Here is a 54401-nt window from a genome sequence, read left to right on the forward strand (position 1 = left end):
GCTTTCGCAGGCTCGTCAAAGATTACGAGCGCTATGCAAGCACCCTGGCAGACCTGCACCTCGTCGCTTTCGTCTGCCTCATGCTCAAAAAGGCCGCTCAACTCGCCACAGGTTCATAACAGCCTCTAGGGGTCCGGTGCCTCTCATGTCCTTGCCGTGACACATGGCGCAGCGATTCAAGAAAATGCGCTCACCGTTGTGAGGATCGGCAAAAGACGGCGACGACGTAGAAAGCAGTACGGCTAAAGAAATCGCGAAGGTGTTCTTATTTTTCATAAAGATATTTCCTAAATGCTATAAATAACCATCCAAAAATTTATGTTCATTAATCTTATAGCATTCTATCAAGAATTAAAGGCAGATGCCGGTAATTTTCATGATCTCAACTCGGACTCTGCTCGTCAATTTTGCCGAATCTATGATCGCTGAACGTGGCTGACTCGCACAGCTGCTTCCACGTCGTTTATTGAGTGCCATCCATGATGGTTTCCGGTCCTTGGCGGGCCCGGTCGTCTTGGACTATGCTGACTGGTTGATGGAAGACACAGCGCCAATGCAAAAGCGCTTGAGCTGGGTCAGAGCAGGAACAATCTTTCTGCGCCTCGGCTCGTGGCTCATCGTGCGGGCCTTTTTGGCATTGGGCCTGTGGACGATCGTTTGACTGACATCGTCTGAACGACACCACGACGGTCCAAGACGCATGCGTTGACTGTGCTTCCGATCATGAGTGCCGTCGTTGGGGGCATCACGATCCTTGCACATCATTCAGGCGCACGTCTATCGTAAAGTTTTGCCGCTGCGTTATCGGCCGAAGTCTTTGATATAATATAGTTACGAGCGCTGATCCTGGCACTCTTGTCATGCGTTCCGGCGATTTTTGCGCACGACTCCGTTCAACTCGATTTCGATCGATGAAGTGATGATCCGGGCAAAGCTGACGCTTGCGCACAGATGTTGCGCAGGCCGGTGAGTTTGAATCCTTATCCACTGTCGGGTCTGTTTGGCAGCTGGCCGATGCTGCTCCGACGGAGTTTTGACGAGGCCGAAATTTCACCCCACCAGGCGCCCTACGCCACAGCCGGCGGCGTCCGGTTCGGATGTGGAAGAACTTTTCCGGGATTCATCCGGTCCGCCGGGTCGAGGGCCGCCTTCACCCGGCGCATCAGGTCGAGCCCGACCGGGTCGCCGTAATGCGCGAGCTCGTCGCGCTTGATCAGCCCGACGCCGTGCTCGGCCGCGATCGAGCCGCCGAGCGCGTGCACGATGTCGTGGACGATCCGGTTGAACCGGCCCCATTCCGCCAGGAACGCTGCGCGGTCCATGGCGGCCGGCTGGGTCAGGTTGAAGTGGATGTTGCCGTCACCGAAATGCCCGAAGCCGCAGGGGCGCAGGCCGGGCATCGCCGCGATGCAGGCCGCGCTGGCCCGCTCCAGGAAATCGGGCAGCTTGGAGAGCGGCACCGACACGTCATGCTTGATCGAGGCACCCTCCCGGGTCTGAGCCTCGGGCACGCCCTCCCGCAGGCTCCAGAGCGCCGTGTTCTGGGCGCCGCTCGCCGCGATGGCCGCGTCCGCGATCACCCCGGATTCCAGCGCATCGCCGAGGGCGGCTTCCAGCTCGGCCCGCGTGTCGGCGTCGGGCCGCGCGGAGGAGACCTCGATCAGCGCGTAGGCTCCATGGTCCCCGGAGAGCGGCCGGACCGTGCCGGGGACGTGGCGCAGCACAATCTCCAGGGCGAAGGGCGGCAGGTATTCGAAGGCCGTGAGGTCGCGGTCCATCCGGGTCCGCAGGGCCACGAAGAGGTCGAGGGCGGCGCGCGCCGAATCCAGGCCCACGAAGGCGACGCTGGTGGAGCGGGGCCGCGGAAACAGCTTCAGCACCGCCGCGGTGACGATGCCCAGCGTCCCCTCCGAGCCGATGAACAGCTGCTTGAGGTCGTAGCCGGCATTGTCCTTCCGGAGCGCCTTCAGCCCGTTCCACACCCGCCCGTCGGCCAGCACCACCTCCAGCCCGAGGACGAGATCCCGCGCGTTGCCGTAGGCCAGCACCGCGATGCCGCCGGCATTGGTGGCGATGCCGCCGCCGATCCGGGCGGAGCCCCGCGACGCGTAGGAAAGCGGGAACAGCAGGCCGGCCCGCTCAGCCGCATCCTGCACCTCCGAGAGGATCATCCCGGCCTCGACCGTGATCGTCGAATCCACCGGATCGAGCGCGCGCAGGCGGTTCATCCGCTCCAGCGACAGGACCACGCCGCCCTGCGGGATCCCGGCCCCGGTGAGCCCGGTATTGCCGCCCAGCGGCACCACCGCGATGCCGGCCTGGGTGCAGGCGCGGACCGCGAACGCGACCTCCTCGGTGCTGCCCGGGCGCAAAACCGCGAGCGCCGAGCCGGTGAACAGCTTGCGGCTCTCGGACAGGTAGGGGGCGAGATCGGCCGGCTCGGTCAGCACGTGCCGCGCGCCGAGCCCGTCGCGCAGGGCGCTCAGCAGCGTATCGTGGGTGAGGGCTGGCGGCATCATCGGCGAAATTTTGTAGACCAGGGCGCGGGCCGTGCAAGCGCCGGGATGGCGCAGGCCCCCGCACGCCTTACAACCCTACCCCACGCCCGGGACGGCCAAGCGCCCGGATCAGGGCGCCCCACCGCAGAGGTTGCGATGCTCTCCGTCATCCAGAACCCGCCCCGCATCGCCCTGCCGATCGCCGGCAGCAGCGATCTGTTCCCCGTCCGCCGGGTCTACTGCGTCGGGCGCAACTACGCCGCCCATGCCCGGGAAATGGGGGCCGATCCCGACCGTGAGCCGCCGTTCTTTTTCATGAAGCCCGCCGACGCCCTGCAGATCGTCGGGCCGGCGCCGGCGCCGCACGTCTATCCGCCCCAGACGCAGAACTACCATTTCGAGGTCGAGCTGGTGGCCGCTCTCGCCGGCGGCGGCAGCGACCTCCCGGTGGAGAGTGCCCTCGACCACGTCTACGGCTACGCGATCGGTCTCGACATGACCCGGCGCGACCTCCAGGACGACGCCAAGAAACTCTCGCGGCCGTGGGATCTCGGCAAGGCGGCCGACGGCTCCGGCCCGATCGGCGCCCTGTTTCCGGCCTCGGCCATCGGCCATCCGGCGCGAGGGTCGATCACCCTCGCGGTGAACGGCGCGATCCGTCAGCAAGGCGACCTCGCCGACATGATCTGGTCGGTGGCCGAGCAGGTCGCCTACCTGTCGCGGTACTTCATCCTGCAGCCCGGCGATCTGATCTTCACCGGGACGCCCTCGGGCGTCGGCCCTGTCCAGCGCGGCGAGCGCATGGTCGCGGCGATTGCCGGCCTGGGCGAGATGACCCTCGACGTCGTCTGACGGCGCCAACCATGCTCCTCGACCGACCGTTCCTGCGGCGCCTGTTCCACTTCGGGGCGCTCGCGTCCCGGGGCATGACCCTCGGCGTGCGCGGCGTGGCTCTCGACGCCGAAGGCCGCGTCGCCCTGGTCCGCCACACCTACGTCGGCGGCTGGCACCTGCCCTGCGGCGGCGTCGAGCGCGGCGAGACCGCCAGCGCCGCCATGGAGCGCGAGTTCCGCGAGGAGGCGGAGATCGTCGCCGAAGCACCCCTGCGCCTCCACGGGCTCTACCGAAACGCCGCCGCCGCACCCCGGGACCACGTCGCGGTGTTCGTGCTGCCGGCCTTCGCGGTCCTCGGGCCCAAGATCCCGGATCGCGAGATCGCAGCCTGCGGCTTCTTCCCCGTCGATGCGCTCCCCGAGGGCACCACCCGGGCGACACGCGCCCGCCTGCGCGAGATCCGCCAGGGCCTCCCGCCGGACCCGAATTGGTGAATCGTCACTAACCGCAAAAAGGACGCTTGCGTCGCCCGGCGGAATGGTGTTTAGAGAGCGCCGCCGGGGGCCGCCGGCACGGAAGTTCAGGCGGCCAGGCACTAGTGAGCGGGTGTAGCTCAGGGGTAGAGCACAACCTTGCCAAGGTTGGGGTCGAGGGTTCGAATCCCTTCGCCCGCTCCAATTTGTCCCAACCACTACCAGCACTTAGCAAGGCCGCCTCCGGGCGGCTTTTGCTGTTGGTCCGGGAACTGGTCCGGAAACGTGCGAAAACCCCACTCGGGACAGGCCCGGCGGGGTGGTCGGCGACGCAAGGGTCCGGGTTCAGTCCGGACCGGGGAGGGCGGTCACGATCCGACGCTCTCACCCGCCGTTGGCAGTGCCAAGCCCAGGCCGGATCCACAGCCACATGGGCGGTGCGCAACCAATAGCTTTTCGGGCTGTCGGCATTCCGTCGAGCGTATGGTAACGTCGCAGCCTCAGATAGGGGTGTAGGCGCGTTGCCTTAGTGCGTGAGGTATGTGTGGCTGATTTGGAAAACATTCGTCGGGAAATCGCCGATGAATATGCGGCACCTCACAATCACCCCTGGGTCATCGGTTTCTCCGGCGGAAAAGACAGCACGCTCGTAGCGCATCTCGTCTTCGAGTTCCTGTTGAGCATCCCTCGGAGCAAGCGGACGCGCCACGTTCACATCGTATCGAACGATACGCTCGTTGAAAGCCCACTTGTAGTTCACCACCTGCGACAGGTCACAACAGATATTCGCGAAGCTGCGGAGGTTTTTGGCCTGCCGATGAGCGTGGCTATTACCTCGCCTGAACCGGACAAATCTTTCTGGGTGAACCTGATCGGCCGGGGTTATCCACCGCCGAACAGGACCTTTCGCTGGTGCACGGACAGGATGAAGATCCAGCCGACCAGCAAGTACATAAAGAGCCAGGCCAGCGCGACGGGGCAGGTCATCCTGCTGCTGGGCGTACGGCGCAACGAGAGTGCGACCCGTGCCTCCACCGTTGCCCGCTACGATAACGGGGAGAGGCTGAACCGGCACAACGACCTCGTGGAGTGCATGGTCTTCCGACCGATCGTTGAAATGTCGACGAAGGAGGTCTGGGAGGTCCTGGCGATGAACGATCCGCCGTGGGGCGGCAGCCACGGACACCTGATTAAGCTGTACAGCGACGCGACCGGTGGCGAGTGCCCCGTCATGACGCAGAAGAACGAGGTCGCCGCCTGCGGTACGTCCTCGTCCCGCTTCGGCTGTTGGACTTGCACCGTGGTGGAAAAGGACCGCAGCCTGGAAGGCTTCGTCGAGTCCGGGTTCGCCGAGTTCGGCCCCCTCCTCGATTTCCGCGACTGGATTGCTTCCATCCGCAATGACACATCACGGCGGATGGCCCGAAGGCGCACCGGCCAAGTCACCATTACAAACGAAGGCGTCTTCGTTCCTGGGCCCTTCACGCCTGCGGCTAGGCGCGAGATCCTCGATCGCCTGCTGAAAACACAGCTTGAGGTTGGATACCCCTTGATTACGGACGAAGAGCTCGACTTGATACGGACCATATGGGCCGAAGATGCCATCGTCATATCGACCGCTGCGGCGCGCGAGTTGGTTCCGCACCGCTTCTAAGGGGGAAGCATGTCACGGAACGTGGTCGTAATTCTCGACCAGAAGGAAGGCCGCAACCTCGTAAAGCGGTTATGTCGTAAGTATTCCGTTCGTATCGCCGAGTTCGAGGAGCTTGTCCACGCACAGGTGAACCAAGTCGGAAAGCAACGCCGCCGAGGACTTTGGGCGGAGTTCGACGACATCCTGGATCGCATGGACGAGGATACCGACAGTGTATCTTAAATCAATTCAACTCCGCGAGTGGAAGGCGTATGCCCTCGCCCGTTTCGATTTCCCTTCTCCACGTCCAGGCAAGAACGTCGTCCTGATCGGCGCTGAGAACGGCTTCGGAAAGACCAGCCTGTTCGAGGCGGTCGTCCTTGGTCTTTTCGGCAAGGACGGCATGCCCCTGATCGCCCGCGCCGGCTTCAAGGACATCGGCGAGGAGAGGCAGAACACCACCTACAAGGCGTTCCTTGAGAAGGCGATCAACCGGGTCGCCATCCGCAACGGGCGCACGACATCCTGTTCCGTCACGCTCTCCTTCGGAACCGGCGACGAGGACGAGGAGATCGAGATCAAGCGGATCTGGTCGTTCAACGACCAGGGGCATTTCAAGCCGTCCGATGAGGAGATCCAGATCTTCGAGGGCAGCAAGCGCAAGCCTGTGGGCCCGAGCATCCACTACGGCGACGACCGCGGCGACTGGTTCCGCGATTACATCGCCAAGACCTTCCTGCCCTACTACCTCGCTGCGTTCTTCATGTTCGATGGCGAACAGGTCTCGACGTTCGCCGAGCGTGAGATGGGCGCACAGGTTCGCAGCGGGATCCAGGGGCTCCTTGGCATCCCGGTCTTACGCGAGCTTGCCATTGGCCTACGAGACTACGCCAAGAACCGACGCCAGGACTCCCCGGCGGCATCGAATACGACGCTCGCCAAGCTGGAGACGGAACGTGAGGAGCTCAACGAGAAGCTGGCGACCGCTCAGACGCGCCTCGATGAGGTGACGCCCAATCTTCTCAGCATGTCTCAGGAGCGGGAGCGCATCACCCGCGAACTCGACAGCTACGGGACCGGGTCCCAGGCGCAGTATCAGGAGCAACTCACCAGCCTAGCCCGGTACAACGCCGAGGCGGAACGGGCGCAGGAGACCCTTCACGGTCTTCTCGGATCCGATATCGCCCTTGGGCTGGCAGGCCGGCCGCTGCGGGACGACGTGAAGGAACAGCTGCGCCGCGAGCAGGTCCGCGAGGACTGGGAAGCCGGCAAGGCGCAGGGTGACAAGAACCTCCAGCGGTTCGTTTCTCTGTTCGGCACCGCCGTCGAGAAGGTCGATCCAGTCCTGGCGCCGGATCAGGTCGACGGCGTGAAGGAGGTCATCGGCGGCTGCTGGGAGGCTCTTTGGCACCCGCCGCCCTCCGACGCGGCGGAACGCGTCATGCACGTCCATCTGACTTCGTCGGACCGCCGACGCACGACGCAGAAGCTGGACGAGATCGACGACTTTGGCGCGAGCCAGGTGCTGTCGCTGCTCGATACGATCGCCGATAACGAGGGTGAGGCCTCCAGGATTAAGGAGTCCATCTCGCGCTTGGAAGGCATCGCCCCGCAGCTGGACGAGAAGCGCGCGCGCCTTCGTGACCTCAACGCCGAGATCGACACAGCCAACCGCGATATCGGCTCCCTGAAGAACGAGGTCACCGGTCTGACGGCGCAGGTCGAAAGCCGGAACAAGAGCATCGCCAACATCGGGGCTCAGATGGACCAGGCGCAGCCGTCTTTGCGACGGGCGACGCGGGCCGACCGCATGGCGGAACTCATCGATGAGATCGTGAAGGAAGCGGTGCCGAGCCAGATCGAGGAAATCGCTAATGCGATGACCGAGGCGCATCGCATGATGGCCCACAAGAAGGATCTGGTGGAACGCGTCAGCATCGACGAGGACTGCAACGTCAAGCTGCTAAACAAGAACGGCGACGACATCCGTGACATGGATCTGTCGGCCGGCGAGAAGCAGATCTTCACGCAGGCCCTCATCTCGGCCGTCGCTGAGGTCTCGGGTCGCACATTCCCGATGCTGATCGACACCCCCCTTGGCCGCCTCGATGTCGATCACCGCCGTGGCGTCCTCAAGCACCTCACGCAACGCGAGGGCCAGGTCATTCTTCTGTCCACGAACACCGAAGTCGTGGGAGAGTATTTCGACCTCATCCAGCCCCACCTGCTGAAGAGCATGATCATCCACCATGACCACTCGGAAGGCGTGGGCAATTCCACTCCCAAGGATGGCTACTTCGAGCTGGGTACCCGCTGATGGCCATGACGCTGGTCGATGTCGCAGGCGGAAATTTTCGTACCGACGAGGATTCTGAAAAGCTGAACGCCGCCTTCATGTCGCATCTGGGTGTGAAGCAGCGCTTCATCCCCGCCCGGCTTGCGATCGCGCGGTCCCTCGCCGCGCAGGGCACACCGCCGGCGATCCCGGTCTACGCAGAGCTTGGCAAGGCGGTGAAGGGCGATACCCTGTTCGGGACCGGGGCCTCCCTTTCGACCTGGGTGGCGCTAATCACCCAGAAGAACGACGGCAACATCAACAATCTGAAGGACCTACTCGGCGCGGTCGCGGCCCATTGGGCACGGGGCCTAGCCCTTCTCGACGACGAGTGGCGCCTTTCCGAGGGCCAACTCCCGGCGTTCATCCGCCGACTGGTGGAGGTCGCGGGGCTTCCGCTTAACGGCGGCACGCGCATCGGCGGGGCGCTCGGTCGGGTCGACCTCATGATGTCGTCGGGACCCATCCCGGTTCCGATCGGCGAGATCTCGACCGACGTCATGTCGAAGGCCGCCGTCGAATGGGTCATCAACGGATCGGGCGGTAGCCCGCACTCAGCGATCATGGGAGGCGTCGGATCCGGGAAGACGCGCACCGCGGTTGCGATGCTGAGGAAGATCCGCGAGCGGGCCGCGGTCCCCTTCCTCGCCTTCGACTTCAAGGGTGACCTTGGCACTGACAGCGAGGGCAAGGGATACGGTCTGGATAAGGTGTTCGGGGCGACCATCATCCAGCCGCCCCGCGTGGCCATCCCGCTGAACGTATTGGCCCTCAAATCCAACGACGACATCACCATCACCGAGAGCGCGGTTCGCTTCCGTGAGTCGTTCGCCCGGCTCAAGGGGTCAGCCCTAGGGGCGAAGCAAAAGTCTGCGCTCACCGATGCGGTCGAGACGGCGCTCCGGGCCAACGACTCATGCGAGCTTTACCACGTGCGTGACATGCTCCGGCAGGTCTACGCGCAGCGGAACATGACCGAGGACGGCGCTTCCGCGGCCCTGGAGGATATCTGCCGGTTCCCGCTGTTCACCCCGACGTTGTCACCCGCAGAGTTCTTCTCGCAGAGCTGGATCATCCGGTTGCCGCAGGAAGTGCCAGAAGTCAGCCGGGGCATCATCGTCAACCTGATGCTCGATGCCCTCGACAACTACCTCAACAGTCTCCCTGACGCTCCGATGGAGGATGGCCAGCATCGCTCGCTGCGGTCCCTGTGTGTGATCGATGAGGCGCACCGGATCCTTGGCAGCAAGCTGCCATCACTCTCCAGCCTGATACGGATGAGCCGCTCGAAGGGCGGTGCGGTGATGCTGATCTCGCAGTCCCCGGACGACTTTTCCGGCGAGGAAGACGAGTTCCTCAGCGAGATGGGCTTCGTCGGTGCGTTCGGCTCGAACGCGAAGCCGAACGCCGTCAACCGGATCTTCGGCAAGGGCGTCAGCCTGTCGAAGCTCGCAACGGGTCAGTGCGTGATCAAGCTGCGGGGCGAGGAAGGTTCCCGCAAGGTCGTGAGCTGGCAGAAGGGATGAGCCCTCTCATCAGCATCACCCGAAGCTGCACACCGCCGGCAGGCTCGCCGACGGCTTGACCATCTTCGCCGCGCGGGCGGCCTCGCAATCGCGGATCGCCCGCTCCAGGCCGACCCGGTACTCGGCGAGCACGGCATCGGATCCCCGCCCTCGGTTGCGATCTCGGGTGGCCTGGCGACCTCCGATTTGGGTGGGCGCCTGACCAATACGATGGTCGGCCGGCTCCGGTTTGCCGATCTGACCAATATGACAGCTATCGTGTGTTCTTCTCGGCCAGGGATAACTTAATCATGCCGGCGATCGCCTGTTGCTGGGCTGTGCTTGCCCTGGCAGGTTGAGCCTCGGACTAGAGGACTGCTCCCGTGAACGCTCGCTTCTTGAAACGGAACGCCGCCACCGCCGCCTGAGCCATCCGCTCGGCGCGCCCCTGCGTGCACCGTTTCCAGCGAGTTCCCCCGATGTCCGACGATACCCTTGGCCTCGACGCCTCGATCCTGCGCGCGCTGATCTACGATCCCAGCTCGCTCTCCGGCCCCGCCGTCCCGACGTCTCCGCTCTCCCGCGGCGAGCGCCTGCGCGGTGGCGAATTCGTCGGCTGCGATGCTCGGCGCGAGCTGCCCTATCTCCTGACACCCCTCCTGGATCTCGTCCTGCCCGATCCAGTTTTCCGGGCCCTCCGGCGCGCGATCGACGACCCGACCCTGCGCCGGGTCCGCCGGCTTGAGGCAGCCCTCCGGAGCGAGCTCCCCCGCGAGAGCGAGGCGGCCGCGAGGGAGGTGGCCGAGCTACTGCCGTTCCATCAAGCGGCGCTCGGTTGTCCGATCGCCTCGGCGCGGTGCGAGGCCGGCGCGCTCGACGCGGCGACGCTGCGCATCAGCGCCGGCAATCACGGCCACGCCTTCCTCAGCTTCAGGGCTGCCTGCCTGTTCGCGAGCGACGCACAGTCCGACGCCACGGACATCCCGTACGTCGGGGGGCCGCTACGGGCGCGACTGCACGAATTCGATCAGAAGGCGTGGGCGTGGCTGGAGAGCTTCCGCGTGTTCGCGGCTGCCGAACGCATGATCGCGGATGAGGATGCGATCATGCTCGGGGGCGTCGGCGTGCCCGCGACAGAGCCCCCCATGCCGCTCGAAGACGTCATGGCGCAAGTCAAGGCGGTGGAGATCCTGCGTCGAGGCGACGACAAGCGCGCGGCCGCGGGACCCCGGACGCTGGTCGTGTTCCCGCGCCTGGATCACCTGCCTGCCCCGTCGCAGTCGACACGGGACCGGGGGGATAGCCCGCGCGCGCTCGCGGAGCCGTGGGCCGAGAAGGGGATGCCGCTGACGCCGGCGCCAGATCCGGCCGCCTTCGCCGAGGGGCTCCGCGCTCGCTTCCCGTGGGCTGAGGAGGCGATCGATGCCTACGCGGAGGACCTCGTGGGCGCGCCCTATGCAGCGTTCCGCCCCCGGATCCTCGTCGGGCCCCCGGGCTGCGGGAAGACGGCGTTCGCCAGGGCCGTGCTGGAGGCGGCTGGCCTTGAAGTCACACTCTATAGCTGTGCCGGCCAGATGGATGGGGGCAGCTGGGCCGGTACATCGCGTCAGTGGGGATCCTGGCGTCCATCTGTGCCGGCGCAGGCGTGCCTAAGGTTCGGGAAGGCAAGCCACGGGATCGTCGTCGATGAGTTCGAAAAGGCCGGCTCATCCAGGCGGTGGGGACGCCTCGACGAGACGATCCTGCCGTTCCTTGAGAGGGGGTCTACGGCGCGGACGATCCACGACCCGGCGCTCGAATGTGCGCTGGATCTGAGCGCGGTCAGCTACATCATCACCGTCAATTCGCTCGACGGGATCGTGGCGCCCATGCTCGACCGTGCGCCGGCGCTGCATTGGCCGGCACCGCGTGCGCAGGACATGCCTATCGTCGCGGCGGCGATCCTGGCGGAGATCCGCCGGGATCGGGGGCTCGACGAGGTGTGGTGCCCAAACCTGGAGCCGGATGAAATCGACGCGCTGACGGCGTGGCGGGGCGGGTCCCTGCGTCCGCTGCGTCGCATGGTGGAGGCCGTCGTCGCGAGCCGTGACGTCTTCGCCCGCCGCATGCCGAACTGAGGGGAGGCTACCGTGGAAAACACCTATACTCTTCCCCTCATCGCTGCCCGGATCCTCGCAGCATGCGACGCACGCCGGGTCTGCGGCCTGATAGGCCGAGGCTGCCACGAGCGCGTGCGTCGCCTAGATCTGCTGGTGGAGGCCGGCCGGATCGACGCCGCCACCGGCCTGCGGATCGCCCGCGAGACCGCGGTCGTCGCGTTCCTGCTGGCGCCCCTGCCGGGAGGCCGCTCGTGATCTACGACGAGTTCTACGCCGTCGCCCGGCACGCCCTCAAGAACCACGCCGGCGCCGACGGCTTGCAGATCACCGCGATCACCCCGTCCGCCGTCGGCCCCGTCGTGCATTGGACCGCCCCGCTGCTGGCTCGCGAGCGTCAGAGGAAGGCGATGGGCGTCGTGGGCGTGGTCGCCGGCCCGGTGATCCTCGACCTTCTCGTCCGGACACTTGCCGCCCGGTGGCGGCGGGGCGCGCCCTACTGCCCACAGGACTGGGACCAGCAGCTCAGCGTGCGGTACCGGCGTGTGTTCGGGAGGCAGACGCCTGCGACCGGGCCGGGCTGGAGCTGGCTATGGGAAGGCGGCGCCCAGGCTATCGTCGCCTCAGGCGTGCCTAGAAATTTCAAGACCACGGACATGAAGGAGAAGTACGGCGCGGCTAGGTGGTATCATCAGGCAGAAGAAGACTGTGAATACGTGGACGATATTATAGATGCCGTTGAGCACCTGTCAGGATTTATATGCGAGGATTGCGGCAAGCCTGGAAAGATACGGCGCGGTAGCTGGATCAGGTGCCTGTGTGAACTTCATGCGAAGGGGAGGCCTGGATCATGACGAGCGTGTGGCTCCTCTCCGATCTCCACGTGGATGCCTGCCCGTGGACGCCTGCGCCCGGGCCACGGGTCGACCTGGCTATCGTCGCCGGGGACGTCGCCGATGGCCTGACGCGCAGGTCGATCCCCTGGCTCGCGGAGCATGTCGTCCCGCGGGCGCGCGAGGTCGTCTATGTCCCGGGCAATCACGACCTGTGGCGGTGCCGATATCCGGACGAGATCCGGCAGGCGCATGACGACGCGGCCGCGGCGGGGATCCACCTGCTGGATTGCGGCCAGCGCGTCGAAGTCGACGGCATGGAGATCATCGGGGCCACGCTCTGGACGGACTACGGCATCGGCGGTCCGGATCACCGGGCGCACGCCATGCGGGTCGCCGGGGACCGCCAGGTGGGCATGAGAGATCACCGGCTGATCCAGACGCGTGACCGGCTCGGGACCCCCGCGCCGTTCCGGCCCCCGGCCGCGGCCGCGCTCCACGCCGAGCACCGCGGGCGGATCGAGCGCGCTCTGGAGCAGCCGTGGGATGGGCCGCGTGTGGTGGTCACGCATCATGCGCCTAGCCCGAGGTCGCTCCTGCATGGCGAGGTCCGCGAGATGATCGATGCCGCCTACGCGTCGGACCTGAGCGAACTGATGGAGGGGCAGGGCGCCCCAGACCTATGGGTCCACGGGCACATCCACCGGTCCGTCGACTACCGGGTGGGCCGGACGAGAGTGATCGCCAACCCACGCGGGCACGACACAAGCCACAGGCGCCGGTCAGGCGAATGGGTCGTCGAGCTCGAAAACCAGTCTTTCAACCCTGCCTACGTGCTGGAGATCTGAAATGCGCGCCCTTGCCCTCATCGCCGCCGCGGCCGCCGCGGGAACGCCCGCCCCTGCGCCCGGCCTCTACTGTTCGATCAGCGGCGAGCGCATGCCGATCTCGATCGGCGCCGATGGCGGGATCGGCATCGACGGCCTCGACTGCGCGCGAGCGGTCTACTCGCCGGGGCGCGTCCGGTCCGATGCCTGCTACGCAAACGGGGGGGCGGTCGTGACGCTGGATGTCGCGCTCGGGCAGACCGCCGCCGGCGAGCTGGTTTTCGACATGGAGATCTACCGGCTCCGCGGGGCCGGGCCCCCGTGCCCCTAAGCCTCCCCGACCAAGCGCAGGATCTCCCTCGCGCGTTTGCGGGCTTCGTCCCGCGCCCACGCCACAACGCGGGGCGGGACCCTCGCCTCGCCGGACAGCCAGCGTCTGATCTGGCGCGGGTCCTCGCCCAGATCCTCAGCCAGCTCGGTCGTCCAGCGCCGGCCGTACAGCATCTGTCCGATCGCGCGCAGCTCGGCAGCGGCATCCACGTCGGGTGGAGCGCCATTGACGCGGCGGCCGGCCTCGGCGACGAGCGTCTGCCCGCTCGGGGCGGCCTCAGCCAGGGCGGCTCGCCCGATTGCGATCCGGCGGTCGCGCTCGGCGGCGCGGCGCTCGGCGACCGAGGGTTCGGAAATGGAAGTGAACGGCATTTCGGTGCCTATTGGTCAGCTAACCCCTTGAAGAACGGGGGTGCGGATTTGCACCGGCACCCCCGCGGCGGCTGAATTCTCAGCCCTCGTCGTCGTCGTCGTCGTCGAACAGGTCCGGCTCGATGACGGGAGCCTGCGCGGCCGCCTCGATGGCGAGGATCCGCTGACGGGCGCGCCACCGGTCATGCAGCCAGAACTGGCCGGTGGGAGTGACCAGCGTCTGCCACCGATCCTCCTTGTCGATGCAGCGCACGAGCTTCTGGACGAACTTGCGGTTCTTGCCCTTCAGCAAGTGCGACTTGGCCTGGAGCCACCCGCCCTCCTTGAAGATCCAGCCACGCTCCTGGATCCAGTTGAAGAAGTCGCGATGGTTGGCGTCGAGGAGCCGCGCCATCGTTCGCAGGTTCTCGGCCTTGCCGGTGTTCCGGAAGTGCTGGAACGCGGCCACGACCGGCGCCTGCTCGGCGATGACCTCGCGAGCCACGACCAGCTCACGGCCGGTGTTCTCGGCCCGGCGGTGCTCGATCTGCGTCAGCCGGACCTGGTCTTCGAGATACGCATGCGTCTCGCTGTGGGCGATGCGCTCGGCCTCGACCGGCGCCGGGGCGGCGATCGTCGCCTGCGCGTGATGCGCGATCAGGGCGAGGACCTGCTCCGGATCCCTGAGCGCTTCCAGCAGGGAGACGGCCTGGGGCTGCGCCGCGGCGGGGACGTAAGCCCCCTTCTTGCGGATCGCCGGCAGGACCTCGCCGGTCACGTACTTCCGGAACCGGTGCGGCGCGGTGCCGGAGGTCATCGCACCGCGGCACCGAAGGATCAGCGTAAAGAGGCCGGGCTCGGTCACCACGAGGAGGTCCTGCACGCCGCCTCGGGTCGGGATTGAAGCCCGACCCTTCTCGTCGTCATCGAGCTTGGCGACCGCGTCTGAAACGTCCTTGAGTTTGATTGCGGCGCAGGCGTCGACGGCGACGAAGCGCGCATCGCCATCCTGATCGATGACCCGGATCGGATGACCGTCGAACATGAAGGTCGTGATCGACTCGGCCTGGACGACGGGAACGGGGGTGATCGCGTTCATCAGGCAGCCCCCCCGACAGTAGCCAGCTCCACGACGACGAACCTATAAGCGTCTGGCAGGGCGAGCTCGTTCGCGGCGGCCGCCGGCCCGACGAGGATGCCTCCCGCGAACCGGCCGTCCTCCACGAGGGCGTAGAGTTCGGCGAAATCGGAGCGGACTTTCCCGACGGCAGCGTACGTCCACGGGAAGTCCACGCCGTCGAGCCGGACCATCCCGAACCCGGGGGCCCGGAGCAGCGTGATGGCCGATCGCCCGGCGCCGGGCAGGTAGCGGGCCGGGTCCGCGCGGAAGGCGGCCTCCCGGGCGCGGTCGGCGGGACCGCCGGCGGCCGTCTCGGCCCTGACCTCCGCGGCGAGGTCCCGGCCGTCGGGGACGGCCTCGATGACGTCCATCCGTGCGGAGAACGACACCAGAAGCGCGAGCCTCACCGCAGGGAAGGCCGGCTCGAAATCCGGGTCGGCAGACTGCTCCATCAGGAGCGCGTGCCCAGCCTTGGGATCGCGCTTCCCGAGCGCGGCGGCCTCGTCGTAGAGCTGGGCCTCGCTGAGCAGGCTGCACGCGTTGAGGAGGTGGTGCTTCACCTGGGCGACCTCTCCACCGTTCATAAGCTCGGAGGGGCGCGCGAGCAGCGCAGAGATGGTAGGGTTCAAGTCCGGATTGGTCATGGGGTTCGCTCCCGTGGCTGACCGTTGCCGCAGGGAGGTGATGTGCCGTCACCTTCCTGCGGCCCCAAGTGGGGGGGCTCGTTAATTAAACGCGCGTCTCCGAAATTTTGCAATAGGTATCGGAAAATTGCACCTGACGTCTTCCGCCGCGGCGGCCTCCGTGGCATCTTGACAGCATGTACCCGAGCCCAGCCATGCTGCGCGCCGCGCGCGCGCTCCTCGACCTGACGCAGCCCGACGCGTCAAAGATGTGCCGCGTGGCCGTGCGAACGCTCGTCGCCGCCGAGCGCGGTGAGGGCAGCCTCGGAACGCTCCATAAGCTGATGGGCGGCTACATGGGCGCGGGTATCATTTTTGGTGGTACTGGCGACTACAAGGAGCAGTCGGTGACGCTGGTGCTACGCGAGGCGCCGGAGGTCCCGCCGATCCCTACGGCCTAGGCCTCGACCGGGCGCGACCGCTTTCGACCCTTCGGCCTCCGCAGTTCCGGGGCCCGCCGCATCAGGTCGGCCGGCCCCGATCCCCAGCGATCCTCACACGAAGAAGCCGGATCCTCACCGGACAGCCGGCACCAGGCTAGGTGGGCCTTCAGCTGCGCCAGTGACGGCCTCGCGCGGAGCCACGCCTCCCAGTCCTCCTGCCGGGCCGCCCGGGTGCTCCCGCCGGCCTCATGGGCAGGGTGATGCCGTAGGCGACGCGGGTGACTGCGCGGATCAGTGAGTCGCGCGAATAATCGGGGATGACCTCGGCGTTGAGGCCAGCCCGCAGGAGGATCGCGGTGACCAGCAGGTCGACCTCGGCGGGCTGGATATCCGCCGGGACGGGAGGCAAGACGGCGATCGTCATCGCTCACCGCCCGGCGGATCGGTCATGGGGGCGGCGGGGATCGTCCTCATCGACGCCCCCCACCGCCGGGCGGACGCCTGTTCAGCGCCTCGGTGTTGTCCTCGGTCGCGCCCGTTAGGTGACGGATTGCCCGGGTGAGCTCGACGACGGCCTCCCGCGCATCGCCGATCAGGTCACGATCGTCCGGGTGCAGCCGGAACTTCGCGGCGCGGGGTGCCGTGACCTAGTCCGGTGCAGTGGTGTCCGGAACGGCGCGTTGCTTGATGATGCCACCGAGCAAGCCCAGCCCAGCGCCGATAAGCGCGGGCCCCGAGGCCAGCACTGCCTTCCATGGTTCCAGCGTCGTGAGGATCGCGGAGATGGTCACGGTGCAAATTCCTCCGGCAGCGGGGCCGGGGGCGCTGCTCTCATCATGTCCCAGACCGGACCGGCGACGACGATGTCCCGGCCGGCGCGGTAGGCAGAGCGGATGTCATCTCGGGGGCTGTCCTGCGGCTCACCAGAGGCGCTCCCCACGGCGCGAAACGACCGTGACGACGCGTCCGGCTTTCAGGACGAAGCCGACCCCGTCCCGACCGACCCCCACGGCCCCGTGCCGGCCCCCCACCCCGCCGTAGAAGGCCAGCCACCGGCGGACCGCGCCGATCGGCGCTCTCGCGGCCTGCATGGCATCGATCGCATCGACGTCGTCCAAGCCTTCGAGGACTTCCTCCATGCCGAGGACGCGATCCCCGTAGCGGCGGATCGCGTGGACGGTGACGCGGGCCCGCACGCCCCCGGAGCGGTCATGCTCGCAGCAGGGCGGCGGCGCGGACGGGTTGCCCGACTGGGCGACGGCGACGGCTCGGAGCGCTGGGCTCTCCGGGGTGTCGGGAGAGCCTCACGCCACGCGGTCGCTTTGGGGAGAGGGGCGGGCCGATGTCGTTCCCATTGCCGTCGGGAACGGGTGACCGATTCGGTCCGGACCGGCTCAAAACCACGGCCAGACCGCTCCGGAGAGGTCCAGAGAGTCCATCCGTCCGGCACCCTCTCGCGTTTCGTCACGGGCTATAGAAAGCTTGGCGAAGCCGGAGATTTGAACCTCGCCTGAGAACCCGTATCCTTGCCTCTGTCCTTCGGTCCCCTGCGGTCGTGATGCCCCGCGGTTGGCCCCCTCAGAGGCAAGCGCGAACGTGTCCTCCAAACACCTCCACGGTGCCCGTACGCTGGGCGTCGATGCCGGCATACCGGCTGCCCTCAACGACCGTCCCACGCGGTTCCTGACGCCCTCCCAGCACGCGAGTCTTATCCTCCCCCCGGGTGGCAAGGGGATGCTTGTGGCGGGTCGCCGGGACCGTCAGCCCGTCCTCTCCCGGACCGGTGAGCGCGAGTACCGCATCGCCTATGTGCAGGTCGGTGCCATGGCCGGGGACGTGGCTCAGGCGATCACCGGCTTCGACGTCGGGGGCGAGATCCTCGTCTCCATGAACACGTTCCGCCCGGCCGGAGTGTTCGGCGGGCACTACAGCGATCAGCCCAACAAGCGGCTCTCGAACCTCCTCCAGTTCCGCGCCAACTTCGCCGAGCTCGACTTCTACAAGCGGGGCGACTGGCGCCGACGAACCGCGCAGGAGATGATCTGGATCGTCCTCGACCGGTGCAATGCAGAGGGCATCCCGTCGCCGTCCTACATCGTGTCGTCGGGGCGTGGGCTTCACGTAGTCTGGCTGACCGAGGGCGTTCCCAGCGTCGCCCTGAGGGCGTGGAAGGCGGTGCAGAAGCGGCTCGCCGAGGTGTTCCATGACATGGGTCCGGACAAGGTCGGATCGGCCCCGACCTCGAACTTGCGCCTTGCCGGGACATCGAACCGCGGCGTCCCGGTCACCATGATCTGGCCGTCGACGGTGGGCCAGATCCAGAGGTTCTCGTTCCGCGGCCTGTGCGACGAGACCCTGCCGTACAGCCCCGAGCAGTGCCGGGAGTACCGGGAGGCCGCCGCGGCCAAGAAGGCAGCCAGGAAGGCGTCTGCGGCCAAGCGCGTGGCCAACGGTGGGTCGCCCGCCTTGGGCGTCGAGACCTACCGCGCCGCCATGGAGGCGGATCTCTGGAAGCTCCTCGACCACCGGTACCCGGCCGGCGTCCGGATCCGCACCGACGCGGACGACGACGGCACCCACGACAGGTTCCTGTTCGCGTTCGCCCGCCTCTGGGCATGCCGCATGGACGCCGACGAGATCGCTGCCGAGGTCGAGCGCCACGCCCGGCGGCTCGGCTACCGCACGCCCCGGCAGGCGGTGGGCGACGCCGGGGCCGTGATCCGGCGCCGCAGGATGGCCGACAACGGCAAGTCCCACCGCGCCCGTCCCGAGACATGTGGCTACACCTTCGGGCCGCAGCGCTTCGTGAAGGACTTCGACATCAGCTCCGAGGACGCCAGGGCGCTCGACCTTCGGATCCTCGTGCCCCTCGCCATGAAGGCGGAACGGGTCGCCGAGCGTCAGGCCAAAGTGCGGGCCTCCAAGGGTGCCAAGCCCCGTGCCGATGCCGCAGCGGAGCGCCTAAGCCTAGGCCGGCAGGCGTTGGCCTTCAGGGACGCGGAAGGGCTCAGCAGGCCCCAGCTGTGCCTCAGGATGGGCGTGAAGCCGACGCTCCTCGACAAGGCCATCCGCGAGGCCAAGGCACTGTCCGCAATTCCGGACGCGAAGCCCGTTAAGGCCGAGCCCAAGCGCAAGATCGCACACTCTCGCGTTCCGTCACGGTATATTGCAATCGCCGTCTCCGATGGCGATGCGCTTGAAGGTGTCCAGGAGCCCGCCTACACTCCCTTCGTTCGCGCAAAGGCATCACCTTCCGAGGACAGGCGGCCCGTCGCATCCGAGAGGATCGGCGGGCCGTCCCTTGTCGAGGACCTTGACCTCACGGCGTGACCTCGATCGCGTGACGCCAGCGGGGCTACGGTCCCGCCCATGGCTGGCCTACCCATCGATGTGATGACAGATGTCTGCGACCAAGTCGCAGCATGGCAGGCGGCGTTCCTGTCGGAGAGCACGCTCGACCGGTACCGGCGGGCGTGCGCGTGGACGATGTCGGGGGTCGCCAAGGGGGCCTGCCAGAACGTCACCGCCGCCGTCGACGTGGCCTTCCAGGATCTCATGCCCTGGATGCGCCGTGCATTCGGCTACACCTGGGCCCTCGGCAAGAACCGGGATGAGGTCGAGGCCGACGTCTACACACTGCCCTCGCAGTCGATCGTCATGAAGTACGGCATGGGGGACGGCCCCCAGATCCGCCGCCCCGGCGACGTCGGCCTAGCCAAGGACGTCATCTACGTTCCCAACTGGAAGAACCTCTCCCTCACCCAGGGGATCAACAGGAACAGCTTCGGCGACCTGCCCGGCGGGGTGGCCGCGCGCTTGGCACGCGAGGCGCTGGGGGAGCGTTCCAAGCGGCAGAGGCCGGGCAGGTGGGGCGTCTACAAGGGGGAGGTCGATGTCGGCGGGTCGCGCGTCATGGGGTACATCGCGCGTCCCCCGCGAGGGACCGCGCCCATAGGCAAGAACGGTCGATCCATAGTTATGATCCTGGCGCGCTTGCGCGCGCTCGCCGTCGCGCTCGAACAGGCCACTTACGAGCCCATCATGCTTCCCCCATACGGCGCCGCCATGCGCAGGGGCCGATGAACGGATCTCCGCGCTGATGAAGGCCGAACTCAAAGACGCCATCAAGTATCAGGCCTCGCGCGGGGGCCCGCTCTAGCTCGGCGGCTTGACCTAACCTTAACCCCCCTTCGGCTCGAAAGGCATGACGGCCGCGGCAGCCCCCTACCCGGGCTGATGGTGGTGGTCCCCCGGCTGCAGCGGGCGTTGCCCGCGCGGGGGATTACGGCCTCGAACCGGAGCGATCTTCATTCAATGCGGCACGTGTACCGGTGGAGCACGTCCCACCCCGACCTATGGGCGTCCGCAATTCCGGACGCGGCCCTCCCAAGATAGAGGGGCGTCGAAAAAGCGGACGGCCTCCTATCGACCCAACCCAGCCGCTGGAAGCACCGTCGGCGTTCCCCCGAAGCGGACGTTCGTCAACCGTCCGGCAACTTCAGCTCAGGGTGGGAAGGGGACCTCAGGTGCGCCGTCACCAGCAGACCTCCACAGGTGACGGAGGTTCATTCTCTACGAAGTTGAGCCTCGCCAGCTGATTGCTAATGCGACGGTAGTGACCGCCGAACTCATTCAGCTCGCGTCGAAGCGGCATACGGAGGTTGTCAACCTTTGACAGATCCCAATGGCCTGTTACCTACACGCCCATGTCAACCACACCGACCCGCAACTTTTCCCTGACGCCAGAACTCGATGGCTTCATCCGCGACTTGGTGGCGTCAGGTCGTTACAGCAACGCCAGCGAAGCCGTCCGCGCTGGTCTGCGTTTGCTGATTGAGCACGAGCAAATGATGAAGCGTGGGCGCAGCAGACCGGTGTCTGCTCACACCCAGCCTCGCCCCTGAGGCATCAGTGACCGCTTCTCCGCATCCGCTCACACCAAGTGCACCGCCTCCATTCCCTGCCACCAATGGGGATGTCGCCGCAGCGATCCGGGCACATGACTGGTCGGCTTTTTCGCTTGGATTGCCGCAGGCTTGGCCCACCGCCCTGCGCCTCGCCATCGAGCTGATCCTCGCTTCGCCCGAAAGCATGTTCCTGGCCTGGGGGCCGGAGCTGCGGTTCTTCCATAACGACACATACAGCCCGATCCTCGGCCCACGTCGCGCTAACGCCCTCGGCGTACCGATCGCCGACCTCTGGCCCGACGTCTGGGACCAAGTCCGACCCATCGCCGAGAGCGCGCTGGCGGGGAAAGCCAGTCGGTTCGACGACCTGCCCCTGACCATGGCGCGCTATGGCCATACGGAGCAGACGTGGTGGTCGTTCTCCTACTCGCCGTTGCGGGACGAGAGCGGGTCCGTCGTCGGGTTGTTCTGCGTGACCAACGAGACCACGCGGCAGGTGATGGCGAGCCGACGGCAGGCGTTCAACGCGGCGCTCGACGATGCCCTGCGCGGGCTGAGCGATCCCGTGGAGATCCAGGCTGCGGCATGCGCGACGCTCGGCGCACATCTCGACGTTGGCTGCGTCGGCTATGCCGAAGCGATCGACGAGACCGGTGAGCGCACGTTCATTGAACGGGACTGGACCGCACCTGGCTTCGCGAGTGCTGCAGGGCATCATGTGCTCGACGAGTACGGGCCGGTCATGAGCGCTCAGCTGCGGGCCGGCCGCACGGTCCGCATCGACGATACCGCCACCGATCCGACCACCGGGCCGGATACAGAACCTGCTTATGCCGCCATCGGAACGCGGTCGTTTCTAAACACGCCCCTCGTCAAGGGAAGTCGGCTCGTCGCGCTGCTCTATGCGCTGAACGGTACCCCGCGCCGCTGGGTCGACGATGAGGTCCGGCTCATCGAGGAGGTAGCCGAACGGACCTGGGCAGCGGTCGAGCGGGCGCGCTCCGAGGTGGCGTTGCGCGAGGAGCGGCGGACGCTGGAGACCCTCAACCGGGTCGGGACGGCTTTAGCCGCCGAACTCAACCTCGAACGTGTGGTTCAGATGGTCACCGACGCAGGGGTCGAGCTGACGGGGGCACAGTTCGGAGCGTTTTTCTACAACGTGCTCGACCCTAAGGGGGAGAGCTACATGCTCTACACCCTCTCAGGCGTCGACCGCTCCGAGTTCGACAAGTTCCCGATGCCGCGCAACACCTCCGTCTTCGCCCCGACCTTCGGCGGGGAAGGTGTGCTGCGTTCGGACGACATCCTGACCGATCATCGCTACGGCAAGAACACGCCGCATCGTGGCATGCCCAAAGGGCATCTACCCGTGCGCAGCTACCTCGCGGTGCCAGTCATCTCGCGTTCCGGCGAGGTGCTGGGCGGCCTGTTCTTCGGGCACCCTGAGACAGCGCGGTTCCAGCTCCGGCACGAGCACCTTATGACGGCGGTCGCGGCACAGGCAGCCATCGCGATCGACAACGCGCAGCTGTTCAAGGCCGCTCAGCGCGATCTCGAAGAGCGCCGCGTAGCCGAGGCGCGCTTGCGCGACCTCAACGAAACCCTCGAACAGCGCATAGCGAAGGCTATGGTCGAGCGAGCGGCCGTCGAGGAGGCCCTGCGCCAGTCGCAGAAGCTGGAGGCGATCGGCCAGCTCACCGGAGGCGTCGCGCACGACTTCAACAATCTGCTCACCGTCATCAAGTCGTCGACCGACCTGCTCAAGCGACCCGACTTGCCCGAGGCACGCCGCCTCCGCTACGTGGCCGCGATCTCGGACACCACTGACCGCGCCGCCAAGCTCACGGGCCAGCTGCTCGCCTTCGCCCGGCGCCAGGCCCTAAAGCCGGAGGTGTTCGATCTCGGCAAAAGCGTCGCGGCCATCGGCGACATGCTCGGCACCCTCACCGGTTCTCGCATCCGGGTGGCGACCCAATTACCGGGGGAGGCCGTCTTCGTCGACGCCGACCCAAGCCAGTTCGATACCGCCATCGTCAACATGGCGATCAACGCCCGTGACGCGATGGAAGGCGAGGGCGTGCTAGCCATCGTAGTCGAAGCAGTGTCGGGCATCCCAGCGCTTCGGGCCCACGCCCCCATGCAGGGGGACTTCGTGTCTGTATCAATCACGGACACGGGTTCGGGGATCGCCGCCAGCGACATCGAGCGGATCTTCGAGCCGTTCTTCACGACAAAGGCCGTCGGACACGGGACGGGCCTGGGCCTCAGCCAGGTATTCGGCTTCGCCAAGCAGTCGGGGGGCGAGGTCTCGGTGACGAGCGTGGTTGGGCAAGGCACAACCTTCACGCTGTACCTGCCTGGCGCCGGACAGGACCAGCGACCAGTGACGTCCGAGCCTGAGCCAGCGGCGCTCGTCGCGGGCCACGGCACGCGCGTGCTGGTCGTCGAGGACAACGTAGAGGTTGGGAGCTTTGCGACCCAGTCGTTAGCCGAACTAGGCTACCGGACGGTCTGGGCGGCCAACGCCCAGGAGGCGCTGGCCGAGTTGGCCAAGGAGGCGGCCCGGTTCGATGTGGTGTTCTCGGACGTGATGATGCCCGGCATGAGTGGGATCGAACTAGGGCAGGAGATCCGGAAGTTGTATCACGACCTGCCGGTAGTCCTGACCTCGGGGTACAGCCACGTCCTCGCGCAGAACGGAACCTACGGGTTCGAGTTGCTGCACAAGCCGTACTCGGTCGAGCAACTCTCGCGTGTCCTGCGCAAGGTGTCGACCTGGCAGAGGCGCAAGCGCATTCTCGCTGGCTGATCGCTTTCCATTAGCCTAACGTTGACTAGATACGCACGCGCACCTTGGCCATACATGCAATCCTTGATGCCGGCGAAGACAAACGACCCGTTCATGGGGCGGGTCGCACGCAAACCAGGTGACCCACGCGGCGCTGCCACGAAGTGGACGTTCCGAATAGTTTCAGGAGTGTCGTGAATGGGCGCGGCGGCAACGTCTGCTCACGTACGTTACCGTCTGAAAGCGGACAAGCGGAAATCCACCCAACCTAGCCCCCTGCTTCGCCACGAGATCCTGCCATAATCAGCCGTCCGGCAATTCCGGCTAGAGAAAAGCGAACGTTCGCCCTGGCGAAACCCTCAATCGTTGCAAGCACAGTGCGCAACGATCCGCTCAGCCAAGCGGTCGGCGGTGAGGGATGTCTCCGGGTGATCCAGCCTCAGTGCGGCCTGAGGCATCTCTGGATATTCGGCCTCGGCCAAATCTTGCACGAGGCCAAGGCCGCCACGTGCCGTGATCGCACACATGCCCTTAGCTCCGTCGCTATTGCCGCCGCTGAGTACGATCCCGACGACGCGCTTGCCGTAACTCTCGGCTGCTGACACGAACAACGGATCGGCGGCTGGGCGGGTGAAGTTCACCTTGGGTTTCTGATCAAGAAGAATTGCACTCAAGCCCAATCGCATGTGGTAGTCGGATGGTGCGACGTAGATGTGGCCGCGCTCAATGACCTCCCCGTGCCGCCCGAAAGTGACCGGAAGTCTGCCGCGCCGACTAAGGATGTCGGGTAGGACGCTTGGGTTTGCCCCGATGTGCTGCACGACGAACACGGAGGCGCGGAAGTTGGGCGGCAAAGCCTCGACGATCCGCACGAGCGGTTTGAGGCCGCCAGCGGAGAGGGCGATGACAATGATGGCACTCATTTCCCCGCTACAATCACCGTAGCAAGCGCGGGTTCGGTTGCGTCTGGCCGAATATCCGAAAAGGATCGTAAGCGGGCACGGAGGCGATGTCCGCTTCTATCGATTGCCGCCCAAAAGCAGAATATCGGAAAACCACCCATGTTGGTCGTAGAGCGAACTGGCGGGTCCCGTCCTGCGTCGGACGCTGGTTTAATGGGCCACAACATGCTAATGTTGTGACACATAAATCGTCGTCGGAACCCCATGGCTGAGCCGCTGTCGGACGCGGCGTTCATACGTCTTTGCTGACCAAGCTTCCGATGCCCGCGGTAACGGCAACACCAGCCCGTTCACCGACCGCTGCCCCGGCAGCCCCCCCGAGGTCGCAAAAGTCTGCTTATCGGCAACGTTCGAGGAAGGGCCTCGCTATGTCCCGATGGCCCATTTCATCGCAATCCGAGGTCCTTAAGCGGAGCGGAGTCCTTGTCGCAAAGTGGCGATATGGCGGGACGAAACGCACACGCTATATTAGGGTAAGCTAATTAAGGTGGAATCAGAAATCAGGGCCGGGGCCGATGGACGCCGTCACGCCGAACGAACTGATGCGGCTTCAGGTTAAGGCCGGCGACGCGGCGCGCCTGCTCCGGCTGATGGCCAACGAGAAGCGCCTGATGATCCTGTGCCTGCTCATGGCCCGTGGCGAGATGGACGTCACGCGCCTCGCCGAGGCGGTCGAGCTCAGCCAGTCGGCCCTGTCGCAGCACCTTGCCAAACTTCGGGAAGACAGGCTCGTCGCCTATCGCCGCGAGAGCCAGACGCTCCACTACCGGCTTGAGGACCCCCGCGCCGCCCGGGTGTTGGCGACGCTCAAAGATATTTTTTGCCCGGAACTCGCCTGACTGCTTCAGGCGCGGACGATCTCCGCCTCAAGCCCCGGGCGATCCGGCCGGTTGCGCAGTCGCAGGCTCAGGCCGCTCCGGCGGGACGCCAACTCGGCGATGGCGAGGCCAAGCCCGCTCCCGGTCGCGCTCTTGTGGCGCCCGCGGAAGAAGCGCGTCGTCACGTGCGGCAGTTCCTCGGCGGGTATCCCGGGACCCTCATCGCGCACGAGGACGCCCTCCCCACCGGGACGGGCCAGCCATTCCACTGTACCGGCCACCATATGCTGCACGGCGTTCTCGTGCAGGTTGCGGACCGCCAGCCGCAGGCTTTCCGGGTCGGCCCGCAGGGTGTAGCCGCGCAGCCCCGGGTCGATCAGGGTCCGCACCCCTGGCGGAACCCGCATCCCGTCGACGGTCTCGGCCACCAGCGCACCCACGTCGACCTCCGCCAGGGTCGGCGTCTCCCCGGCGGCGTCGAGCCTGGCGGCGTCGAGCAGTTGCCGGACGAGGCGGGTGGTGCGGTCAACGGCCGCCAGGATCTGGCGCAGCGCCGCCTTCGCCACGTCCGGGTCGGTGGTGGCCATGGCGACCTGGGCCTGGGTCTTCAGCCCAGCCAGCGGCGTGCGCAACTCGTGCGCGGCGAAGGCCGTCACCTCCCGCTCGTGCCGGCGCGCCGCCTCGACCTTGAGGAACAGGCCGTTCAGGGCGTCGGCCAGCGGCCGGACCTCGGCGGGGGCCCGGCCGGCATCGATGGCGCTCATGTCGTCGGCGTCGCGGCCGGCGAGGTCGCGGGCCATCCGGTGCAAGGGGCGAAGGCCCCGCCCGAGGCTCGCCCAGATCAGCATCCCGAGGAACGGTACGACCAGAAGCGCGGGTGTGACGAGGCCCATGATGAGATCGGTGACGAGGCGCTCGCGCAGGTCGAGGCGGTCGCCGACCATGACACGCACGCCCTTCGCCGCGTCCTCGACGGTGAACACCCGCCACGTCTCGCCGTCGACCTCGCGTTCGGAGAAGCCGGCCGGCGCATCGGTCAGACGGCGCTCCGGAGCACCGCTCGACCGCGCGACCATGCGTCCGTCCAGGGACCAGATCTGGCAGGAGAGCTGCCGCTCGTAGGCCGTCGGCGCCGGGATGGTGGACGGCGTCCCGTCGGGAGCCGTGCCGCCGACCGCGCCCACCAGGGAGCCGACCATGCGCGCGGCCTCCTGCAGGCGGTTGTCGAGAACCTGTTCCACCTCGCGCTTCGAGCCGAGGTAGATCCAGGCGACCGCGCTGAGCCAGATCAGGCCGGTCGCGAGGAGCAGGATGGCGAAGAGCCTGACGCGCAGGGATGTCATGCCGGCGCCCTCATCCGATAGCCGAGGCCGCGCACCGTCTCGATGGCGTGCTTGCCGATCTTGGCGCGAAGGTTGTGCACGTGGACCTCGACGGCGTTGCTCTCGACCTCCTCCTGCCAGCCGTAGAGGCGCTCCTCCAACTCGACCTTGGAGCGGAGGACGTCAGGGCGTTCCATGAGGGCCGCCAGCACCATGACCTCGCGCCGGGACAGGCCGACCGGCACGCCGTCGACCGTGACGGCGAGGCTCCCCGGATCGAGCCGGATACCGCCGTGCTCCAGGAGGGCGGCGGCCCTGCGCGAGGCCCGCCGGACGACGGCACGGATGCGGGCGGAGAGTTCATCGAGGTCGAATGGCTTTCCAAGGTAGTCGTCGGCGCCGCCGTCGAGCCCGGCGATCCGGTCGGCCACCGCGTCGCGCGCCGTGAGGAGGACGACAGGCGTGCGGTCCTTCCGGCGGCGCAGGCCGTGCAGCACGTCGAGGCCGGAGCCGTCGGGGAGCATGAGGTCGAGCACGATGGCCGAGAACGCGCTCGTGGCGAGCGCCGCCTCGGCGTCGGCGCAGGTCGCGACGCAATCGACCGTCGCCCCGCCGAGGCCGAGCCCCGACCTGAGCCCGTCCGAGAGGATGGGATCGTCCTCGACGACGAGGATGCGCATGCGTGTCTCCCTTCGTGGCCTCCATCCTCCGGGCCTGGCTTAAGCCTGGCTTAAGCTGCGTTTCGGACCCGCGGCGGGCCGATCCGAGCCCAGACCCCGCCCATGCCGAACGTGTTCGCCCACCTCGTCCTCGCCGCCCTGCTCTGGGCCGGCTCCTCGCTATGGTCGCCGGGGCAGTGCCGCGAGCCCGGCGCGCGGCCGTCGCCCTTCACCGTCGATGCGGCCCGCGACCCCGACCTGTCTCTTCACCTGCGCTGGACCATCGCCGACGGCACCTACCTCTACCGTGACAAGATCGCCGCCACGGACGGGCGCGGCAGGGAGCTTCCCGTCAGCACCCGACCCGGGGACACCAAGGACGACCCGAACTTCGGGCCGACGGAAGTCTACCACGGCGCGACGGAGGCCATCGTGCCGGGTGCGGCCCTGGCGGGGGTGCGTGAGGTACGCGTCACCTATCAGGGCTGCGCTGAGAGGGGCATCTGCTACCCGCCGGTCACGAAGCGGCTGGACCTCGCCTCCCTGGCGAGCGCCGGCGCGTCCCCAGCCGACGAAGCCACCCCCGCCGCAGAGCCCGCAGGCGGGACGGTCGCCGCGCCCACCCGCCAGAATGTCTTCCCCGCCGGACCGGCCCCCCCCCTCGTCGGCGACCTCGCCGGTGTCCTGGCAGGCATGTTCGGGCTCGGCCTCCTGCTGGCGTTCACCCCCTGCGTGCTGCCGATGGTGCCGATCCTGTCGGGCATGATCGTCCGCTCGGGCCAGGGCCTCACGCCGGGGCGGGGCCTGGCGCTGTCCGGAAGCTACGTCCTCGCCATGGCGGCGGCCTATGCCAGCCTCGGCGTCGTGGCGGCCTGGCTCGGTCGAAACCTGCAGGTTGCGCTCCAGACCCCGCTCGCCCTCGGCCTGATGACCACCGCGTTCGTCGTGCTCGCCCTGTCGATGTTCGGCCTGTTCGACCTGCAGGCGCCCCGCTGGTGGCGGGCCCGCTTCGGCCCCCCGGCGGCGCAGGGGGGATCGGTCGCCGGCGCCGCGTTCCTCGGCTTCAGCTCGGCCCTCGTCGTCGGGCCCTGCGTGACTCCGCCGCTCGCCGCCGCCCTGCTCTACGTCGCCCAGACGGGGGATGTCCTGCGCGGGGCGCTGGCCCTCTTCGCCCTTGGCCTCGGGATGGGCGCGCCGCTGGTGCTGGTCGGCGCGTTCGGAGCCGGCATCCTGCCTCGGTCCGGCCCCTGGCTGGTACGGGCGAAACAGGCTTTCGGCTTCATCTTCCTGGCTCTCGCGGCCTCGCTCGTGACCCGCCTGCTGCCGGACGGGCTGTCGCTTCTTCTCTGGGCGGTATTGGCCATCGGCCTCGGGCTGGCGCTCGCGGCGATCTCCGCGAACGGCCGCCCGTCACGCGCCGGTCGCGCGGCGGGCTTGGTAGCCGTCACCTATGGCGGCCTCCTTCTCCTCGGGGCCGCCACGGGCGCCGACGATCCACTGCGGCCTCTCGCCGGCCTCAGCCCGTCCCACCCGGACCGCATCGCCGAGGCCCGGACGGTCTCTACGCTCCCCGCATTCGAGGCGGCCCTCCTGGCGGCCCGAGCCGAGGGCAAGCCGGTGCTCGTCGAGTTCGCCGCCGACTGGTGCACCGTCTGCCGGACGAACGAGCGGACCGTCCTGGCGGATGACGGCATCCGGGAGCGGCTCAAGGCCGTCTCGGTCATCCGGGCCGACGTCACCCGCGACGACGACGCCACCCGCGCCCTGATGCGACGCTTCGATGTGGTCGGACCGCCGACCCTCATCCTGATGCATCCCGATGGCGGCGAGGTCCGGGACGCACGCACCGAGGGCGAGCTCACGGTCGAGGACCTGAAGCGCCGTCTCGCCCTCGTCGGAGCCTGAGCCCCCCTTTCGACGCACCCATACCCACGGAGACAGCCATGAACCGCAGGACCTTGCTCGCCCTTCTGTCCGCCGCAACGCTCGCGCCGACCCTGCTGTCGCTGGCGCCCCACACCGAGGAGGCCTTCGCCCAGGGCATCGACCCGAACGCCATCCTCAACGACCCCGAGGCGCCGATCTCGGGTAACCCGAAGGGCGACCTGACGATCGTCGCCTTCCTCGATTACAACTGCCCCTTCTGCAAGAAGGCCGAGCCCGACCTGCTCCGGCTGGTCAAGTCGGACGGTCGCATCCGCCTCGTCCACAAGGACTGGCCGATCCTCGGCGAGGCTTCCGTCTACGGCGCACAGCTTGCCCTCGCGGCGAAGTACCAGGGGCGCTACGACGACGTGCATCGCGCGCTGATGGGCATCCCCGGCCGCAAGATCCCGAAGGAGCGGATGCTGGAGGCGGTCTCCGCCTCGGGCGTCGACATGGCCCGGCTGGAGGCGGACCGCACGGCCCACCAGAGCGAGATCGCCGCCCTGCTCCAGCGTAACCTCGACCAGGCGGACGCCCTCGGCCTGCAGGGCACGCCGGTCTTCCTAATCGGCCCGCTGAAGGTGGCGGCCGCCCTCGATTACGACGGCTTCAAGCAGGCGGTGGCACAGGCGCGCGCCAAGGGCCGCTCGTGATGCGGCCGGTCTTGCGCCTCCCGGCGCTCCTCGCGCTCGCCGTGGCGCTCGGAGCCTGCACGGCATCGATGGGCGCCCCCGGTCCGGTCGCGGAGGCGGGGCCGCGCCTCCCGGCGGATGCCGTTCGTCGCTACGCCGCCATCACCGACGAGCCGTTCCCGGTCGATGCGGTCGAGCCGCGCGACCTCAAGGCCCGCAACGTCCGCCAGGTCGTGGACTATCCGACCAGGCAGCCGCCCGGCACCCTCGTGGTCGATCCCTACCGGCGCTTCCTCTACCTCGTCATGGAGGGCGGCAAGGCGATGCGCTACGGGGTCGGGGTGGGCAAGGCCGGCTTCGAGTTCACCGGGGAGGCGACGGTCGCGCGCAAGGCGTCCTGGCCGCGCTGGACGCCGACCCCAGACATGCTCCGGCGTGACCCGGAGCGGAACGGGCGCTGGGCCGGCGGGATGCCCGGGGGCGCACGCAATCCCCTCGGGGCCCGGGCGCTCTACCTGTTCAAGGACGGCAAGGACACGCTCTACCGCATCCACGGCACCACCGAGCCCTGGAGCATCGGCGAGGCGGTTTCCTCAGGGTGCATCCGCATGCTGAACCAGGACGTCATCGACCTGCACCGCCGCGTGCCCACCGGCACGATGGTGGTCGTGCTCGGGTCGCAGGGCACCGCACATGCCGCGCGGCCGGCGGCGCCGGAGACGACCGGTAGCCTCCGCGGCGACGCCGGGCCGGTCCGGAGAGACGGTTTGGACCATGCCCGCCTCGACGGCCTCTCCCGCGGCGCCTCGGAAGCGCCCGAACCCCTGACGGACGAAGGAGTGGCGGATGAAGACGGTCTTTAGGAGCCTGATGCTGGCCGTCGCCATCGCGACCGTGGGCATCGGGGCGGTCCGTGCCGGCTCGGAGGCGCCGGCCGGCTACTATGCCGACCAGAAGGTGGTCTACCACAACGGCGGAGGCGGCCCTGACGGAGGGGCCTACTTCAAGCGCCTGCTCGGCAACCTGCGCAACCACGTCCAGGCCGTGGGCAAGGCGCATGTCGAGATCCGCGTGGTGAGCCTGGGCGACGGGGTCGGGCTCTTCCAGTCGGCCGCAACCGACAAGGAACTCGCCGCCCGCATCGACGCCCTCAAGGGGATGGGCGTCCGGTTCCTGGTCTGCGCCAACACCCTGCGCGAACGGAAGATCGACCGCGGTACCCTGTACGGCGTCGAGGAGGACGACCTCGTGCCGAGCGGCGTCGCCGAACTGGCGCGCCTGCAGGGCATGGGGTTCGCCTACGTCCATCCCTGATCCCGTGAAACGGTAGACGACGAGCCCCCCGCCGGCACCCGTCTGCGGGGGCCACCCCGCCGGCCACCGCACCCGCCCGGCGCGCCCCAAGCCGAGGCACGAGTTTCCCACTTGCCATTCCATTAGATATTGCTAATTGAGCGTTAGCTAATGTTCTATTCGGCAGGGGACGGCGTGCCCCGCGGCCAGCCGGGCCTCGTCCGGACCAACGCCTGGGAGCGACCACCATGGACGGCATCACGCCCGTCAGCGCCCTCGCCGGCGGTGCCATGATCGGCACCTCCGCGGCCATGTTCCTGCTCCTCAACGGACGGATCGCCGGCATCAGCGGCATCCTCGGCGGCCTCCTGGCCCCGCCGTCTCGCGAGACCGGCTGGCGCGCCGCCTTCGTGGCAGGTCTCGTCCTGGCGCCGTTCGCCTACGCCGGCCTGGGTGGCAGCCTGCCGCCGGTGACGGTCGAGGCATCGTTCCCCCTTCTGATCCTCGCGGGCCTGCTGGTCGGGTTCGGATCGCGTCTCGGGGCCGGCTGCACCAGCGGCCACGGCGTCTGCGGCATCGGCCGCGGCTCGCGCCGTTCGCTGGCCGCGACCGGCACCTTCATGGCCATCGCCATGCTGACCGTCCTCGTCGCCCGCCATCTCGTCGGAGCCTGAGCCATGGCCAAGACCGCCTCCGCCTTCGCCGTCGGCCTCCTGTTCGGCCTCGGCCTCCTCGTCTCGGGCATGGCCGATCCGGCCAAGGTCCTTGCCTTCCTCGACGTCACGGGACGCTGGGACCCCAGCTTGGCCCTCGTGATGGTCGGCGCCGTCGCAGTCTCGGCGACCGGCTATCTCGTGGCGCGGCGCCGCGGACGTCCGGTGCTCGCCTCCCGGCTTGAGATCCCGACCCGGCGCGACCTCGATCCGCGGCTGATCGCCGGCGCCGCGGTGTTCGGCCTCGGCTGGGGCCTCGCCGGCCTCTGCCCGGGGCCGGCGCTCACCCTAATGACGGTCGCACCGACGCAAGCGGTGACCTTCGTCGCCGCCATGGTCGTCGGGATGCTGATGTTTCGCCTCCTGCCCTCGGCAGCCCCAAAGGCGGCGGTTCAAGGAGCCGACGCATGATGCCCGGTCCCCTCACATCCGGTCTCGCCGCCGGCTCGGGCGGGATCGTGGGCGTGATCCTCGGCCTCGTCGGCGGGGGTGGCTCGATCCTCGCGGTCCCGCTCCTGACCTACGTCGTCGGCGTGTCCTCCCCCCATGTCGCCATCGGGACGAGCGCCCTGGCGGTCTCGGTCAGCGCGGCGGGCAACCTCGTCCCGCAATGGCGGGCTGGGAACGTGAAGTGGCGCTGCGCGGCGGCGTTCTCGCTCGCCGGGGTCCTCGGCGCACTCGCCGGCTCGGCGGCCGCCAAGGCGGTCGACGGGAAGAGCCTGCTCGCCCTGTTCGGGGTCGTCATGCTCGTGGTCGGCGGCCTGATGCTGCGCAGGCGGCGCGGCGAGGGCGACCCGGACGTGCGCCTGACCAAGGCCAGCGCCCCGGTGCTCCTGCCCTGGCTCCTCGGCATCGGCCTCGCGGTCGGCCTGTTCTCCGGCTTCTTCGGCATCGGCGGGGGATTCCTGATCGTGCCGGGCCTGATGCTGGCGACGTCGATGCCGCTGCCCATGGCCATCGGCACCTCGCTGGTCGCGGTCAGCGCCTTCGGGGCGGCGACCGCGGCGAGCTACGCCGCCTCCGGCCTGATCGACTGGCCGCTCGCCGGCCTGTTCATCCTGGGAGGGGTGCTCGGCGGCCTCGTCGGCACACGCCTCGGCCAACGCCTCGCCGGGCGCAAGCGCGCCCTGACCGTCACCTTCGCCGGCCTCGTCATCCTGGTCGGCCTCTACGTCGTCGCCCGCGGGGCCCTGTCGCTCCTTGGCGCGGGCAACTGAACCTCGGAAGGAGGAGATCCATGTCGAACCAGACCGTCGGCCCCTTGCGCGGGCATCCCATCGTGACCGGCTTCCACGACGAGCCGACCGGCAGCATCCAGTACGTCGTAGCGGACCCCGGGACGAAGCGCTGCGCCATCGTCGATCCGGTGCTCGACTTCGATCCGAAGTCCGGCGCGACCGCGACCCGGTCCGCCGACGCCCTACTCGCCCACATCGAGCGTGAGGGCTACACGCTGGAGTGGATCCTCGACACGCACCCGCACGCCGACCACTTCTCTGCGGCCGGCACCCTGCACGACAAGACCGGTGTCCCGACCGCCATCGGCGAGAAGGTCGTCGACGTGCAGCGGCTCTGGAAGGGGCTGTACAACCTGCCGGACACGTTCCGGACGGACGGTTCGCAGTGGTCCCGGCTCTTCGCCGACGGCGAGCGCTTCCGGATCGGCGACCTCGACGTCGAGGTGATGTTCACGCCGGGCCACACCATGGCCTCCATCGCCTACCGGATCGGCGACGCCGCCTTCATCCACGACACCCTGTTCATGCCCGACAGCGGCACGGCGCGGGCGGACTTCCCGGGCGGCAACGCGCACGCCTTGTGGCGCAGCATCCAGCGCATCCTGGCCCTGCCGGACGACACGCGGCTGTTCACCGGGCACGACTACCGCCCGGGCGGACGCGCGGCGGCCTGGGAGAGCACGGTCGCCCGGCAACGGGCGGAGAACCCGCACCTCGTCGAGACCCCGACCGAGGAGGCGTTCGTGGCGATGCGCGAGGCGCGCGACCGCGCGCTGCCGATGCCCAAGCTCATCCTGCACTCCCTGCAGGTGAACGTCCGCGGCGGGCGCCTGCCCGAGCCCGAGGCGAACGGCCGCCGCTACCTGAAGATCCCGCTCGGCGCCGGGGCCGGCGCGGCGTGGGGCGAATGACGGAGTTCACCATGGCAAAGATCAGCGCGAAGGACCTTGTGGCGCAGGCCAACCGGGAGGTGGAGACCCTGTCGGCCGAGGAGGCGCTGGCGCGTCTCGGCCAGCCGGACACGGTGCTCGTCGACGTGCGCGAGGGGGAGGAGTTGGCCAAGACCGGCAGGATCGCCGGCGCCGTTCACGTCCCCCGCGGCTTCCTTGAGTTCCAGGCCGATCCCGCAAGCCCGACCCATCGGGCCGAGCTCGGCGGGGGCAAGCGCCTGATGCTCTACTGCGGTTCCGGCAACCGCTCGGCCCTGGCCGCCAAGTCGCTCGACGACATGGGCCTCGGCCCGGTCGCGCACGTCGCCGGCGGCTTCCCAGCGCTGGCGAAGGCCGGAGCGACCGTCGAGCCCGCCTGAATGCGTCAGGCTGCGCCCGTCGCCGGGCGTGGCGCGGCGTCCATTGGAGACCACGATCCGTGACCGAGACATCGCCCGTCGCCGAGCCGAAGGCCGCGCCGGTTGACGGCGGCTGCCGCAAGGCGGCCATCGCTTCCCACCTCACCGGGCCGCTGCGGGACTATTTCGCCCTCGCGGAGCAGGCCCCGATGCCGCCGAGGCTGTCGGCCCTCGTCGGGCGTGTCGAGGCCGCCCTGGCGGAATCGGGCCAGAGGCTCGCCGACAGCTTCCGCGCCGACCTCATCCGCGGCCTGCCGATGCTGCGGACCTTCGCCGTGTCGCTGTGCGGAAACGAGGCGCGGGCGGACGACCTCGTCCAGGAGACGCTGGTCCGCGCCTGGGCGAACCGGACGCGGTTCACGCCCGGCAGCAACTTCACCGCCTGGACCTTCACCATCCTGCGCAACCAGTTCTACAGCGAGATCCGCAAGTCCAAGCGGGAGGTCGAGGACGGCGACGGGGCGCACGCGGCCACGCTGCAGGCACTCCCGGACCAGGAGCATGCGGTCACCCTCGGCTCGGTGATGAACCTGATCGGGACCCTGCCGCCGGCCCAGCGCCAGTCCCTCCTCCTCGTCGGGGCGGAGGACTTCACATACGAGGAGGCCGCGGCCCGCCTCGGCTGCCAGGTCGGCACCGTCAAGAGCCGGGTGAGCCGGGCGCGGAGCTTCCTCGTCGAGGCCCTGGCGCGCGATGCGAGGTCGCTCGGCTTCGTGGAGGCTTAGGCCGAAACCACGCCGATCCGGCCACACGGTCGAGAAGTCAGATCCGCCTGGGCTTCGTTCGGAGGCCGGCTTACCGTGATCACTTACGGCCGGCGGCATCAAGGCTGGCGCGGTCGAAATCCCGACCGCGCCGCGCCGGATTACATGCGATGGTGGCGGTGCATGTGCCGCATCACGTGCCCACGGTGATGATGGTGCCGCATCATGTGGCCGTGACGGTGATGGCGCATCATCCGGTGGTGATGGTGGCCGTGCATCCGGTCCATGCGGACGGAGACCACTTCCGACGGTGCGCTCACCGCGCCAGGCAGGCCGGGCGCGGCCGAGGCGGAGGGCCCGGCGCCGGCCGCGCCGAAGGCAGCAAGGACGGCGGCGACGAGCAGGGTCTTCCTCATGGGCGTTCCTCTCCAGGTTTTGGCGTGCCGGTCAACGCCGGCGGCTCGCTGCACCCCAATGGGTGGGCGGCAACCGTGGAACGGCCAAGCTGAAGGAGCCGTTCCCCACGGAGATTGCGTGTCACGGGGCATGCTTAAGCGCGCGAATGACGGACGGATAACGGGCCGGCGCGACCAGCAGGCCGAAAACGGCGCGACCAACGCCATCGATGCGGTTCGATCGGGTATGAGACCTGCGCCTGGCATGTGGACCACGGCCTCCGGGTAAGGTCGGCAGGTCCTGCTCACCTTTGATAGGTGCAGGACCCGCCAAGTGCAGGGACAGGTCCTTACGGCTTGTTGGCCGGCGCGGGGTTGGTCGTGGCCGGAGGAGGCGCGGGGTTTGCCGGTGCCGTGGTAGCAGGCGGCGGCGGAGGCGCTGTGTTCTCGGCCTTCTTCTCGTCCTTGCAGGCCGCGAGCGCGAGCATGCCGGCGAGCGGCAGCAGGTAGCGAATTCGCATGGGCGTTCCTCCAGTTTGGCCGTTGTCGGCGGCGAGGAACGTCATCCAAGCGCTTTTCGATCCGGCGCGCTGCCGTCCCCGCCACGAGCCGGGTGCTGGTCAATGATCGGTAAGGTCGTGGTAGGCAACGAGCATCGCCTTCGACTTGAATGGCCAAGCCGACGACGCAAGACGGGCTTTACCGACGGCGCCGATTGCATCGTTCCTACAAGTCGATCGCATCTGGAGCTTCGCCGGAACACTGCCCTGCGAGACGCAACGGAGCGATCACATGCTGGTGCTTCGCGCCGAACTGTCCCTCCGGTCCCCTATCTTCCGGAACGACATCGAAGGGATGGTCGAGAATGCGACAGGTGAAGGTCAGGCTGATGGAGCCGGGTCTGCGCCCCCGGCGGACACGCTTGGAAATCCCCGGCTGGGCAGGCGATCCCGAGCCCCGCACGGACGGCTCGCAGGAATATGCCTGGCACTGCATCCCGTTCTCGGAGGCTGCCAAGGGCGGCATCGAGCTGTTTTACCCCTACGACGCCGAGTTGCGCGTGAGCACCCGGGACGGAAAGCTGCTCTTCGAGGGCGACTACGCCGAGCCCGGCGGCCCAGGGCCGCAAAGGCCGCCGTTCCGGAGCTTCGGTGAAGCCTACTACACCTACCAGATCCTCATCGACCTGAAGGTGGAGGAAGGTTGGGCGATCAAGACCGAGACCCACCCGCGGTTCTACACCGACCGGACCGGGACCGTGCCGGTGGCGGTGCCGGCACTCATCCGGCACTGGTGGCCGATGATGTACTTCATGGTTTTCAAGGCCCCGGACGAGGGTCGCACCCACGTGTTCCGGAAGGACGAGCCCTTCATGCAGGTGTCGGTCGTCCCGGCCGAGACCGATTTCGAGCTCGTGCCCATGTCGGAGGAAGAGGCCGCCGAGCGCGAATTGCAGTCGCGGCGCATCTACGCCAGCCGCGAGACGCTGGCGGTAGATTCGCAATGGACCTCGGCCACCCACACGGTCTTCGACGGCACCTACCGGCGCATCTTGGGCGCCACCAAGGGCCCGCGCTAGGGACGGGCGGGGTGGACACCATCCACCCCGCCGCAGCGGGCTCAGTACCCGTAGGGCACGAAGTAGCCGTGATGGTGATGGTGGTGATGGTGGTGGTACCGCCGGTAGTACCGGTGGTGGTGATGGTGGTGGCGGTGGCGGTAGAACGGCGGATAGAAGCCGGGGTGATGGTGATGGTGGTGGTGATAATAGTATTGCGCCTGCTGGACCGTGGCCTCGCCCTCGGAGGCGGGCGCTAGCAGTTCGGCCTTGGCTCCGGCCTCGTCGGACTGCTTGAGGAGCGCCACCGCGTCCGGGATGGGCTTGAGCAGGTCGGCGTAGCTCTCGACACGCATCGCCGCATCGAGGTTGGCCGGGGCCGGCATCGCCGCCTGTGCCGGATCGGCGGCCGCGAGCAGGGTGACGGCCCCGATCAGGCCAGCGACTGTCTTATCCATCGACGGGTTCCTTCCTTGGACGGCGCGACCCGCTAGCGGAGCACCGCGGACGGAAGCGCCGCCTGAAACATCACCCACCTCAAAGCCGTTCCGGTTTGCCTTCCTCCAGGCAATCACTTCTCCGGCATGGGCATCGAAGTGCTTGCCAGCACTCGCCATTGCCAAGGCTGATATTGGGTGAAATGAATTTTAGTCGATTGCCTGAGTTGCTCAGTTGCTGCATCCTGCGCAACTACGGCATTGCATCCTCGGTGCAACGTGCGGCGAATCCCTGCCGCGTTTCGAGGAGACGACGATGTCGGGACGTTGGCGGTGGGCGTTGCTGATCCATTTCGCGGTCGCACCCGCAGCCTTGGTCCAGCAACCCGCGGTGTCACCGGACGCGCCGGCATCCTTCGTGGAGCCAACGGACGCCGCGCACCGGCACTGCTCCGGCTCATGCCTGAAGACCGGCGCCCTGCAGTGGTTCTGCCGGCCCGAGCAGACCTGTTCGCTCGATTGCGCGACCGCCCCGCCGAAGATGCACTGCCACGACCCGAAGCCGTGATCAGACGGCCTTGCCGACCAGGCTCCCGATGCCGGCGGTGACGGCCATGGCCAGCACGCCCCAGATCATCAGCGGCGCCGTGGCCCGGGCGATGGGGGCACCGCCCGCCTTGGCACCGAGGGCCCCGAGAACGGCCAGGAACACCAACGAGGCCCCCGAAACCGTGTAGACCGCGAGGTTGCCGGGAGAGAGCGCCGCGGTCGCCAGGGGTAGTGCCGCGCCGGCCGAGAAGGTCGCCGCCGAGGTCAGCGCCGCCTGGACCGGCCGGGCCGTCGTGACCTCCGAGATGCCGAGCTCGTCCCGGGCGTGGGCGCCTAGCGCGTCCTTGGCCATCAGCTGCTCGGCGACCTGCAGGGCGAGCGCATGGTCGAGGCCGCGGTCGACGTAGATCCGCGCCAGTTCCTCCCGCTCCGCGGCCGGGTCGTCGGCAAGTTCCTGACGCTCCCTAGCGAGGTCCGCCTGCTCGGTGTCGGCCTGGGAACTCACCGAGACATACTCGCCGGCCGCCATCGACATCGCACCCGCCACGAGGCCGGCGCTCCCGGCGACGAGGATCTCGCTGGTCTGCGCGGCCGAGGCCGCGACCCCGACGATCAGGCTGGCGGTGGAGACGAGGCCGTCGTTGGCGCCGAGGACGGCGGCGCGCAGCCAGCCGACGCGGTCGATCAGGTGCCGCTCTGTGTGGACGGGACGCATGGTCGTCAGGATCTCGGAGGAAGCATGCGCCGCAAGACGGCGTCGTGCCAGAGGTAGTGGTGCACGAGGGCGGCAACCGCGTGGAACAGGGCGAGCGCCATCAGGATATTGGCGGCGAGCCCATGCCAGTGCGTGAGCGACCGCCGCCACTCCGGGTCGCCTAGTTGCGGCAGGCTGATCGGGCCGAGGGAGACCCCGCGCACGAAGGCATTGGCAATGCCCAGGCTGACGATGACGATCAGCAGGGCGTAGAGTGCCGCATGGGTCGCCTTGGCCAAGCGGTGAAGGGGCCCCGGGTCTTCAACCGGCAGGTCGCGGCCCCCGGCCCTGCGCCAGACGAGGAAGGCGACGATCAGACCGGTGAGGACGAAACCGAGGTCGAAGTGGGCCGACCAGATTCCAGAGCGCAGGGCTCCCTTGGGGACGAGGTCTTCGAGAAAGGTCCCGACCAGCCACAGGCCGATCACGAGCACGGCGGTCAGCCAGTGCAGCGCGATGGTGCCACCGTCGTATCGCGCCGCCGGGCGCATCGTGTCGTGGGGTACCGCCATGGTCGAGGTCCTACCTACGCCGGTGATGCTGCCGGAGGATGACGGTCACCGTCGACCGAACGAGCCGGGGCGATGGCTCGCCTGCCCTTGGAGGTAAGGAACCACAGACCCTCGGGGTCCCGGCTCGAAAGCCTCGGCCGGATCAGTCCTCGCTCCCGCAGGGACCGGATCGTTCGCATCTCCCACGGCTTGGGCGTGACGAGCGGCCCATCCCGATCAAGCCGGACGAGCATGGCCCGCTGGCCGGGCGTGAGGGGAGGCTGAGGCGCCGTTCGATCCGGTGAATGCATCTCTTGTTTAGAACTAATATAAACTAGACCCAGGTCAAGGGCCGGCCCCGCATCTCGTGATGCGAGGCCGGCCCTTGTCAGGGCTTGGAGGGCGCCTGGGCCGGGGCCCGCTGGCCCTGCAGGTCGACCGGCTTGTTGTCGTTGAGGTCCCAGCCGGTGTTCGGGTCGGTGTGCGTCCGCTGAAGCTGGGCGCGCATCTGCCACTGGTACTTGGCGATCCCGTGCTCGACCTCCTGGAGCAGGTTCGAGGTGGTCGGGTCGACGTCCTCGGTCGTCTTGATGGCCGCGTGCACCTCCTCGCCGACGCGCTTGTAGGCGTTGGTGAACCACGCGAGGATCTGGGCGTCGTCGAGGAACCCGCCGGGGATCTCCGGCACGCCCGAGGTCTTCACGATGGTGTTGGCGCGCCCGTCCGCCGAGACGCCGACGGCCAGGAGCCGCTCCGCGATGGTGTCGGCGTACTTCGACAGGCCCTCGTAGTGCTCCTGCAGCAGGAGGTGCAGCGGGTAGTACAGGGTGCCCGATGCGTTCCAGTGCGCCTGCTTCGTCTGCAACTGCAGTTGCTGCAACTCGGTCAGGGTCTGCTGGAGCGCAGCGACGTCCTTCCTCATGCCGTCCTCGCCGGCGCCGAAGTCGATGACGGGCTGGCGGCTGACCTCGTTCGTCGGGAAGGCCCCGACGGGCTGACGGCTCGTCACCTGGGTCTGCGAGGACTGGCGCACGCCGTCTGTCTTGGCGTCGGACGATTGGGAAGCCACGGGCGGCGTCGCCGTGGTCTCCTGGGCGACCTGCATGCGAGCGAAGATTTGGGTGGCGGACGGGGCGGCCGCCTTCGCGGGGCCGGACGCGGCCGGGGCGGCCTCGCGGGCCAGGGCAGGCGAGAGGGCGGTCGAGGCCAGCAGGAGCGTGGCCGTGAGGGCATGGATCGGACGGGTCATCGAAGCCTTGGGAACGCTGCATGGAGGAGGTCCGGCACGCCCTCTGGCGGCTTGCGGACCCAGCAGGGACGAATTCGGCGCCCCCCTCGTTCCGGAATGAACACGAATTTACGAACCGGGGATGCTTCCCCCGCTTGCCGCCATACGCGGTCTTGGGCAGGCATCGGATCGCTTTCGGGGGACCGTTCGTTGCTTGGCCCTGTTCACGCTCGTGCTTCCGGGCGGTTTCGCCCGACGGAGGCAAACCGATGATGTCCACGCGGCGCTACGAGGTGCGGCTGGCCACCCGCGACGGACGCCGGGTCCTGACGGCGCGCGCGGAGCGCGAGGTCGCGCTGATGGCCGAGTCGGTGATGCGGCGCTACGGGGACGACATCCTGGACGTGGGCTTCTCTGTCGTGTCTCCCGAACCGGCGGCGAGCCGGCGGCCGTCGGGTTCATTGCCCTGTCCGGGGTGGCCGTCCTCAACGGCCTGGTGATGCTGACCTACATCAAGCAGCTCATCGCGGAGGGCCGGCCGAGGCGGGAGGCCATCCTGGAAGGAGCCATGACCCGGCTCCGCCCCGTGGCGATGACGGCGCTCGTGGCATCGCTCGGGTTCGTGCCCATGGCGCTCGCCACCGAGACCGGGGCCGAGGTTCAACGGCCGCTCGCGACGGTTGTCATCGACGGCCTCATCAGCGCGACGCTCCTGACGCTGGTGGTCCTGCCCGCCCTCTATGCCCGGTTCGCCAGGACCGGATCGGCCGAAACCCCGGTCCGAGCTCCGGAGGCCCCGGCGCACCTCAGGGCGGCGGAGTGACCCGATGCCTCGCCGTGCAGCGCTCGCACTCGCCCTCGGCATGACCGCTTGGACCGGCATCGTGGCGGCGGCGGACGCCTCGGGCGAAGGCGCGCCGTTCGGCCTCGTCTGGGGGCCGGTGGACCGTATCGCGCCGCCGTCCATGGTTGACCGCGAGGCGAACCTGACCGGGCTGTTCTACTTCCATGACCGTCCGCTCGCATCGGGCCCGGACACCGCCGAGGTCATCCTCGTCGTCTGCCAGGAACAGGGCCTGCAGCAGGTGGTCTGGGTCGGTCGGCCGCTCGACGACGTCACCGCCGCTTCGGCGTGGGAGAGGATACGGCGGGAAGGCATGCGGCGTCACGGCGAGCCTCGGACGGGGCCGGGGGCGAACGTCCTGGAATGGCCGGAGGCGCGGACCACCCTGGCGATGCGCTTGGCGGCAGACGGCACCCGCACGCTGGTGATGACCGTTTCGGGCCCGCGGTTCGCGGCATGCTCGGACGTGCATCGCGCCGCCACCGGCCATCCGGCCGAGGCCCACGTCGCGGACCTCCTCGGCGCGACCGGACCGTAAGGGCGCCGTGTCGGGCATGCTGCATCCGACGATTGAAGCATCCCCTCCAGGGGGATAGGATGACGGGATCGAACACGCCTCCCACCCTGACATCGTCAAGCGCCTGAAGCGCGCCCACGGCCACCTCGCCGGGGTCATCGCCATGATCGAGGAGGGGCGCCCCTGCGTGGAGCTCGCCCAGCAACTGCACGCCGTCGAGAGCGCCATCACGAACGCCAAGCGCGTCCTCATCGAGGACCACTTGGAGCACTGCCTCGCGGACGGCGTCGGACAGGGAGGCAAGTCCGCCAAGGACGCCCTCGCCGAGTTCAAGCTGCTCGCGAAATACCTGTGAGGCGCGCCCGATGCTGAGCGTCCTCGCCCACCGCACCTATCGGCACCTGTTCGCGGCCCAGGTCATCGCGCTGATCGGGACCGGCCTGCTCACGGTCGCCCTCGGCCTGCTGGCGTTCCGGATCGCCGGGGACCGGGCCGGGACGGTGCTGGGGACCGCGCTCGCCATCAAGATGGTGGCCTACGTGCTCGTCGCCCCCGTCGCCCAGGCCCTCACCGGCCGGCTGCCCCGCCGCGCGTTCCTGGTGGCCACCGACCTCGTCCGGGCCCGCATCGCGCTGCTCCTGCCCTTCGTCGACCAGGTCTGGCAGGTCTACGTCCTCGTCTTCGTGCTCCAGTCATGCTCGGCGGCCTTCACCCCGACCTTCCAGGCCACGATCCCCGACATCATGCCGGACGAGCGGGACTACACCGGGGCCCTGTCGCTCTCGCGCCTCGCCTACGACCTGGAGAACCTGCTCAGCCCGACCCTGGCGGCCCTGCTCCTGACCGTCGTGCCCTACAACGCCCTGTTCGGCGGCACCGTCGCCGGTTTCCTGGGATCGGCGGCGCTCGTTGTCTCCGTGACCCTGCCCGCGGCCCGACCGGTCGACCGGCAAGGCGGCGTCTACGACCGGACGACACGCGGCCTGCGGATCTACCTGGCGACGCCACGTTTGCGCGGGTTGCTTGCCCTGAACCTCGCGGTCGCCGCGGCCGGGGCCATGGTCATCGTCAACACCGTGGTGATCGTCCAGGCCCTTCTCGGACGCCCCCAGGACGACGTCGCCATCGCCCTCGGGTGCTTCGGAGCAGGCTCGATGACGGCAGCCCTGGTCCTGCCGCGGGTGCTCGACCGCCTCTCCGACCGCGGGGTCATGCTGCCGTCGGCGGCCTTCCTCGGCATCGTCCTCGTCGGGGTTGCGATCCTGACCCGGGGCGGGGCCATCGGCTGGCCCGTGCTGCTCGGGACCTGGCTCGCCCTCGGGATCGGTTACTCAGCGGCCCAGACCCCGACGGGACGCCTGTTACGCCGCTCGGCGAGCCCCCAGGACCGCCCGGCGGTGTTCGCCGCGCAGTTCGCCCTATCCCACGCGGCGTGGCTGGTGACATACCCGCTGGCGGGCTGGCTCGGCGCCGCCGCGGGGATGCCTGCGACCCTGGCGGCGCTCGGCGTCCTGACCGTCGCGAGCGTCGCGGCGGCGGCCCTGCTCTGGCCCGCCTCCGATCCGGACGTCGTCGCGCATGCCCACGGAGACCTCGATCCGTCCCATCCCCATGTGCATGGGGCCGGCCACGGTCGGCATGCGCACGCCTTCGTCATCGACGACTTGCACCGGCAATGGCCGGCCAAGTTAGGCTGAGAACCGCCCATCGAGGGATGGAAGGGACAGAGCTTCGATGCCGTCGCCCATCGCGACGCCAGTGCGCCGGTCCATTCGGGTCCCGTGCCATGGTCCCGTCGGACGGGGATGCATCCGGCGAAGCGACGTTCAACACGACGCCCATCCGGCGTTCATCGAGAGTGGGCGTACCGGACATCGATCACCCGGCAGCCTATCGGAGCGCCTTCATGGCGTAACCACGGCCGGTCATCCTCGAAGGAAACATGACATGAAGTCGCTTCTGGGATCCTGGCAGCTGTGGGCCCTGCTTTCGGCCGCCTTCGCGGCGCTGACCGCGATCTTCGCCAAGGTCGGCGTCGAGAACGTCAATTCCGATTTCGCCACCTTCATCCGCACGGTCGTCATACTCTGCGCGCTCGGCGCGATCCTGGTGGGCACCGGCCAGTGGCAGCCGGTAGGATCGGTCTCCGCCATGACCTACCTGTTCCTGGTCCTATCCGGCCTTGCGACCGGGGGATCATGGATCTGCTACTTCCGCGCCCTCAAACTCGGCGAGGCCAGCCGCGTGGCGCCGGTCGACAAGCTCAGCGTCGTGCTGGTGGCCATTTTCGGGGTTATCTTCCTCGGCGAACGGCTGTCAGCACCGAACTGGCTCGGCGTCGCGTTCATCGCCGCCGGGGCGGTGCTCGTGGCCTATCGGGGCTGAAGCCCCAGGGAGGGAAGCGTCTTCGTTCCATTCATGACGAAGGCTCGCAGGGAAGCCGACCGGACCGAACGATGCGCGTGCTGTTGATCGAGGACGACCGGATGATCGGCGAAGGGCTTTCGCACGGCCTCGCGGCGGAAGGCTATTCCGTCGATTGGGTTCGCGACGGCAAGGCGGCCGAGACCGCCCTGCGCAACGGCGGCCATGCACTCGTCCTGCTCGACCTCGGCTTGCCGGGCGGGGACGGCCTCCGGGTCCTCCGGTCCGTCCGGGCGGCGGGCATCGACACGCCAGTGCTCATCGTCACGGCTCGGGATGGCCTCGACAGCCGCATCGCCGGCCTTGACCTCGGCGCGGACGACTACTTGGTGAAGCCGTTCGAGATGCGCGAGTTGCTGGCGCGTATGCGGGCCATCCTCCGGCGCCGGGCGGGCCGGGCGAGCGCCCGGCTCGTCGCCGCCGACACCGAGCTCGATACCGAGACCCACGCCCTGTCCCACGCCGGAACCGTCGCGGTGCTCTCCGCCCGCGAGTACGCCCTCATGCATGCCCTGATGGAGCGCCCGGGCCGCATCCTGTCGCGAGGCCAGATCGAGGAACGCATCTACGGATGGGGCGAGGAGGTCGAAAGCAACGCCATCGACGCCATCATCCTCACGATCCGCCGCAAAGTCGGCAAGGGCGCCGTCCTCAACGTCCGTGGCGCCGGCTGGATGGTGCCCAAGTCATGAGGGCCGTCTCCCTGCGCCGGACCGCGCTCGGGTGGATGACCACCCTCCTCGCCGGCATCGGCCTCGCTGCCATGCTCACGGCCTATGTCCTTGCACGGGGCGAAGCGGCCGACTTCCTCGACGGGCAGTTGCGGCAGGTCGCCCTCAACGCCGGTCCCGGGCTACCGGACGCCGATGCGGACGCCCCACCGGCCGCCGACCAGGATCCGGAGGACCAGCTCGCCGTCACGATATGGAGGGATGGGCAGCTCCTGCGCAGCGACCGCGGCGTCGACGTGAACCGGCCCGAGCGCACCGGCTACGCCGACGTCGTCATGGGCGGGGAAACCTGGCGCACCTACGCGACTGCCAACGGCACGACGATGGTCCGTGTCGCGCAGCGCGAGGTGCTCAGGACCGAATTCGCGCGGCACGCGGCGCTCGGGGCGTTGGCCCCCTTGCTGCTCCTGATCCCGCTGTCGTGGATCGTCGTCGGATGGGCGATGGACCGGGTCCTCGGGCGGCTCGACCATCTGGTGCAGGATCTGGCGGGACGGGGCGCAACGGCGAACGGCCCGCTTCCCGCTCTCGGCGTCCCGGCGGAGGTCGCGCCGCTGGTCGAGGCCATGAACGGCCTGATCCTGCGCCTGCAGGCCGCGCTCGACGCCCGGAAGCGGTTCGTCGCCGACGCGGCGCACGAGCTGCGCACGCCGCTCGCCGCGATGCAGATCCAGCTAGGCGCCCTCGACGGGGGGCAGGACGACCGACGCATGGCGCTCGCGGAGGGGATCGCTCGCGCGAGCCGATTGGTGGATCAGCTGCTCCGCCTCGCCCGCCTCGACGACGACATGGCGGATAGTCGTGAGGCCGTGGACCTCGGACAGGTGCTGCTGGACTGCGTCGCCGACCATGTCGTGGTCGCGCAAGGCAAGGATGTCGATCTCGGCGTGGAGATCACGGCGCCTGCGCGTATCCTCGCCGTCGAGGACGAGCTCACGACCCTTTTCGGCAACCTTATCGACAACGCCCTGCGCTACACCCCGGCGGGAGGACAGGTCGACGTGACGCTCGGGCTCCAGGACGGCGAGGCCGGCGGCACGGAGCGCGATACCGGCTGCGGCCTGCCGCCGGGCAGCGCATCGCGCCTCTTCGACCGCTTCTTCCGGGCCGCGCCGCTGGGAATCGAGGGAACCGGCCTCGGGCTCGCCATCGCCCGCCGTGCCGCGGAGCGAAACGGCTTGAGCCTCACGATCGAGAACCGTCGCGACGGGCGAGGTGTGCTCGCGCAGGTCCGTCCGCGGGCCTGAGGACTTCCCCGCGCTGCCCCGGGCCAACGCTCATTCTGCCCTCATTCTGGCCGGCTATCACGCACCCCGGACGATGAGGACGGGAGACGGGAATGAGCGGGATACGGGGCCAGGTCCTGAACAAGGTCCCGGAGGTCACCGCGGCCTTCTGGGCCATCAAGCTCCTCTCGACGACGGTCGGCGAGACCGGCGCGGACCATCTCGCCGTCAACGCGGGCCTCGGCGCGGCGACCACGACCGCGATCACGGCCGTCCTCCTCGCCGGGGCCCTCGCCCTGCAGATGCGTCAGCGGCGCTACGTGCCCTGGATCTACTGGCTGACGGTGGTGCTCGTCAGCGTGGTCGGCACGCAGGTCACCGACATCCTGACGGACAAGCTCGGCGTCAGCCTCTTCGTGAGCACGGGCGTGTTCGCATGCGCCCTGGCGGCGGTGTTCGCCGCCTGGTTCGCGACCGAGGGGACCCTCTCGATCCATGCCATCGTCACCCGCAGGCGCGAGGGGTTCTACTGGCTCGCCATCCTCCTGACCTTCGCGCTCGGCACGGCGGCGGGCGACCTCGCCACGGAAGCGCTCGGCCTCGGGTTCAATCTCGGCGTCCTCATCTTCGGCACGGTCCTGGCCGCCCTTGCGCTCGCCCGGGGCGTCGGCGCGAACCCGGTCTTGACCTTCTGGCTCGCCTACATCGTCACGCGGCCTCTCGGCGCGTCCTTGGGCGATCTTCTCTCGCAGGCCCGGGAGTACGGAGGGCTCGGGTTCGGCACGGCCCAAACCAGCCTCGTCTTCCTCGCAGTCATCGTCGCCCTCGTGGCCACCCTGAGCCTGGTCCCACCGACTCGCGAGCCCGAGGGACGGCGCGGGGCCTGAGTTTCTCCCGCCACGCGGTCCGACCGCCCCTTCTTCCCCCCTGACCTGACACCGCACGAGCCGGAGCGAAGACCATGAGAACCGTAATCCTCGCCGCGGTGGTCGCCGTGATCATCGGGGGTACCGCCGCACCCCTCGTCCTGCTGGCGGTGCAGGACAGCGCCGGTGCGGCACCGTCGACCTTTTCCCGGTCGAGTCTCGGCGACCTCTCCAAATTCCGGACGATCGTCGTCGATGTAAAGGCTCTTGCCGACCGGGGCGACCTTCCGGCCGCGAAGGCGCGCATCAAGGACCTCGAATTGTCCTGGGACGGGGCCGAGGCCGGCCTGAAGCCGCGCGCCGCCGCCGATTGGCACATCGTGGACAAAGCCATCGACGGCGCCCTCGAAGCGCTGCGGGCGTCGCCCCCCGAGCCGGCCGCCTGCCATCGTGCGGTCGACGAGCTCCTCGCGGTCTTCGACCGAATGCAGGCCGCCTGAACCGCCCCCGGCCCCACACAAGGCATTGCCAATGCAAAGCACAGAGCGACCCGCCCCTATGGAACCCGGCAAGGTGCCGGAAGCCACCGCCGGGTTCTGGGCGATCAAGATCGTGGCGACCACGCTGGGAGAGGTCGGCGGCAACGCCGTCGCCCTGACGCTCGGCCTGGGTTATCTCGCGGGTACGGCGATCTTCGGGACCTTGCTCGCCGTGCTGCTCGCCGCGCAGATCCGGGCATCCCGCTTCCATCCCATCCTGTACTGGGCCGTCATCACCGCGACGACGCTCGCGGGCACGACGCTCGCGGACTTCTGCGACCGCTCCCTCGGCATCGGCTATCTCGGCGGATCGCTGATCCTCCTCGCATCGGTCGTCGCGACCCTCCTGCTCTGGAAGCGTACCCTCGGCACTGTTGCCGTGGAGTCGGTGCGAACCCCGCGGGCCGAAGGGTTCTACTGGGCCACGATCATGTTCTCGCAGACGCTCGGCACCGCGCTGGGCGATTGGATGGCCGACGGCACGGGCCTTGGGTACAACGGCAGTGCGCTCCTCATCGTCCTCGCGCTCGCCGTCGTGACGGCCATCCATCTCCGGACGCGCGTATCCCGGCCGCTGCTGTTCTGGACCGCCTTCATCCTGACGCGGCCACTCGGCGCCACCCTTGCCAACTCGCTCGACAAGCCCGCGGCATCGGGCGGCCTGGGCATGAACGACATCACGATCTCCGGGGTGTTGGCGCTCGCCATGGTCGCACTCGTGCTCCTCATCCCGCAGCGTGCTGGCCGCCATGTGGTCGGCGTCGATGCCGCCTGAGGTTTCCCTCCATCCGCAGGATACAGCCCGATGAACGACACCCTCGAACGCACCTTGAGCAAGGTCCCGGAGGTAACTCTCGGCTTCTGGATCATCAAGATCCTGGCCACCACGCTCGGCGAGACCGGCGGCGATACCGTCACCATGACATTCGACTGGGGCTACCTCGCCGGCACCGTCCTGTTCGCAGCGTTGCTGCTCGGCCTCGTGGTCGCCCAGGTCATGGCGAAGCGGTTCAACCCGGTCCTCTACTGGTCAACCATCGTCGCATCGACCACCTTCGGCACCACCATGGCGGATCTCGCCGACCGTTCGCTCGGCATCGGATACACTGGCGGTTCGGCCCTGCTCCTCGCCTGCCTCGCGACGGTGCTCTGGCTCTGGTACAGGTCGGAGGGCACCGTGTCGGTGGACACGGTCTCGACCCCCCGGGTCGAGGCGTTCTACTGGGGAGCCATCACGTTCTCCCAGACGCTGGGGACGGCGCTCGGCGATTGGCTCGCGGACACTGGTGGGCTCGGCTACCAGGGCGGGGCCCTCGTGTTCGCCGCCGCCCTCGCGGTCGTCATCGTGCTGTACTACCGGACCTCGGCTTCGCGTGTCGCGCTGTTCTGGGCGGCCTTCATCCTGACGCGGCCGCTCGGTGCCATGGTGGGCGACTTCCTCGACAAGCCGGCCGCCGCCGGGGGACTGGACCTGAGCCGGCCACTCGCCTCCGCCGTCATCGCGGCCTTCATCGTCGCCCTCATCGTCCTGCTGCCCCAGAGGGCCGGACGGCATCCAGGGTCTGGCGCGACCGCGTCCTGATAACCGGCGCCGCGACCCTGCATCGCGATGCATCGCCGACACGCGAACGACGAGGTGCGACGGGGCGGCGGCGGTTGACGCGACGAACGGAGGGTCCGGCCCCGATCCGCATGGCATGCGGGAGCGCCCTCATCGCGGCCGTCCGGTGCCGCGCGTCGGGCTTGCCCTCGCCCTCGGTGGGTTCTGCGCGCCCGGTGACGGAACGGGGTCGCCGCACCCCGGCATCGCCGCCGTGCCACATAGAACGATGCGACCCCCTTCCACCAGGAACCAGGACCGATGAACCAAGTCGCACCTCACGCCCAAGCGGCCGACGTCGCGCGTCTCGGCAGGAGGGAGATAGGCCTCGTCGCGTCGCTGTTCTGCGTGGCCGCCCTCATCCTCGGCTTTGGCATGCTCGCCGAGGAAGTCATGGAGGGCGACACGTCGGCCTTCGACACCCGCATCGCCCGCTTCTTCCACCCCGTCGGCGCCACGGATGCGATAGGCCCGGCCTGGCTTCAAGAGATGGCCCGCGACGTGACCGCGTTGGGCAGCATGGTCGTGCTCTGCTTCCTTCTGGCGAGCGTGGTCGGCTACCTGCTGCTGATCCGGAAGCGCGGGGCCGCCGTCCTGCTGGTGGGCTCGATCCTCGGAGGAACGGTCGTCAGCTTTGGGCTGAAGCTATTATTCAGCCGGCCGCGACCGGACATCCCTGACGGAATCCGGGTCTTCTCCTCCAGCTTCCCCAGCAGCCATGCCATGCTTTCCGCGGTGACCTTCCTGACGCTCGGTGCGCTCATGACGCGCGTCGCCGCGAACGTTCGCCTGAAGGCGTACTTCACGGGATGCGCGGTCTTCCTCTCGGTCGTGGTCGGGCTGAGCCGGGTCTACCTCGGGGTGCATTACGCCACCGACGTGCTTGCGGGTTGGTGCGTGGGATCCGCTTGGGCGGCGCTTTGCTGGATCGTGGCCCTTTGGCTCCAGCGTCGTGGGCAGGTCGAGAAGACCGGTCTGGCGGAAGGCGGCCGGTAGGCATCTGGGTGCGATACATCGTTCACGCTGGCTGAGAGGAGCGACATCGCAGCCGCGATGATGGGGACGGCAGCAAGCCCAAGGGGGGGAATGCCGTCGACGCCAGCGGTCCTCGGCGCCATCACCATGTCCGGCGTCGCCGCGGCGGCCTGGGCTTGGCCGGCGGCCGACCCGGACGTGATCGAGCACGCCAATGCCGACCTCGAACCCGGGCACCCGCACCTTCACGGGGACCGGCGCCACGCCCACGCCCACGCCTACGTCATCAACGACCTGCATCACCGTTGGCCGGCCAGGGCGGCATGAGTGCCGTTCGATGTCATTGCCGGCTGGGTCGAAAGCCGGGCCTGCCGACCAGCGCAGCGGAAGTCGAATGTTCCGTCAGGCACGCGAGAGGGAGGAGAACGCATCCCGCGGAACGGTCCTGGAAGCGGGGCCATTCCCAAGGCTCGGGTGCCGTCGTTTTCGACGCATCGCCGACAACGACGTGAGAAAGTCCCTTTTCGCCGCCGCCATCCTGGCAACCCTGGGTGCCGCTTCGGTCGCCCCCGTCTCGGCCGCCCCCGGCATGATCGGCGCCGCCGATGCCCCCGACCCCGGTGGCCGAGGTCCGGAGGGACGGCATGCACGGCCATCGCATGGCGGTCCACGGTCACCATCGCGGCCACCGCATGATGCGCCACGGCCATCGCCGCGGCCACATGATGGGTCACCACCGCGGCCATCGCATGCAGTCGGCCGCTCGTCGGGTCCTGGACGTCCCGACGTCGAGTTGGAATACAAGGGCAGGATGCGCCGATGCGTGTCCTGCCCTTCTTCGTACGACGCCACCGTAGGCGACTTCCACAAAGGAACATCGTGATCGAGACGGTACGGCCCGCCGCGGCGACGGTCGAGGAAGGAAGACCGACCGGACGAGGCGACGTGCTTGAGGTGTTCGCGGCCTACCGCAATGCGGGCAGGTGAGCGTGGATCGTAGCTGGGCCGTCGTCATCGTGCCGTCATGGACGTCGGTGGTAGGAGGCGATGGACGCCTCCAAGTCAGTTCGGCTGCCCTGCGGCGAGGGCGGCCCGGTCGAAGACCTGCACCTGCCCGCGTCGGACCTCGACCAGCCCGGCGTCGGCCCATTCCCCCAGCATGCGGCTGACGACCTCGCGCACGCTCCCGACGTCGGACGCCAGTTGCTGGTGGGTCTTCCAGATGATGCCGTCCGCGTCGGCCTCGACCAACAGGCGCCTCGCGAGCCTCTGCTCCAGGGGCGCGAAGGCGACCTCCTCCACCAGGTCGAACACCGCCGACAGGAGCTTGGTGTAGTCGTCGAGGACGAAAACCCTGAAGGCGTCGCTTTCCCGCATCAACTGGCGGAAGGTGTCGGCCGGCAAGGCCGCCAACTCGGTTCGGGCCTCGGCGACGCTCTGCGCCGGAAAACCTCCGCCCGACAACAGGCACTGGGTGGTGAGCACGCAGGTGCCGCCGGCGCCGACCTTGTAGATCAGCATCTCGCGACCGCCCTCGGACATCCGGAACACCCGGGTCCGTCCGTCGATGCACATCAGGTAGTTCGCGCAGGCGTCCTGGAGCTCGTAGGCAATCGCGCCCGCCTCCAGCACCGGGAAATGCACCGTGCCGCGCGCGATCTGAAGGTGGTTGGCGGTGAAGCCCCGGACCAGCGGGAAGCGCTCGATCCAACGCTCGACCTGATGGGCGCTCCGCATGGTCGTCTCCCGGGGGACTGGTGGTCGTTGAATGCCACCATGGCCCTGTTGGTGCGTTATTTTTCCTGAACCCGCAGCCCTCGGTGACCTGGGTCACAGACGGTTGGAACTGCCTTCCATACCACTGTCGTCACTGAACAAAAATCCGTTCGGGCATCGTCGCGAGAAGGCAGAAGCCTTCCGCGGGCCGGGGCGAAACAAACCGGGAGAAACCATGCGCCGCCTCGTCCCCCTTCTGCTCGCTTCCGTCCTCCTTAGCCTGCCGGCCCACGCCGAACAGGACCTGCTCCTGGGCGCCGACATGGGCTCCGCGGCGATGACCAAGGCCGAGATGACCCGGGCCGACATCGAGGCGATGATCGCCAAGGCCGACGGGAAGCCCATCGACCTGTCCGACAAGGCGCTCGCCGGCCTCGACCTTTCGGGCCTGAACCTCAGGGGCGCCAACCTGCGCACCGCCCGCCTCAACAAGGCCAACCTGCGCGGCGCCGACCTGACCGGGGCGAACCTCGAACAGGCCTGGTTCATCAAGGCCGATCTCAGCGGCGCCAAGCTCGTCGGCGCCAAGATGTTCGGCATCACCGCCCGCGACGCGAACCTCAGCGGGGCCGACCTCAGCCGGTCGATGCCCATCGGCGACTTCAAGGGCGCCAACATGGCCGGGGCGACCCTCGTCGACCTCAAGGGCGGCGCCGACATCAAGAACCAGTCCATGGGCCTGATGCGGGCCGTGTTCGTCTCGGTGAACCTCAAGGGCGCCAACCTGAAGGGGGCGAACCTCGGTCGCTCGCGACTGGAATACGCCGACCTCACCGACGCGGACCTCACCGACGTGGTGCTGATGGGCTCCGACCTTTCGGGCGCGAACCTGACCGGCGCGACCGTGTCGGGCGCCGACTTCAAGAACGTCGACGTCAGCGGCGCCCGCCTCGTGTCCCTCAAGGGCCAGGACAGCGCCAGGGATTGGTCGGCCCTCGTGAACGTCGACCGCGCGATCACCCAGGTCTCGAACTGAGCCTCGACTTCCACCCCCAGCCATCCATCACGGGAACAGCATCCATGACCACCCGCCGCATCCTGCTCGCCGCCTTCGCCGTCGCCCCCATGGTGCTCGGCACCGCCGCCGGCGCCGCCGAGATGGCCTACACCCCCACGGCGTTCGAGGCCGCCCAGAAGGCCGGCAAGCCGATCCTGGTCCACATCACCGCCCCGTGGTGCACCACCTGCGCGGCGCAGAAGCCGATCCTTTCGAAGCTCGAAGCCGACCCGAAGTTCAAGGACCTCCAGGTGTTCGACGTCGACTTCGACAGCCGCAAGGACGTGGTGAAGCGGTTCGGCGCGACGATGCAGAGCACGCTGATCACCTACAAGGGCGACAAGGAGACCGGGCGCTCGGCCGGCGAGACCAAGCCCGAGGCGATCACCTCGCTCCTCGACAAGGCGATCTGAACCGCCATGGTCACGAGCCTGGGCCTCGCCTTCCTCGCCGGCATCCTCTCGGTGCTGTCCCCCTGCGTGCTGCCCTTGCTGCCGCTGGTGCTCGGCGCGGCAGCCTCGGAGCACAGGCTCGGTCCGGCGGCGCTCGCCGCCGGCCTCGCCCTGTCGTTCGTGGCGATCGGGCTGTTCGTGGCCACCGTCGGCTTCGCCATCGGCCTCGACGCCGGCATCTTCCGGACGGGCGCGGCCATCATGCTCATCCTGATCGGGCTGGTCCTGATGGTCCCATCCGTCCAGACGCGGCTGGCCGTGGCCGCCGGTCCGGTGAGCAACTGGACCGAGAGCCGGTTCGGCGGATTCTCCACCGCCGGCCTGCCCGGCCAGTTCGGCGTCGGCGTCCTGCTCGGGGCGGTGTGGAGCCCCTGCGTCGGGCCGACCCTCGGGGCGGCCTCGCTCCTCGCCTCCCAGGGACGCGACCTCGGCGTGGTGGCGCTGACCATGATCCTGTTCGGTCTCGGCGCCGCGCTGCCGCTGCTCCTGCTCGGGACCTTGTCCCGCGAGGTGCTGATGCGCTGGCGCGACCGGATGATGGGGCTTGGCAAGGGGCTCAAGGCGGCCCTCGGACTGATCCTCGTGGCCACCGGGCTCATGATCGCCACCGGCTACGACAAGGCGGCGGAGACCGTGCTGGTCAACGCCTCGCCGGACTGGCTCACCGTCCTCACCACGCGCCTCTGAGGCCAGGAGATGCCCGCACCGCGTTCGGCTGCCGCACGCCCGTCGTGCGCGCGCCGCCGGGGACGCTTCCGGCATTCCCGGCGTCACGGCAGGGTCACGCAGCCCTGGCGGTGACCTTCTCGTAAGTGCCCGTCGCGACCTGCT

At 68.4% G+C, this 54401-nt stretch carries 62 protein-coding genes, 1 tRNA gene and 2 pseudogenes (1 of these 65 running past the window's edge); 47 read left to right on the plus strand and 18 right to left on the minus strand.

Going from position 1 to position 54401, the window contains the following annotated elements; all coding sequences use genetic code 11:
• Nucleotides 1-119: pseudogene (locus AO398_RS27985) on the plus strand (IS5/IS1182 family transposase); the annotation flags it as partial.
• 948 nt (nt 120-1067) lie between these two features.
• On the opposite strand, the gene AO398_RS00010 reads toward AO398_RS27985, so the two are convergent.
• Nucleotides 1068-2516, minus strand: a complete 1449-nt coding sequence (locus AO398_RS00010; RefSeq protein WP_058189967.1) for an FAD-binding oxidoreductase — start codon at nt 2514-2516, stop codon at nt 1068-1070.
• A gap of 138 nt (nt 2517-2654) precedes the next feature.
• Between AO398_RS00010 and AO398_RS00015 the strand changes: the two genes are divergently transcribed.
• The 11 genes from AO398_RS00015 (at nt 2655) to AO398_RS00060 (ending at nt 13365) form a co-directional block, all read left to right on the plus strand.
• The gene (locus AO398_RS00015; protein ID WP_058189968.1) at nt 2655-3350 is read left to right on the plus strand and encodes a fumarylacetoacetate hydrolase family protein; all 696 of its coding nucleotides are present in this window, start codon (nt 2655-2657) and stop codon (nt 3348-3350) included.
• Between the two features lie 11 nt (nt 3351-3361).
• Nucleotides 3362-3826, plus strand: a complete 465-nt coding sequence (locus AO398_RS00020) for an NUDIX domain-containing protein (protein ID WP_058189969.1) — start codon at nt 3362-3364, stop codon at nt 3824-3826.
• A 108-nt stretch (nt 3827-3934) separates the two neighbouring features.
• Nucleotides 3935-4009 (plus strand) — tRNA-Gly (locus tag AO398_RS00025).
• Nucleotides 4010-4349: 340 nt separating this feature from the next.
• Nucleotides 4350-5459 (plus strand): DNA phosphorothioation system sulfurtransferase DndC, encoded by a 1110-nt coding sequence (gene dndC, locus AO398_RS00030; protein WP_058189970.1) that lies wholly within the window; start codon nt 4350-4352, stop codon nt 5457-5459.
• A gap of 211 nt (nt 5460-5670) precedes the next feature.
• Nucleotides 5671-7755, plus strand: coding sequence for a DNA sulfur modification protein DndD (dndD, locus tag AO398_RS00035; RefSeq protein ID WP_058189971.1), 2085 nt, complete (start codon nt 5671-5673; stop codon nt 7753-7755).
• A complete protein-coding gene (locus tag AO398_RS00040; protein ID WP_058189972.1) occupies nt 7755-9299 on the plus strand; it encodes a DndE family protein in 1545 nt (514 codons plus the stop codon). Before dndD ends, AO398_RS00040 begins: the two co-directional genes overlap by 1 nt.
• A 458-nt stretch (nt 9300-9757) precedes the next feature.
• Nucleotides 9758-11395 (plus strand): AAA family ATPase, encoded by a 1638-nt coding sequence (locus tag AO398_RS00045; protein ID WP_058189973.1) that lies wholly within the window; start codon nt 9758-9760, stop codon nt 11393-11395.
• 114 nt (nt 11396-11509) lie between these two features.
• Nucleotides 11510-11632 carry a hypothetical protein gene (locus AO398_RS29635; RefSeq protein ID WP_280139101.1) on the plus strand — a complete coding sequence of 41 codons (123 nt, stop codon included), beginning with the start codon at nt 11510-11512 and terminating at the stop codon, nt 11630-11632.
• The gene (locus AO398_RS00050; protein ID WP_058189974.1) at nt 11629-12228 is read left to right on the plus strand and encodes a hypothetical protein; all 600 of its coding nucleotides are present in this window, start codon (nt 11629-11631) and stop codon (nt 12226-12228) included. Before AO398_RS29635 ends, AO398_RS00050 begins: the two co-directional genes overlap by 4 nt.
• A complete protein-coding gene (locus tag AO398_RS00055) occupies nt 12225-13055 on the plus strand; it encodes a metallophosphoesterase (RefSeq protein WP_058189975.1) in 831 nt (276 codons plus the stop codon). Before AO398_RS00050 ends, AO398_RS00055 begins: the two co-directional genes overlap by 4 nt.
• A gap of 1 nt (nt 13056) precedes the next feature.
• The gene (locus AO398_RS00060; protein WP_058189976.1) at nt 13057-13365 is read left to right on the plus strand and encodes a hypothetical protein; all 309 of its coding nucleotides are present in this window, start codon (nt 13057-13059) and stop codon (nt 13363-13365) included.
• Here the strand turns inward: AO398_RS00060 and AO398_RS00065 are convergent.
• The 3 genes from AO398_RS00065 to AO398_RS00075 form a co-directional block, all read right to left on the minus strand.
• Complete coding sequence (locus AO398_RS00065; protein ID WP_058189977.1) at nt 13362-13736, minus strand: hypothetical protein; 375 nt, start codon at nt 13734-13736, stop codon at nt 13362-13364. The two genes, AO398_RS00060 and AO398_RS00065, sit on opposite strands and share 4 nt — an antisense overlap.
• A gap of 79 nt (nt 13737-13815) precedes the next feature.
• Nucleotides 13816-14814, minus strand: coding sequence for a BRO family protein (locus AO398_RS00070; RefSeq protein WP_058189978.1), 999 nt, complete (start codon nt 14812-14814; stop codon nt 13816-13818).
• The gene (locus tag AO398_RS00075; protein WP_058189979.1) at nt 14814-15479 is read right to left on the minus strand and encodes a hypothetical protein; all 666 of its coding nucleotides are present in this window, start codon (nt 15477-15479) and stop codon (nt 14814-14816) included. The genes AO398_RS00070 and AO398_RS00075 overlap by 1 nt, the downstream gene beginning before the upstream one ends.
• 194 nt (nt 15480-15673) lie before the next feature.
• Between AO398_RS00075 and AO398_RS00080 the strand changes: the two genes are divergently transcribed.
• Nucleotides 15674-15919 (plus strand): helix-turn-helix domain-containing protein, encoded by a 246-nt coding sequence (locus AO398_RS00080; protein ID WP_058189980.1) that lies wholly within the window; start codon nt 15674-15676, stop codon nt 15917-15919.
• Between the two features lie 148 nt (nt 15920-16067).
• Here the strand turns inward: AO398_RS00080 and AO398_RS00085 are convergent, their stop codons facing one another.
• The 3 genes from AO398_RS00085 to AO398_RS00090 all read right to left on the minus strand — a co-directional run bounded on the left by AO398_RS00085 (nt 16068) and on the right by AO398_RS00090 (nt 17097).
• Nucleotides 16068-16325 (minus strand): hypothetical protein, encoded by a 258-nt coding sequence (locus tag AO398_RS00085; RefSeq protein WP_058189981.1) that lies wholly within the window; start codon nt 16323-16325, stop codon nt 16068-16070.
• A 223-nt stretch (nt 16326-16548) separates the two neighbouring features.
• On the minus strand, nt 16549-16692 hold the full coding sequence (locus AO398_RS28720) for a hypothetical protein (protein WP_160329297.1): 144 nt from the start codon (nt 16690-16692) through the stop codon (nt 16549-16551).
• Between the two features lie 129 nt (nt 16693-16821).
• Nucleotides 16822-17097 (minus strand): hypothetical protein, encoded by a 276-nt coding sequence (locus AO398_RS00090; RefSeq protein ID WP_058189982.1) that lies wholly within the window; start codon nt 17095-17097, stop codon nt 16822-16824.
• 400 nt (nt 17098-17497) lie between these two features.
• Here AO398_RS00090 and AO398_RS00095 point away from each other — a divergent pair, with 400 nt between their 5' ends.
• From AO398_RS00095 to AO398_RS27165, 4 genes are all read left to right on the plus strand, one after another.
• Nucleotides 17498-19231 carry a hypothetical protein gene (locus tag AO398_RS00095; protein WP_152997353.1) on the plus strand — a complete coding sequence of 578 codons (1734 nt, stop codon included), beginning with the start codon at nt 17498-17500 and terminating at the stop codon, nt 19229-19231.
• A 39-nt stretch (nt 19232-19270) separates the two neighbouring features.
• Entirely contained in the window at nt 19271-19984 is a 714-nt protein-coding gene (locus AO398_RS00100) for a hypothetical protein (RefSeq protein WP_058189984.1), read from the plus strand.
• Nucleotides 19985-20607: 623 nt separating this feature from the next.
• Entirely contained in the window at nt 20608-20805 is a 198-nt protein-coding gene (locus AO398_RS27160; RefSeq protein WP_082643060.1) for a type II toxin-antitoxin system ParD family antitoxin, read from the plus strand.
• The gene (locus AO398_RS27165) at nt 20759-23617 is read left to right on the plus strand and encodes a GAF domain-containing protein (protein WP_152997354.1); all 2859 of its coding nucleotides are present in this window, start codon (nt 20759-20761) and stop codon (nt 23615-23617) included. The genes AO398_RS27160 and AO398_RS27165 overlap by 47 nt, the downstream gene beginning before the upstream one ends.
• Nucleotides 23618-23955: 338 nt before the next feature.
• On the opposite strand, the gene AO398_RS00110 is transcribed toward AO398_RS27165, so the two are convergent.
• A complete protein-coding gene (locus AO398_RS00110; RefSeq protein ID WP_058189985.1) occupies nt 23956-24519 on the minus strand; it encodes a chemotaxis protein CheB in 564 nt (187 codons plus the stop codon).
• Between the two features lie 554 nt (nt 24520-25073).
• Between AO398_RS00110 and AO398_RS00115 the strand changes: the two genes are divergently transcribed.
• Nucleotides 25074-25397, plus strand: coding sequence for a metalloregulator ArsR/SmtB family transcription factor (locus tag AO398_RS00115; RefSeq protein ID WP_058189986.1), 324 nt, complete (start codon nt 25074-25076; stop codon nt 25395-25397).
• Nucleotides 25398-25402: 5 nt separating this feature from the next.
• Here the strand turns inward: AO398_RS00115 and AO398_RS00120 are convergent, their stop codons facing one another.
• Both AO398_RS00120 and AO398_RS00125 read right to left on the minus strand, forming a co-directional pair.
• Nucleotides 25403-26719, minus strand: coding sequence for an ATP-binding protein (locus AO398_RS00120; RefSeq protein WP_058189987.1), 1317 nt, complete (start codon nt 26717-26719; stop codon nt 25403-25405).
• Complete coding sequence (locus tag AO398_RS00125) at nt 26716-27378, minus strand: response regulator (RefSeq protein ID WP_058189988.1); 663 nt, start codon at nt 27376-27378, stop codon at nt 26716-26718. Before AO398_RS00125 ends, AO398_RS00120 begins: the two co-directional genes overlap by 4 nt.
• Before the next feature lie 102 nt (nt 27379-27480).
• Between AO398_RS00125 and dsbD the strand changes: the two genes are divergently transcribed.
• The 10 genes from dsbD to AO398_RS00175 all read left to right on the plus strand — a co-directional run bounded on the left by dsbD (nt 27481) and on the right by AO398_RS00175 (nt 35232).
• Nucleotides 27481-29262, plus strand: coding sequence for a protein-disulfide reductase DsbD (gene dsbD / locus AO398_RS00130; RefSeq protein ID WP_058189989.1), 1782 nt, complete (start codon nt 27481-27483; stop codon nt 29260-29262).
• Between the two features lie 38 nt (nt 29263-29300).
• The gene (locus tag AO398_RS00135) at nt 29301-29936 is read left to right on the plus strand and encodes a DsbA family protein (RefSeq protein ID WP_058189990.1); all 636 of its coding nucleotides are present in this window, start codon (nt 29301-29303) and stop codon (nt 29934-29936) included.
• Nucleotides 29936-30778: a L,D-transpeptidase gene (locus AO398_RS00140; RefSeq protein WP_201025686.1), complete on the plus strand. Its 843-nt coding sequence runs from the start codon at nt 29936-29938 to the stop codon at nt 30776-30778. Before AO398_RS00135 ends, AO398_RS00140 begins: the two co-directional genes overlap by 1 nt.
• Nucleotides 30762-31229, plus strand: a complete 468-nt coding sequence (locus AO398_RS00145) for a DsrE family protein (RefSeq protein ID WP_058189992.1) — start codon at nt 30762-30764, stop codon at nt 31227-31229. Before AO398_RS00140 ends, AO398_RS00145 begins: the two co-directional genes overlap by 17 nt.
• Nucleotides 31230-31456: 227 nt before the next feature.
• The gene (locus AO398_RS00150) at nt 31457-31882 is read left to right on the plus strand and encodes a YeeE/YedE family protein (protein WP_058189993.1); all 426 of its coding nucleotides are present in this window, start codon (nt 31457-31459) and stop codon (nt 31880-31882) included.
• Between the two features lie 3 nt (nt 31883-31885).
• On the plus strand, nt 31886-32332 hold the full coding sequence (locus AO398_RS00155) for a YeeE/YedE family protein (protein ID WP_058189994.1): 447 nt from the start codon (nt 31886-31888) through the stop codon (nt 32330-32332).
• Nucleotides 32329-33138, plus strand: coding sequence for a sulfite exporter TauE/SafE family protein (locus AO398_RS00160; RefSeq protein ID WP_201025687.1), 810 nt, complete (start codon nt 32329-32331; stop codon nt 33136-33138). Before AO398_RS00155 ends, AO398_RS00160 begins: the two co-directional genes overlap by 4 nt.
• A 20-nt stretch (nt 33139-33158) precedes the next feature.
• Nucleotides 33159-34070: an MBL fold metallo-hydrolase gene (locus AO398_RS00165; protein WP_058189995.1), complete on the plus strand. Its 912-nt coding sequence runs from the start codon at nt 33159-33161 to the stop codon at nt 34068-34070.
• An 11-nt stretch (nt 34071-34081) separates the two neighbouring features.
• Entirely contained in the window at nt 34082-34468 is a 387-nt protein-coding gene (locus tag AO398_RS00170) for a rhodanese-like domain-containing protein (protein ID WP_058189996.1), read from the plus strand.
• 59 nt (nt 34469-34527) lie between these two features.
• Complete coding sequence (locus tag AO398_RS00175; RefSeq protein ID WP_058189997.1) at nt 34528-35232, plus strand: sigma-70 family RNA polymerase sigma factor; 705 nt, start codon at nt 34528-34530, stop codon at nt 35230-35232.
• 140 nt (nt 35233-35372) lie between these two features.
• Here the strand turns inward: AO398_RS00175 and AO398_RS00180 are convergent, their stop codons facing one another.
• Together AO398_RS00180 and AO398_RS27990 are read right to left on the minus strand one after the other, a co-directional pair.
• On the minus strand, nt 35373-35627 hold the full coding sequence (locus tag AO398_RS00180) for a hypothetical protein (RefSeq protein ID WP_058189998.1): 255 nt from the start codon (nt 35625-35627) through the stop codon (nt 35373-35375).
• A gap of 329 nt (nt 35628-35956) precedes the next feature.
• Nucleotides 35957-36172 (minus strand): hypothetical protein, encoded by a 216-nt coding sequence (locus AO398_RS27990; RefSeq protein ID WP_152997355.1) that lies wholly within the window; start codon nt 36170-36172, stop codon nt 35957-35959.
• 299 nt (nt 36173-36471) lie between these two features.
• On the opposite strand from AO398_RS27990, the gene AO398_RS00185 reads away from it, so the two are divergent.
• Nucleotides 36472-37185, plus strand: a complete 714-nt coding sequence (locus AO398_RS00185; RefSeq protein WP_058189999.1) for a DUF6065 family protein — start codon at nt 36472-36474, stop codon at nt 37183-37185.
• 41 nt (nt 37186-37226) lie between these two features.
• Here the strand turns inward: AO398_RS00185 and AO398_RS00190 are convergent, their stop codons facing one another.
• The gene (locus AO398_RS00190; RefSeq protein WP_058190000.1) at nt 37227-37622 is read right to left on the minus strand and encodes a hypothetical protein; all 396 of its coding nucleotides are present in this window, start codon (nt 37620-37622) and stop codon (nt 37227-37229) included.
• Nucleotides 37623-37917: 295 nt separating this feature from the next.
• Here AO398_RS00190 and AO398_RS00195 point away from each other — a divergent pair, with 295 nt between their 5' ends.
• Entirely contained in the window at nt 37918-38169 is a 252-nt protein-coding gene (locus tag AO398_RS00195) for a hypothetical protein (RefSeq protein WP_058190001.1), read from the plus strand.
• Here the strand turns inward: AO398_RS00195 and AO398_RS00200 are convergent, their stop codons facing one another.
• The 3 genes from AO398_RS00200 to AO398_RS00210 form a co-directional block, all read right to left on the minus strand.
• Nucleotides 38170-38865 carry a VIT family protein gene (locus AO398_RS00200; RefSeq protein WP_058190002.1) on the minus strand — a complete coding sequence of 232 codons (696 nt, stop codon included), beginning with the start codon at nt 38863-38865 and terminating at the stop codon, nt 38170-38172.
• A 5-nt stretch (nt 38866-38870) separates the two neighbouring features.
• A complete protein-coding gene (locus tag AO398_RS00205) occupies nt 38871-39416 on the minus strand; it encodes a cytochrome b (protein WP_058190003.1) in 546 nt (181 codons plus the stop codon).
• A 367-nt stretch (nt 39417-39783) separates the two neighbouring features.
• The gene (locus AO398_RS00210; protein ID WP_058190004.1) at nt 39784-40644 is read right to left on the minus strand and encodes a DNA starvation/stationary phase protection protein; all 861 of its coding nucleotides are present in this window, start codon (nt 40642-40644) and stop codon (nt 39784-39786) included.
• Between the two features lie 248 nt (nt 40645-40892).
• On the opposite strand from AO398_RS00210, the gene AO398_RS00215 reads away from it, so the two are divergent.
• From AO398_RS00215 to AO398_RS00280, 14 genes and pseudogenes are all read left to right on the plus strand, one after another.
• Entirely contained in the window at nt 40893-41123 is a 231-nt protein-coding gene (locus tag AO398_RS00215; RefSeq protein WP_058190005.1) for a hypothetical protein, read from the plus strand.
• Nucleotides 41066-41446 (plus strand): annotated as a pseudogene (locus AO398_RS00220) (efflux RND transporter permease subunit); the annotation flags it as partial. The gene AO398_RS00215 and the pseudogene AO398_RS00220, both read left to right, overlap by 58 nt.
• Nucleotides 41447-41450: 4 nt before the next feature.
• Complete coding sequence (locus tag AO398_RS00225; RefSeq protein WP_058190007.1) at nt 41451-42005, plus strand: hypothetical protein; 555 nt, start codon at nt 41451-41453, stop codon at nt 42003-42005.
• A gap of 67 nt (nt 42006-42072) precedes the next feature.
• Nucleotides 42073-42339: a metal-sensing transcriptional repressor gene (locus AO398_RS00230; RefSeq protein ID WP_058190008.1), complete on the plus strand. Its 267-nt coding sequence runs from the start codon at nt 42073-42075 to the stop codon at nt 42337-42339.
• Between the two features lie 10 nt (nt 42340-42349).
• On the plus strand, nt 42350-43681 hold the full coding sequence (locus AO398_RS00235) for an MFS transporter (protein WP_058190009.1): 1332 nt from the start codon (nt 42350-42352) through the stop codon (nt 43679-43681).
• 250 nt (nt 43682-43931) lie between these two features.
• On the plus strand, nt 43932-44369 hold the full coding sequence (locus AO398_RS00240) for an EamA family transporter (RefSeq protein WP_058190010.1): 438 nt from the start codon (nt 43932-43934) through the stop codon (nt 44367-44369).
• 71 nt (nt 44370-44440) lie between these two features.
• Nucleotides 44441-45100, plus strand: a complete 660-nt coding sequence (locus tag AO398_RS00245) for a response regulator transcription factor (RefSeq protein ID WP_058190011.1) — start codon at nt 44441-44443, stop codon at nt 45098-45100.
• Nucleotides 45097-46386, plus strand: coding sequence for an ATP-binding protein (locus AO398_RS00250; protein WP_058190012.1), 1290 nt, complete (start codon nt 45097-45099; stop codon nt 46384-46386). The genes AO398_RS00245 and AO398_RS00250 overlap by 4 nt, the downstream gene beginning before the upstream one ends.
• A 92-nt stretch (nt 46387-46478) precedes the next feature.
• Nucleotides 46479-47252 carry a hypothetical protein gene (locus AO398_RS00255; protein ID WP_058190013.1) on the plus strand — a complete coding sequence of 258 codons (774 nt, stop codon included), beginning with the start codon at nt 46479-46481 and terminating at the stop codon, nt 47250-47252.
• Nucleotides 47253-47326: 74 nt separating this feature from the next.
• Nucleotides 47327-47731 carry a hypothetical protein gene (locus AO398_RS00260; RefSeq protein WP_058190014.1) on the plus strand — a complete coding sequence of 135 codons (405 nt, stop codon included), beginning with the start codon at nt 47327-47329 and terminating at the stop codon, nt 47729-47731.
• A gap of 58 nt (nt 47732-47789) precedes the next feature.
• The gene (locus tag AO398_RS00265; protein WP_152997356.1) at nt 47790-48545 is read left to right on the plus strand and encodes a hypothetical protein; all 756 of its coding nucleotides are present in this window, start codon (nt 47790-47792) and stop codon (nt 48543-48545) included.
• A gap of 30 nt (nt 48546-48575) precedes the next feature.
• The gene (locus AO398_RS00270) at nt 48576-49352 is read left to right on the plus strand and encodes a hypothetical protein (protein ID WP_058190016.1); all 777 of its coding nucleotides are present in this window, start codon (nt 48576-48578) and stop codon (nt 49350-49352) included.
• Between the two features lie 279 nt (nt 49353-49631).
• A complete protein-coding gene (locus AO398_RS00275) occupies nt 49632-50366 on the plus strand; it encodes a phosphatase PAP2 family protein (protein WP_058190017.1) in 735 nt (244 codons plus the stop codon).
• A 90-nt stretch (nt 50367-50456) separates the two neighbouring features.
• A complete protein-coding gene (locus AO398_RS00280) occupies nt 50457-50672 on the plus strand; it encodes a hypothetical protein (protein ID WP_058190018.1) in 216 nt (71 codons plus the stop codon).
• A 735-nt stretch (nt 50673-51407) separates the two neighbouring features.
• Here the strand turns inward: AO398_RS00280 and AO398_RS00285 are convergent.
• Entirely contained in the window at nt 51408-52082 is a 675-nt protein-coding gene (locus AO398_RS00285; RefSeq protein WP_058190019.1) for a Crp/Fnr family transcriptional regulator, read from the minus strand.
• Nucleotides 52083-52296: 214 nt separating this feature from the next.
• On the opposite strand from AO398_RS00285, the gene AO398_RS00290 reads away from it, so the two are divergent.
• Genes AO398_RS00290 through AO398_RS00300 form a run of 3 tightly spaced genes read left to right on the plus strand, consistent with a single transcriptional unit; the run spans nt 52297 to nt 54257 of the window.
• On the plus strand, nt 52297-53097 hold the full coding sequence (locus tag AO398_RS00290; protein WP_058190020.1) for a pentapeptide repeat-containing protein: 801 nt from the start codon (nt 52297-52299) through the stop codon (nt 53095-53097).
• 44 nt (nt 53098-53141) lie between these two features.
• Nucleotides 53142-53531 carry a thioredoxin family protein gene (locus tag AO398_RS00295; RefSeq protein WP_058190021.1) on the plus strand — a complete coding sequence of 130 codons (390 nt, stop codon included), beginning with the start codon at nt 53142-53144 and terminating at the stop codon, nt 53529-53531.
• A 6-nt stretch (nt 53532-53537) separates the two neighbouring features.
• Entirely contained in the window at nt 53538-54257 is a 720-nt protein-coding gene (locus AO398_RS00300; protein WP_058190022.1) for a cytochrome c biogenesis protein CcdA, read from the plus strand.
• Nucleotides 54258-54351: 94 nt separating this feature from the next.
• Here AO398_RS00300 and AO398_RS00305 read toward each other — a convergent pair whose 3' ends face one another.
• Nucleotides 54352-54401 carry the 3' portion of a hypothetical protein gene (locus AO398_RS00305; RefSeq protein WP_058190023.1) on the minus strand. It continues 421 nt past the right edge of the window, so only the last 50 of its 471 coding nucleotides appear in the window; its start codon lies beyond the right edge, outside the window — the gene reads right to left on this strand; its stop codon occupies nt 54352-54354.

It is taken from the genome of Methylobacterium sp. GXS13 (genome assembly GCF_001455965.1).
GTDB lineage: Bacteria > Pseudomonadota > Alphaproteobacteria > Rhizobiales > Beijerinckiaceae > Methylobacterium.

Bases quoted from the DNA above. Each gene is read 5' to 3' on its own strand.
- AO398_RS00240 (WP_058190010.1), top strand. From the start codon at position 43,932: ATGAAGTCGCTTCTGGGATCCTGGCAGCTGTGGGCCCTGCTTTCGGCC.
- AO398_RS00275 (WP_058190017.1), top strand. From the start codon at position 49,632: ATGAACCAAGTCGCACCTCACGCCCAAGCGGCCGACGTCGCGCGTCTC.
- AO398_RS00180 (WP_058189998.1), bottom strand. From the start codon at position 35,627: ATGAGGAAGACCCTGCTCGTCGCCGCCGTCCTTGCTGCCTTCGGCGCG.
- AO398_RS00210 (WP_058190004.1), bottom strand. From the start codon at position 40,644: ATGACCCGTCCGATCCATGCCCTCACGGCCACGCTCCTGCTGGCCTCG.
- AO398_RS00205 (WP_058190003.1), bottom strand. From the start codon at position 39,416: ATGGCGGTACCCCACGACACGATGCGCCCGGCGGCGCGATACGACGGT.
- AO398_RS00135 (WP_058189990.1), top strand. From the start codon at position 29,301: ATGAACCGCAGGACCTTGCTCGCCCTTCTGTCCGCCGCAACGCTCGCG.
- AO398_RS00245 (WP_058190011.1), top strand. From the start codon at position 44,441: ATGCGCGTGCTGTTGATCGAGGACGACCGGATGATCGGCGAAGGGCTT.
- AO398_RS00075 (WP_058189979.1), bottom strand. From the start codon at position 15,479: ATGACCAATCCGGACTTGAACCCTACCATCTCTGCGCTGCTCGCGCGC.
- AO398_RS00070 (WP_058189978.1), bottom strand. From the start codon at position 14,814: ATGAACGCGATCACCCCCGTTCCCGTCGTCCAGGCCGAGTCGATCACG.
- AO398_RS00260 (WP_058190014.1), top strand. From the start codon at position 47,327: ATGAGAACCGTAATCCTCGCCGCGGTGGTCGCCGTGATCATCGGGGGT.
- AO398_RS00015 (WP_058189968.1), top strand. From the start codon at position 2,655: ATGCTCTCCGTCATCCAGAACCCGCCCCGCATCGCCCTGCCGATCGCC.
- AO398_RS27990 (WP_152997355.1), bottom strand. From the start codon at position 36,172: ATGACGTTCCTCGCCGCCGACAACGGCCAAACTGGAGGAACGCCCATG.
- AO398_RS00255 (WP_058190013.1), top strand. From the start codon at position 46,479: ATGAGCGGGATACGGGGCCAGGTCCTGAACAAGGTCCCGGAGGTCACC.
- AO398_RS27160 (WP_082643060.1), top strand. From the start codon at position 20,608: ATGTCAACCACACCGACCCGCAACTTTTCCCTGACGCCAGAACTCGAT.
- AO398_RS00170 (WP_058189996.1), top strand. From the start codon at position 34,082: ATGGCAAAGATCAGCGCGAAGGACCTTGTGGCGCAGGCCAACCGGGAG.
- AO398_RS00225 (WP_058190007.1), top strand. From the start codon at position 41,451: ATGCCTCGCCGTGCAGCGCTCGCACTCGCCCTCGGCATGACCGCTTGG.
- AO398_RS00020 (WP_058189969.1), top strand. From the start codon at position 3,362: ATGCTCCTCGACCGACCGTTCCTGCGGCGCCTGTTCCACTTCGGGGCG.
- dsbD (WP_058189989.1), top strand. From the start codon at position 27,481: ATGCCGAACGTGTTCGCCCACCTCGTCCTCGCCGCCCTGCTCTGGGCC.
- AO398_RS00065 (WP_058189977.1), bottom strand. From the start codon at position 13,736: ATGCCGTTCACTTCCATTTCCGAACCCTCGGTCGCCGAGCGCCGCGCC.
- AO398_RS00270 (WP_058190016.1), top strand. From the start codon at position 48,576: ATGAACGACACCCTCGAACGCACCTTGAGCAAGGTCCCGGAGGTAACT.
- AO398_RS00040 (WP_058189972.1), top strand. From the start codon at position 7,755: ATGGCCATGACGCTGGTCGATGTCGCAGGCGGAAATTTTCGTACCGAC.
- AO398_RS00195 (WP_058190001.1), top strand. From the start codon at position 37,918: ATGTCGGGACGTTGGCGGTGGGCGTTGCTGATCCATTTCGCGGTCGCA.
- AO398_RS00265 (WP_152997356.1), top strand. From the start codon at position 47,790: ATGGAACCCGGCAAGGTGCCGGAAGCCACCGCCGGGTTCTGGGCGATC.
- AO398_RS00085 (WP_058189981.1), bottom strand. From the start codon at position 16,325: ATGACGATCGCCGTCTTGCCTCCCGTCCCGGCGGATATCCAGCCCGCC.
- AO398_RS00300 (WP_058190022.1), top strand. From the start codon at position 53,538: ATGGTCACGAGCCTGGGCCTCGCCTTCCTCGCCGGCATCCTCTCGGTG.
- AO398_RS00145 (WP_058189992.1), top strand. From the start codon at position 30,762: ATGAAGACGGTCTTTAGGAGCCTGATGCTGGCCGTCGCCATCGCGACC.
- AO398_RS00285 (WP_058190019.1), bottom strand. From the start codon at position 52,082: ATGCGGAGCGCCCATCAGGTCGAGCGTTGGATCGAGCGCTTCCCGCTG.
- AO398_RS00250 (WP_058190012.1), top strand. From the start codon at position 45,097: ATGAGGGCCGTCTCCCTGCGCCGGACCGCGCTCGGGTGGATGACCACC.
- AO398_RS00190 (WP_058190000.1), bottom strand. From the start codon at position 37,622: ATGGATAAGACAGTCGCTGGCCTGATCGGGGCCGTCACCCTGCTCGCG.
- AO398_RS00115 (WP_058189986.1), top strand. From the start codon at position 25,074: ATGGACGCCGTCACGCCGAACGAACTGATGCGGCTTCAGGTTAAGGCC.
- AO398_RS00185 (WP_058189999.1), top strand. From the start codon at position 36,472: ATGCGACAGGTGAAGGTCAGGCTGATGGAGCCGGGTCTGCGCCCCCGG.
- AO398_RS00110 (WP_058189985.1), bottom strand. From the start codon at position 24,519: ATGAGTGCCATCATTGTCATCGCCCTCTCCGCTGGCGGCCTCAAACCG.
- AO398_RS00125 (WP_058189988.1), bottom strand. From the start codon at position 27,378: ATGCGCATCCTCGTCGTCGAGGACGATCCCATCCTCTCGGACGGGCTC.
- AO398_RS00100 (WP_058189984.1), top strand. From the start codon at position 19,271: ATGGCTGGCCTACCCATCGATGTGATGACAGATGTCTGCGACCAAGTC.
- AO398_RS00160 (WP_201025687.1), top strand. From the start codon at position 32,329: ATGATGCCCGGTCCCCTCACATCCGGTCTCGCCGCCGGCTCGGGCGGG.
- AO398_RS00235 (WP_058190009.1), top strand. From the start codon at position 42,350: ATGCTGAGCGTCCTCGCCCACCGCACCTATCGGCACCTGTTCGCGGCC.
- AO398_RS00060 (WP_058189976.1), top strand. From the start codon at position 13,057: ATGCGCGCCCTTGCCCTCATCGCCGCCGCGGCCGCCGCGGGAACGCCC.
- AO398_RS00215 (WP_058190005.1), top strand. From the start codon at position 40,893: ATGATGTCCACGCGGCGCTACGAGGTGCGGCTGGCCACCCGCGACGGA.
- AO398_RS00155 (WP_058189994.1), top strand. From the start codon at position 31,886: ATGGCCAAGACCGCCTCCGCCTTCGCCGTCGGCCTCCTGTTCGGCCTC.
- AO398_RS00200 (WP_058190002.1), bottom strand. From the start codon at position 38,865: ATGCGTCCCGTCCACACAGAGCGGCACCTGATCGACCGCGTCGGCTGG.
- AO398_RS00165 (WP_058189995.1), top strand. From the start codon at position 33,159: ATGTCGAACCAGACCGTCGGCCCCTTGCGCGGGCATCCCATCGTGACC.
- AO398_RS00080 (WP_058189980.1), top strand. From the start codon at position 15,674: ATGCTGCGCGCCGCGCGCGCGCTCCTCGACCTGACGCAGCCCGACGCG.
- AO398_RS00150 (WP_058189993.1), top strand. From the start codon at position 31,457: ATGGACGGCATCACGCCCGTCAGCGCCCTCGCCGGCGGTGCCATGATC.
- AO398_RS00290 (WP_058190020.1), top strand. From the start codon at position 52,297: ATGCGCCGCCTCGTCCCCCTTCTGCTCGCTTCCGTCCTCCTTAGCCTG.
- AO398_RS00295 (WP_058190021.1), top strand. From the start codon at position 53,142: ATGACCACCCGCCGCATCCTGCTCGCCGCCTTCGCCGTCGCCCCCATG.
- AO398_RS00055 (WP_058189975.1), top strand. From the start codon at position 12,225: ATGACGAGCGTGTGGCTCCTCTCCGATCTCCACGTGGATGCCTGCCCG.
- AO398_RS00140 (WP_201025686.1), top strand. From the start codon at position 29,936: ATGCGGCCGGTCTTGCGCCTCCCGGCGCTCCTCGCGCTCGCCGTGGCG.
- AO398_RS00045 (WP_058189973.1), top strand. From the start codon at position 9,758: ATGTCCGACGATACCCTTGGCCTCGACGCCTCGATCCTGCGCGCGCTG.
- AO398_RS00280 (WP_058190018.1), top strand. From the start codon at position 50,457: ATGCCGTCGACGCCAGCGGTCCTCGGCGCCATCACCATGTCCGGCGTC.
- AO398_RS00010 (WP_058189967.1), bottom strand. From the start codon at position 2,516: ATGCCGCCAGCCCTCACCCACGATACGCTGCTGAGCGCCCTGCGCGAC.
- AO398_RS00120 (WP_058189987.1), bottom strand. From the start codon at position 26,719: ATGACATCCCTGCGCGTCAGGCTCTTCGCCATCCTGCTCCTCGCGACC.